The 47,047-nt window shown below is 65.3% G+C and carries 44 protein-coding genes and 2 pseudogenes (1 of these 46 cut by a window edge); 21 read left to right on the forward strand and 25 right to left on the reverse strand.

Annotated elements, in window-relative coordinates; genetic code table 11:
• Positions 1–1,612, reverse strand: partial view of a glucan 1,4-alpha-glucosidase gene (locus AX284_RS06760; RefSeq protein ID WP_068384283.1) — the 5' portion only. Its footprint begins 821 nt before the window's first position; 1,612 of the gene's 2,433 nt are visible here — the first part of the coding sequence; the start codon lies at positions 1,610–1,612; its stop codon lies off the left edge, out of view.
• A 101-nt stretch (positions 1,613–1,713) separates the two neighbouring features.
• A complete protein-coding gene (locus AX284_RS06765; protein ID WP_082731523.1) occupies positions 1,714–3,945 on the reverse strand; it encodes an FUSC family protein in 2,232 nt (743 codons plus the stop codon).
• 164 nt (positions 3,946–4,109) lie between these two features.
• On the opposite strand from AX284_RS06765, the gene AX284_RS06770 reads away from it, so the two are divergent.
• Positions 4,110–5,039, forward strand: coding sequence for a LysR family transcriptional regulator (locus AX284_RS06770; RefSeq protein WP_064307596.1), 930 nt, complete (start codon positions 4,110–4,112; stop codon positions 5,037–5,039).
• 4 nt (positions 5,040–5,043) lie between these two features.
• On the opposite strand, the gene AX284_RS06775 is transcribed toward AX284_RS06770, so the two are convergent.
• The 6 genes and pseudogenes from AX284_RS06775 to AX284_RS12285 form a co-directional block, all read right to left on the reverse strand.
• Entirely contained in the window at positions 5,044–5,577 is a 534-nt protein-coding gene (locus AX284_RS06775; RefSeq protein WP_068384285.1) for a cytochrome b, read from the reverse strand.
• A gap of 88 nt (positions 5,578–5,665) precedes the next feature.
• Positions 5,666–6,934, reverse strand: coding sequence for an arsenic transporter (locus AX284_RS06780; protein WP_068384287.1), 1,269 nt, complete (start codon positions 6,932–6,934; stop codon positions 5,666–5,668).
• A 41-nt stretch (positions 6,935–6,975) separates the two neighbouring features.
• Positions 6,976–8,292, reverse strand: coding sequence for an MFS transporter (locus AX284_RS06785; protein ID WP_068384289.1), 1,317 nt, complete (start codon positions 8,290–8,292; stop codon positions 6,976–6,978).
• 253 nt (positions 8,293–8,545) lie between these two features.
• Positions 8,546–9,499, reverse strand: coding sequence for a bestrophin family protein (locus AX284_RS06790; RefSeq protein WP_017642677.1), 954 nt, complete (start codon positions 9,497–9,499; stop codon positions 8,546–8,548).
• Positions 9,500–9,751: 252 nt separating this feature from the next.
• Complete coding sequence (locus tag AX284_RS12280; RefSeq protein WP_371913901.1) at positions 9,752–10,465, reverse strand: methyl-accepting chemotaxis protein; 714 nt, start codon at positions 10,463–10,465, stop codon at positions 9,752–9,754.
• Positions 10,466–10,621: 156 nt separating this feature from the next.
• Positions 10,622–11,374 (reverse strand): annotated as a pseudogene (locus AX284_RS12285) (HAMP domain-containing protein); the annotation flags it as partial.
• A gap of 220 nt (positions 11,375–11,594) precedes the next feature.
• On the opposite strand from AX284_RS12285, the gene AX284_RS06800 reads away from it, so the two are divergent.
• The 4 genes from AX284_RS06800 to AX284_RS06815 all read left to right on the forward strand — a co-directional run bounded on the left by AX284_RS06800 (position 11,595) and on the right by AX284_RS06815 (position 16,214).
• Positions 11,595–14,447, forward strand: a complete 2,853-nt coding sequence (locus AX284_RS06800) for a DUF748 domain-containing protein (RefSeq protein WP_068384291.1) — start codon at positions 11,595–11,597, stop codon at positions 14,445–14,447.
• A 17-nt stretch (positions 14,448–14,464) separates the two neighbouring features.
• Entirely contained in the window at positions 14,465–14,749 is a 285-nt protein-coding gene (locus AX284_RS06805; RefSeq protein ID WP_017642680.1) for a DUF2845 domain-containing protein, read from the forward strand.
• On the forward strand, positions 14,746–15,045 hold the full coding sequence (locus AX284_RS06810) for a DUF2845 domain-containing protein (RefSeq protein WP_068384293.1): 300 nt from the start codon (positions 14,746–14,748) through the stop codon (positions 15,043–15,045). The genes AX284_RS06805 and AX284_RS06810 overlap by 4 nt, the downstream gene beginning before the upstream one ends.
• A 467-nt stretch (positions 15,046–15,512) precedes the next feature.
• Positions 15,513–16,214, forward strand: a complete 702-nt coding sequence (locus tag AX284_RS06815) for a glutathione S-transferase family protein (protein ID WP_068384295.1) — start codon at positions 15,513–15,515, stop codon at positions 16,212–16,214.
• A 66-nt stretch (positions 16,215–16,280) separates the two neighbouring features.
• Here the strand turns inward: AX284_RS06815 and AX284_RS06820 are convergent, their stop codons facing one another.
• On the reverse strand, positions 16,281–16,790 hold the full coding sequence (locus AX284_RS06820) for a nucleoside 2-deoxyribosyltransferase (protein WP_064307573.1): 510 nt from the start codon (positions 16,788–16,790) through the stop codon (positions 16,281–16,283).
• 88 nt (positions 16,791–16,878) lie between these two features.
• The gene (locus tag AX284_RS06825; RefSeq protein WP_177329652.1) at positions 16,879–18,324 is read right to left on the reverse strand and encodes an aminotransferase-like domain-containing protein; all 1,446 of its coding nucleotides are present in this window, start codon (positions 18,322–18,324) and stop codon (positions 16,879–16,881) included.
• A 168-nt stretch (positions 18,325–18,492) separates the two neighbouring features.
• Between AX284_RS06825 and AX284_RS12290 the strand changes: the two are divergent.
• Positions 18,493–18,600, forward strand: a pseudogene (locus AX284_RS12290) (hypothetical protein); the annotation flags it as partial.
• An 86-nt stretch (positions 18,601–18,686) separates the two neighbouring features.
• Here the strand turns inward: AX284_RS12290 and AX284_RS06830 are convergent.
• The gene (locus AX284_RS06830; protein WP_017642685.1) at positions 18,687–19,733 is read right to left on the reverse strand and encodes a metal-dependent hydrolase; all 1,047 of its coding nucleotides are present in this window, start codon (positions 19,731–19,733) and stop codon (positions 18,687–18,689) included.
• A gap of 3 nt (positions 19,734–19,736) precedes the next feature.
• Positions 19,737–20,486, reverse strand: coding sequence for an alpha/beta fold hydrolase (locus tag AX284_RS06835; protein ID WP_017642686.1), 750 nt, complete (start codon positions 20,484–20,486; stop codon positions 19,737–19,739).
• Positions 20,487–20,633: 147 nt separating this feature from the next.
• On the opposite strand from AX284_RS06835, the gene AX284_RS06840 reads away from it, so the two are divergent.
• The 3 genes from AX284_RS06840 to AX284_RS06850 all read left to right on the forward strand — a co-directional run bounded on the left by AX284_RS06840 (position 20,634) and on the right by AX284_RS06850 (position 22,685).
• The gene (locus AX284_RS06840; RefSeq protein ID WP_068384299.1) at positions 20,634–21,338 is read left to right on the forward strand and encodes a glutathione S-transferase N-terminal domain-containing protein; all 705 of its coding nucleotides are present in this window, start codon (positions 20,634–20,636) and stop codon (positions 21,336–21,338) included.
• A gap of 211 nt (positions 21,339–21,549) precedes the next feature.
• Positions 21,550–22,248 carry a helix-turn-helix transcriptional regulator gene (locus AX284_RS06845; protein ID WP_068384301.1) on the forward strand — a complete coding sequence of 233 codons (699 nt, stop codon included), beginning with the start codon at positions 21,550–21,552 and terminating at the stop codon, positions 22,246–22,248.
• 65 nt (positions 22,249–22,313) lie between these two features.
• Positions 22,314–22,685 (forward strand): VOC family protein, encoded by a 372-nt coding sequence (locus tag AX284_RS06850; protein WP_068384303.1) that lies wholly within the window; start codon positions 22,314–22,316, stop codon positions 22,683–22,685.
• Positions 22,686–22,832: 147 nt separating this feature from the next.
• On the opposite strand, the gene AX284_RS06855 is transcribed toward AX284_RS06850, so the two are convergent.
• A complete protein-coding gene (locus AX284_RS06855; RefSeq protein WP_017642690.1) occupies positions 22,833–23,099 on the reverse strand; it encodes a DksA/TraR family C4-type zinc finger protein in 267 nt (88 codons plus the stop codon).
• A gap of 109 nt (positions 23,100–23,208) precedes the next feature.
• Between AX284_RS06855 and AX284_RS06860 the strand changes: the two genes are divergently transcribed.
• From AX284_RS06860 to AX284_RS06880, 5 genes are all read left to right on the forward strand, one after another.
• Complete coding sequence (locus tag AX284_RS06860; protein ID WP_068384304.1) at positions 23,209–23,934, forward strand: CDP-diacylglycerol diphosphatase; 726 nt, start codon at positions 23,209–23,211, stop codon at positions 23,932–23,934.
• A 24-nt stretch (positions 23,935–23,958) separates the two neighbouring features.
• Positions 23,959–24,171 (forward strand): hypothetical protein, encoded by a 213-nt coding sequence (locus tag AX284_RS06865; protein WP_007161022.1) that lies wholly within the window; start codon positions 23,959–23,961, stop codon positions 24,169–24,171.
• A 238-nt stretch (positions 24,172–24,409) separates the two neighbouring features.
• Positions 24,410–25,051 carry a TIGR04211 family SH3 domain-containing protein gene (locus AX284_RS06870; protein WP_017642693.1) on the forward strand — a complete coding sequence of 214 codons (642 nt, stop codon included), beginning with the start codon at positions 24,410–24,412 and terminating at the stop codon, positions 25,049–25,051.
• Positions 25,052–25,166: 115 nt separating this feature from the next.
• Positions 25,167–25,754, forward strand: coding sequence for an NUDIX domain-containing protein (locus AX284_RS06875; RefSeq protein WP_068384307.1), 588 nt, complete (start codon positions 25,167–25,169; stop codon positions 25,752–25,754).
• A gap of 3 nt (positions 25,755–25,757) precedes the next feature.
• Positions 25,758–26,630, forward strand: coding sequence for an oxygenase MpaB family protein (locus tag AX284_RS06880; protein WP_068384309.1), 873 nt, complete (start codon positions 25,758–25,760; stop codon positions 26,628–26,630).
• Between the two features lie 367 nt (positions 26,631–26,997).
• Here AX284_RS06880 and dbpA read toward each other — a convergent pair whose 3' ends face one another.
• Positions 26,998–28,371: an ATP-dependent RNA helicase DbpA gene (gene dbpA / locus AX284_RS06885; protein WP_017642696.1), complete on the reverse strand. Its 1,374-nt coding sequence runs from the start codon at positions 28,369–28,371 to the stop codon at positions 26,998–27,000.
• A 127-nt stretch (positions 28,372–28,498) separates the two neighbouring features.
• Between dbpA and AX284_RS06890 the strand changes: the two genes are divergently transcribed.
• A complete protein-coding gene (locus AX284_RS06890) occupies positions 28,499–29,131 on the forward strand; it encodes a glutathione S-transferase family protein (protein WP_064307581.1) in 633 nt (210 codons plus the stop codon).
• A gap of 7 nt (positions 29,132–29,138) precedes the next feature.
• Here AX284_RS06890 and AX284_RS06895 read toward each other — a convergent pair whose 3' ends face one another.
• Entirely contained in the window at positions 29,139–30,239 is a 1,101-nt protein-coding gene (locus AX284_RS06895; RefSeq protein ID WP_068384311.1) for a catalase family protein, read from the reverse strand.
• A 177-nt stretch (positions 30,240–30,416) separates the two neighbouring features.
• Here AX284_RS06895 and AX284_RS11955 point away from each other — a divergent pair, with 177 nt between their 5' ends.
• Both AX284_RS11955 and AX284_RS06900 read left to right on the forward strand, forming a co-directional pair.
• Positions 30,417–30,560: a hypothetical protein gene (locus AX284_RS11955; protein ID WP_017642700.1), complete on the forward strand. Its 144-nt coding sequence runs from the start codon at positions 30,417–30,419 to the stop codon at positions 30,558–30,560.
• A 121-nt stretch (positions 30,561–30,681) separates the two neighbouring features.
• On the forward strand, positions 30,682–31,521 hold the full coding sequence (locus AX284_RS06900) for a DUF6502 family protein (RefSeq protein ID WP_068384313.1): 840 nt from the start codon (positions 30,682–30,684) through the stop codon (positions 31,519–31,521).
• Between the two features lie 155 nt (positions 31,522–31,676).
• Here the strand turns inward: AX284_RS06900 and AX284_RS06905 are convergent, their stop codons facing one another.
• Genes AX284_RS06905 through AX284_RS06930 form a run of 6 tightly spaced genes read right to left on the reverse strand, consistent with a single transcriptional unit; the run spans position 31,677 to position 38,439 of the window.
• Complete coding sequence (locus AX284_RS06905; RefSeq protein WP_153015326.1) at positions 31,677–32,123, reverse strand: type IV pilin protein; 447 nt, start codon at positions 32,121–32,123, stop codon at positions 31,677–31,679.
• An 8-nt stretch (positions 32,124–32,131) separates the two neighbouring features.
• Entirely contained in the window at positions 32,132–36,034 is a 3,903-nt protein-coding gene (locus tag AX284_RS12070) for a pilus assembly protein (RefSeq protein ID WP_236712147.1), read from the reverse strand.
• The gene (locus tag AX284_RS06915) at positions 36,031–36,624 is read right to left on the reverse strand and encodes a pilus assembly PilX family protein (RefSeq protein WP_017642704.1); all 594 of its coding nucleotides are present in this window, start codon (positions 36,622–36,624) and stop codon (positions 36,031–36,033) included. The genes AX284_RS12070 and AX284_RS06915 overlap by 4 nt, the downstream gene beginning before the upstream one ends.
• The gene (locus tag AX284_RS06920; RefSeq protein ID WP_236712148.1) at positions 36,621–37,298 is read right to left on the reverse strand and encodes a pilus assembly protein PilW; all 678 of its coding nucleotides are present in this window, start codon (positions 37,296–37,298) and stop codon (positions 36,621–36,623) included. Before AX284_RS06920 ends, AX284_RS06915 begins: the two co-directional genes overlap by 4 nt.
• 44 nt (positions 37,299–37,342) lie before the next feature.
• Positions 37,343–37,927 (reverse strand): type IV pilus modification protein PilV, encoded by a 585-nt coding sequence (gene pilV, locus AX284_RS06925; RefSeq protein ID WP_068384318.1) that lies wholly within the window; start codon positions 37,925–37,927, stop codon positions 37,343–37,345.
• A complete protein-coding gene (locus tag AX284_RS06930; protein WP_068384320.1) occupies positions 37,924–38,439 on the reverse strand; it encodes a GspH/FimT family pseudopilin in 516 nt (171 codons plus the stop codon). Before AX284_RS06930 ends, pilV begins: the two co-directional genes overlap by 4 nt.
• An 800-nt stretch (positions 38,440–39,239) precedes the next feature.
• On the opposite strand from AX284_RS06930, the gene AX284_RS06935 reads away from it, so the two are divergent.
• A complete protein-coding gene (locus AX284_RS06935) occupies positions 39,240–39,923 on the forward strand; it encodes a class I SAM-dependent methyltransferase (RefSeq protein ID WP_017642708.1) in 684 nt (227 codons plus the stop codon).
• Positions 39,924–39,926: 3 nt separating this feature from the next.
• Here AX284_RS06935 and AX284_RS06940 read toward each other — a convergent pair whose 3' ends face one another.
• Positions 39,927–40,889 carry a DUF6515 family protein gene (locus AX284_RS06940; protein WP_068384323.1) on the reverse strand — a complete coding sequence of 321 codons (963 nt, stop codon included), beginning with the start codon at positions 40,887–40,889 and terminating at the stop codon, positions 39,927–39,929.
• A 78-nt stretch (positions 40,890–40,967) separates the two neighbouring features.
• The gene (locus tag AX284_RS06945) at positions 40,968–42,044 is read right to left on the reverse strand and encodes an aldo/keto reductase (RefSeq protein ID WP_068384325.1); all 1,077 of its coding nucleotides are present in this window, start codon (positions 42,042–42,044) and stop codon (positions 40,968–40,970) included.
• A gap of 126 nt (positions 42,045–42,170) precedes the next feature.
• Here AX284_RS06945 and proP point away from each other — a divergent pair, with 126 nt between their 5' ends.
• Both proP and AX284_RS06955 read left to right on the forward strand, forming a co-directional pair.
• The gene (gene proP / locus AX284_RS06950; RefSeq protein WP_017642711.1) at positions 42,171–43,622 is read left to right on the forward strand and encodes a glycine betaine/L-proline transporter ProP; all 1,452 of its coding nucleotides are present in this window, start codon (positions 42,171–42,173) and stop codon (positions 43,620–43,622) included.
• 443 nt (positions 43,623–44,065) lie between these two features.
• A complete protein-coding gene (locus AX284_RS06955; RefSeq protein WP_064309082.1) occupies positions 44,066–44,545 on the forward strand; it encodes an Lrp/AsnC family transcriptional regulator in 480 nt (159 codons plus the stop codon).
• Here AX284_RS06955 and AX284_RS06960 read toward each other — a convergent pair.
• Complete coding sequence (locus AX284_RS06960; RefSeq protein ID WP_068384327.1) at positions 44,519–45,370, reverse strand: beta-carotene 15,15'-dioxygenase, Brp/Blh family; 852 nt, start codon at positions 45,368–45,370, stop codon at positions 44,519–44,521. The two genes, AX284_RS06955 and AX284_RS06960, sit on opposite strands and share 27 nt — an antisense overlap.
• Before the next feature lie 2 nt (positions 45,371–45,372).
• On the reverse strand, positions 45,373–46,065 hold the full coding sequence (locus AX284_RS06965) for a bacteriorhodopsin (protein ID WP_068384329.1): 693 nt from the start codon (positions 46,063–46,065) through the stop codon (positions 45,373–45,375).
• Between the two features lie 216 nt (positions 46,066–46,281).
• Here AX284_RS06965 and AX284_RS06970 point away from each other — a divergent pair, with 216 nt between their 5' ends.
• Complete coding sequence (locus AX284_RS06970) at positions 46,282–46,674, forward strand: globin domain-containing protein (RefSeq protein ID WP_068384331.1); 393 nt, start codon at positions 46,282–46,284, stop codon at positions 46,672–46,674.
• Positions 46,675–47,047: the final 373 nt, after the last annotated feature.

Genomic DNA, 47,047 nt, shown 5'->3' on the forward strand with positions numbered 1-47,047 from the left:
CGAGACCGGCGATCACCGCCGCGGTGGTGGATGGCGAATAGCCCCACTGCTCTTCCCAGCGCTCCTGCTGGGTCTGCGGCGGCTTGACCTGCCAGGTGTTCCAGCCCAGGTTGACCTGGCTGTCACGGGCGAGGAAATCCGCCGCGGGCCTGAGCATGTCGCGGTACCAGCGGTCGATCTCGGCATCGCCGAGCAGGCCACCCTGCCAGAGGCGATAGCCGAGCATGATGGGCATGGCGGTCTGGTCGAGTTGCACGCCGACCCACTCGATGGTGCCGTCGACATGGGTCTTCTGCAGGAACCAGCCGGTAGCGCCCGGTGCCCGTACCTCGTCGCCCCGTTTCTGCTGATGGATGAAGGCGGAGCTGTCGGCCGGCTTGTGCGCGGTATTGGCATCCACCTGCACCTGCTTGAGGTAACTGAAGGCGACCTTGGGCGTCTGCCGGTCACCCAGCGCCAGCAGAGCCATGGCGCACTGGTAGAAGTCCCGTGGCCAGACCGCCTTGTAACCGGTCGTGCCTTTGCCCGCCGGCACCGTTTCACCCCAGGGATTGGACAGCGAGGCGATCAGGGCGCCGGCGTGGGTCTTGTCCTCCTGAGCCTTGAGCACCAGGGCGCTGGCATTGACCAGCTTGCCGCCGTCGCCGGCCTGCGCCTGCAGGCGCGGCAGCTGGTCGAGACCGGCCAGGTAGTCCTGCCAGCCGATGGCGTCGCCCTCGCCGTTGTAGTGGGCCAGCACCTTTTGGTAGCCACGGGTCAGGGTGGCATCCGCCGCCGCCTCGGCCTGGCGCGGATTGGCGCCGAAGCCCACCACCACGTCCAGGGTGGTCTCGGCGCCCTTGAGCGGCAGCTTGGCCAGCATGGCGACGTTGCCGGCCTGGTCGCCGGTGCTGCTGTAGAGCTGGGTCAGCTTGCCGTTGCGGCGCAGGTCGTCGAGGCCGTCGGAGCTGCCGACGAAGCCCACGGTGGGCGTCTGCAGCGGCTGGCTGGCCTTCACCACCAGGGCGTGCTCGCCTTCGCTGGCGTAGAGCACCCCACCCTTCACCGCGGCGCGGTCGTGGCTACCGCTGTTGGCCAGCGCCGGATCGACATAGAGATAGGGCTGGATGCGTGGGTCCTGGCTGCGAAAGATGACACGCATGACCAGGGTGTCCTGGTCCGGGTCGGTGAAGACGTGTTTCTCGATCTCGTAGCGGCCCTGGCGGTCGCGGTTGACGATCTTGTAGGCCAGCGAGGTGGGCCGGCCGGCGGCATCGGTGGCCAGGTATTCGATGCGGCTGTCGGTGTCGTCGCGCTCCAGGTGGGTGAAGTCGGGACCGCGGATCACCAGCTGCATCTCGCGCAGCTGCGCCTCGTGGATGAGACCCTGCATGGTCTCGGTGACCACCCCCTGGGCCAGGGAAAACCACACCCGCGAGACGCGGCCGGTGCTGGCCTGGTCGCTGTAGGCGCCATCGCGATAGGCCTCGTAGCTGGTGCCGATGCCGGTCTTGCCGGAATAGGACCAGAAGGGCGTGGCACCGGGGGCGCCAGGAGCCTCCAAGGCAAACGCCAGGGGAGTCAGCAGAAAACTGGCGGAACAGAGCAGCGGACGGACGAAGCGGACGGGCATGGGCAGGCGGGCCTTGTTCTGGTTGTGCCGAAAGTCGCATGGCAGAGGGTCTGACGGCCCTCCCCGTTCGTAAGCCTAGCCAATATTTCCAGAAGCGCTGCTCAGCCTTCGTCCCGCGCCGGTGGCCGGGCCGGCGGCAGGTACCCGGCCAGGGGCGAATCCGGCGCCAGCAGCGAGGTGCGGATGAAATGCAGGTAGCTGGCGATACGGCGCAGCGGTGAGCGATCGAAGTCGCCCGGATTGGGCTCCAGGTAGCGCTGGGCCTGGTGCGCCAGCAGGATGGCCTGGTCCACGGCGCCCAGGGCGCGGGCCAGGTTGGCGGCGTTGGGCTGGCGGAACAATCGCACCAGGGCCCGCCCCAGGGCGCGAATGGCCAGGCGCCAGGCACGCTCTTCGCGATACCAGGGCAGGGGTGGCAGCGCGGCCTGCTCCAGGCGCAGCTCGATGATGGCGTGGCCCAGCTCCAGACTCAGGAAGGTCCAGCGCAGCAGCCGCCGCTGCACCTCCGGCTGGCCGACGGTAAGCACCTGCACCTGGTTGAGCAGATCGCGCAGGCCGGAATCGAAGCGGCCACTCAGACCGGCCAGGGGTGCCCCGCTGGCATGGACCAGTCGCTCGCGCAGGGCATCTTCCAGCCGGCGCCAGACCCAAGGCTGGCTGGGCGGCAGAAGTACACTGACCGCCACTACCGCCACCGCGCAGGCCACCCCGTAGGCCAGGTAGGTGTTGCAGAAGACATCGGCGTCGTAGCGCGGCAGATTGCCCGGCAGGGCCGCCGAACAGAACCAGACCATCAGCCCGGTGCCATAGCCCGCCAGCCGCGGTCGAGTGATCAGCCAGGCGCCAGCGGCGAACACTGGTGTCAGGGTCAGCAGCAACAGGGCGAAGCCGTCGATCCAGGGCAGCACCTGGAATTGCAGCAGGCCACCGGCCAGGGCCCCGACCAGGGTACCGCCGGCCAGTTGCAGGCAATAGCGGCGCGGATCGGCCGAGGTGGAAGCCAGCGCCGAGATCAGCGCCGCGGCCAGGGTGCAGGCCGCGCCACTCGGCCAGGCGGTCTCGATCCAGAACAGCCCCACGCCCAGTACCACCAGGGCGCTGCGCAGCCCGGCCATCCAGGCTACCGCACGGCTGGCCAGGGGCGTGAAGGTCTCCCGGGGAGCGGGTGTCGTACTAGCCGGCGCCTCAAGTGCCAGCTGGGCACCAAGCAGCAGGTGCAGATCCTCGGCGAAGCGATAGAGCAGCTCGGCGGCGGTGTCGTAGTCGAGCCGGTCGACCTGGGTGGCGGGCACGATCCGGATCAGCTGCTGGCGGCCACTGCGGATCGCGGCCATCAGCGTCTCGCGCTCCGCAGCCAGGCGCTCACTGAGGCGGCGTAGGTCACGCTCTTCCGGCAGGCGACCCAGGGCCGGCGCCAGGACGGCGGCGATCAGCCCAAGGGCGGGCGCCAGCGCTTGGCGCACGGCCCGGGGCCGATCGCTCAGGCGGTCGAGCAGTTGGTAGAGCGCATGGAAGCGGGTGTTGAGCAGCATGAGGCGATTGCCCAGGGCGGCCAGGCGTCCGCTGCGTCGGCGCAGATAGGGCTCCTCGAAGACACTGGCGCTGCGCAGGCTTTCGAAGCCCACGGAATCGGCAGCGAAACGCGCACTGAGTCCGGCGAAGCGTTCGGCATCGAGGCTACCCAGCAGACCGTCATGGGCCATGGCCAGGAAATCGCGCAGGCGCTGGGCCAGGGTCCGGCGCAGGACGCCACGGGTGGTCTGCGGCAGGATCGCGACACTTACCACCCCGGCGCAGCAGATGCCAAGGGCAATTTCCAACAGACGCCACACTGCCTGCAGAAAGGCGCCCTGGGGCTGGGCCACCGCCGGCAGCCCCACCAGGCAGGCGGTGTAGCCGGCCAGCAGGAAGCCATAGCTGCGAAAGTCGCGATAACGCGCCGCCCCCCGGGTGCAGTAGCCGATCCACAGCACCAGGGCGCCGAGCAAGAGCACCCGCTCCTGAGCGAACAGGGCGATGGCGGCGACGGTGAAGGTGAGCCCGGCGAGACTGCCCAGGATCCGGTAGAAACTCTTGGCCAGCACCTGGCCACTCTGCGGCTGCAAGACGATGAACACGGTAACCAGCACGGTGCTCGGTTGCGGCAGTTCCAGGCGATAGGCCAGCCACAGGGCCAGGGTGGCAGCCAACAGCGCCTTGGCGATGAAGGCCCAGGTCTGGCCATCGGTGCGGGCCCATTCGCGACCGGCGCGGCGCCAGGCGTTCAGGCTGGGCCAGCGTCTACGTGGGGAAGCAGTGGGGTGTCGCGCGAAGAGCGGCGAAGCGAAGGGCATGGTGGGCAACGACGGGAGCGACCGGAGGGGAGGAGGCGCAGCGCCTCGGCGGCCATTCTAGGAAGCACACCCCACGGCGATTAAGTCGGGTGTGGCGGCAAAGAGCGTTAACCAACGGGCGGGTAATGGCCCACAATGCCCCTTTCCACCGCCCTGCCCCGTCCATGGATCATCTCTTCAATCTGCGCGCCTTCGCCTGCGTGGCCCAGACCGGCAGCTTCACCGCCGCCGCGCGCCAGCTGGAACTCACCACCGCCTATGTATCCAGGGCGGTCAGCCAGCTGGAGCAGCATCTGCAGACCCGACTGCTGCACCGCACCACCCGCCAGTTGCGCCTGACCGACGCCGGCGAACGCTACCTGGTGCGCTGCCAGCGCATCCTCGCCGACCTCGATGAAGCCGATGCCGAGGCCCGTCACGCCCTGGCCGTGCCGCGCGGCCGGCTGCGCATCCACACCATGACCGGCCTCGGCCAGCACTATCTGATCCAGAGCCTGGCCGGCTATGCCGAGCGCTATCCCGAGGTGGATCTGGACCTGCAACTGACCAACACCTTCACCGACATCCTCAAGGAAGGCTACGACCTGTCGCTGATCCTGGCTGCTGGCCTACCGGATTCGGCCTTCCATTCGGCGCATCTGGGCAGTACCTATAGCGTGCTCTGCGCGGCGCCTGCCTATCTGAACCGCCAGGGGCGCCCGGCCACGCCCGCGGATCTCACCGGGCATCGCTGCCTGCGCCTGGTCAATCGGGCCATGGCGCCGGATCGCTGGCTGCTGGAGGGGCCTGAAGGGATAGCCGAGGTGGCGGTGGATCGGCCGCCCTTCCAGGTCAACACCGCCGATGCCCTGGCCGAAGCCGTGGCCAGCGGCCTGGGTATCGGCGCCCTGCCGCTGTACGCCGCGGTCGCCGGCCTGGCCAGTGGCCGCCTGCAACGCGTACTGCCCGGGCACCGGCTCTATGGCCTGGACATCCATGCGCTCTATCCGTCGCGGCGCTTCCTCGACGCCAAGATCCGCACCCTGGTCGACCACCTGCGCGAGACACTGCCCGCCCTGCTGGAGCGCGATCGGTTGCTGGTGGAAGGGACCTGACGCTTTAAGGCCGCTGCTCGGGCAGCATCCGCTCCAGGGTGCCGTCCCGACGGATCGCCACATGCCAGACCACCGCCGCCACGTGCAGCAGCACCAGGCCATAGACGGCGAACTGACCGGCCACATGGATGCGATTGGCGAGGATGCCGAGGGCTTCGTGACGGGGAAAACCCGGCAGGGAAAACAGCCCGAACACCGGCACCGGCTGGCCCTGGCCGGCCATCAGGTAGCCGGTCACCGGCATCAGCAGCAGCACGGCATAGAGCAGGCCGTGATTGAGACCGGCGAGCAGCCGCAGCAGGCGTCCGTCGCGCGGATTGGCCGGCGGCGCCCGATGCCGCCAGCGCCAGTTCAGGCGAATCAGGATCAACAGGAACACCGAGATCCCGGTGGATTCGTGCAGCAGGTACCAGAGGGTGCGCACCGGTCCGGGCGGAAAGTTTTCCGCCACCCAGACGAAGGGCAGCAGCAGGCACAGCAGGGCGACGGTCAGCCAGTGCAGGGCCTGGGCGAAGCCGGTGTAGCGGGCGATGGCCATGGGCGATGCTCCGTAGCGACGAATCCCGATAGTGCCCCAGGCGCAGCGGCAACGCCGCTACGCCTGGAGACCGTCCGTCAGAGCTGGCTCAAAGATGGATAAGCGCAGCCAGGGCCAGCAACAGCGCCGGGATCATCACCACGGCGCCCAGCTTGAGGAATTGCCAGAAGCTCACCGACAGCCCTTCGCGGCGCAGCGCGGCCAGCCACAGCAGGGTCGCTAGGGAGCCGGTGATGGACAGGTTGGGGCCGAGGTCGATGCCGATCAGCACGGCACCGGCGATCTTTTCCGAGACATGGGCGGCCTGCACCGCCGCCCCGGCCAGCAGCCCGGCTGGCAGGTTGTTGACCAGGTTGCTGCCAAAGGCCACCAGCAGCCCGGCGCCCCAGGCGGCGCGCTCTGGGGTCGCCTGGGCGGCGGCCTGCAGCTGATTGGCCAGCGCCTGCAGCACTCCGGTGGTCTCCAGGGCCTCCACCAGCACGAACAGTCCGGCCACCAGCGGCAGCACGCCCCAGGAGATGTGCTTGAGCAACTCCAGACCGCCGCCGCGCTTGCAGGCCACCACCACCAGGAAGGTGGCGAAGCCGGCCAGGAAGGTCGGCAGACCCAGCTCCAGATCCAGCGCCGAGGCGCCGAGCAGCACCAGGATGGTCAGGATCAGGCCGCAGCCGGCGATGCGTCCGGTGGTGGGCAGCGCGTCCACCGCGCCCCCCTCGGACAGCTGCTCGGCACGCAGGACCTTGGCCTGGGTCGCCCAGAGGGTGAGGAAGGTGGCGGCGATGGCCAGGATCGACGGCACCGTGAACAGCGCCAGCCAGCGGCTCAGCTCGGGCATGTGCTCGGCGAAGACCACCAGGTTGGCCGGATTGGAGATCGGTAGCACGAAGCTCGCCGCATTGGCGATGAAGGCGCAGGAGAACAGATAGGGCAGCGGATTCTTCACCTTCGCCGCGCGGGTGGCGTAGTAGACCGCCGGGGTCAGCACCACGGCGCAGGCGTCGTTGGAAAGAAACACCGTGACCAGGATACCGACGCCATAGACCAGCGCGAACAGCCGCAGCGCCGAGCCCTTGGCCGCACGCACCGCGTGGCCGGCGACCCAGTCGAACAGCCCTTCCTTGCGGGCGATCTCGGCCAGCAGCATCATGCCGATGAGGAACAGATAGACGTCGGTACCCTTGGCGATCCCGTGCCAGACGCCGTCCAGCGGTAACAGGCCGAACAGAGCCAGCAGCGCAGCGCCAGCGACGGCGAATAGTGCCTCTGGCAGACCGAACGGTCGCGAGACCACGCCCAGGGTGGCTACCCCGGCGATGATCCAGGTCAGCAGGTGAGGAGAGAGCGCGAGTGACCCCATGAACGCCTAGTGCCTTCTATCGAGCGGGAAAGCGGCAGACATTAGCCTAATCCGGCCGATTGCGGAGGCTCCATGGCGCCTGATCGAGCATCGGCAACCACCTGGCGGTCGCGGGTCTCCGGCATCAGCAGCAGATAGAGCACGAAGCCCACTGCGGCAATGGCGGCCAGGGTGGTGAAGGCCGCCGCGTAGCCGAAGCGGACGATGATGATCCCGGCGATGGTGGCGCTGATCGCCGCGCCCAGGCCCTGGGCGGTGGCGATGGCGCCCTGGCTGACGTTGAAGCGCCCGCTGCCGCGGGTGAGGTCGGCGACGATCACCGGCACCAGGGCACCGTAGATCCCGGCACCGATGCCGTCGAGCAGCTGCACCGCCACCAGGTAATAGGGGCTGTCGGAAAAGGTGTAGAGCACCCCACGGATGGCCAGCACGGCAAAGGCGAAGAGAAAGATCGGCTTGCGCCCGAAGACGTCGGCCTTGCGCCCCACCAGGATGGCCACCGGCACCATCACGCACTGGGCGGCGACGATGCAGACGGCCACCAGCGAGGTGGCGCTGTCCTTGCCGACGATATGGGTCAGCTGCTGGCCGACCGAGGTCAGCATGGCGGCATTGGCCAGGTGGAAGATGGCCGCCAGCAACGCCAGCAGTTGCAGCTTGCGATTGGCCAGCAGCGCCTGCCAGGCCGACACCGGCTTGCTGTCGCGAGCGCCGTTTTCCTCGCCCAGCCCTTGGGCCAGGTCATCGTCGATCTCGTCCTGGGGGACACGGACGATGGCGACGATGGAGGCCGCCGCCAGCAGCGCCATCAGCCAGAACACCACGGTGGGGCCGAAGAAATAGGCCAGCCCACCTGCCAGAGCCGCCGAGACGGCATTGCCAGCGTGGTTGAAACCCTCGTTGCGACCGATGTGCCGGGTGAAGGCCTTGGGTCCGACGATCCCCAGGGTGATGGCCGCCAGCGCCGGGGCGAAGAGGGCCGCGGCGGCATGGGCCAAGGACTGGGTGGCCGCCACCACATAGAAGTTGGAAACGAAGGGCAGCATCACGCTGCAGACGGTCACCACCAGAGCGGCGACGCCGACCATGAGGCGCTTGTGGCGGGTCCGGTCGATCAGGGCGCCGGCCGGGGTCTGGGCGATCAGCCCGGCGATGCCGGCCAGGGTCATGATGAAACCGGCGGTGGCCTCGTTCCAGCCCTCCCCCGGGCCGCGCACGGCGATCAGATAGATGGCGAGATAGGGGCCCAGGCCGTCGCGGACGTCAGCCAGGGTGAAGTTCAGGGCATCCAGGGCATGGCGCGCGCGGCGCGAGGGTTCGGCGCTGGCGGCGGTGGCCGGGGCACGGGTTTCGGACATGAGCGGGCATCCGTAGCGAGATTAAGAGTCGCAGGACAAAACGCCCCACGGCACCTCTCGCCCTAGCCCACCAGAGGCCGTCGGTATGACTCGACGGATCTCAGCCAACCACCGCTGCCAGGGGAGATTGCAAAATGTGACCGGAGCGAAGCGGCGCTAGTGCCGTATCGATAGCAAAGAAATCCCTCTGGCCCGCCACTTTCCGTACGTCTTCACACTTCGCAGAGGGTCGCCATCTCAGGATGCCGGCGTATCAGGCCACCTGCCGGGTCAGAGCGGCGTCGGTCTCGGGTTGGGCCAGGAGCACCGCACTGCCCTCTTCGCTGCGCGGCCGCAGCATCGACAGCAGGTTGGCCTCGATGGTGGCGCACAGCTTGTCCATGGTGATCTGGTGCTGGCTGTCGGCGAAGGGGGCCTGCAGATCGCTGCCGATGCGCTCCAGCGCCAGCAGCATGAAGCCGACCACGGTGGACACCAGCGGGGTGAACCAGCCCAGGGTCGAGACCAGGCCCAGCGGCATGGCGATGCAGAACAGAAAGCTGAACAGCTGCGGAAAGCAGACGTAGGGATAGGGCAAGGGGGTATTGGCGATGCGCTCCATGCCGCCCTGCCAGTTGGACATGTCCACCAGGGTTTCTTCCAGCCGCGCCAGGCGGATGCTGTCCAGGCGGCCCTGGCGGTATTCGCTGGCGATCAGCTCGGCGGTGCCGGCGAGGATGTCGTTGGCGAAGTTGAGGCTGCCTTCGGCCAGTGCCAGTTCATGACGGGCGAGATAAGGCGCGGCGGCCTGGGCCGGGTCCTGGCGCTTGAGCTGGGCGCGCAGGGCGTGCAGATAGCCCATGTGCCGACGCAGCAGCACCGCCTTGACTCGGTTCTGCGCCTTGCCGTTATCGTCGATCAGGGTCAGCACCTGGCGGCCGAAGCTGCGCGAACTGTTGACCATGGCGCCCCACAGGGTGCGCGCCTCCCACCAGCGGGCGTAGGCGCTGCTGTTGCGAAAACTGATCAGCACCACCAGCGCCGAGCACAGCAGGGTCAGGGGCGTGAGCGGCAGGTCGAAGCGGTCGTCGACGAACAGCATGGCGTCCACCGTGACCGCCACGTCCCACAGCAGCAGACCGAACAGCGACCAGCCGACATAGCTGAAGGTGGTACGCAGGAACTGGATCTTCTTCTGGATGGAACGGAGTTGGATCGGACTGGACATCTGGCACTCCCGGCGGCGGCGCGGTTTCTCGATTCGCGGTTGCCCATGCCTTCCTGTCGTCTCGCCACGAGCCGCTCGACCCGTCGCCGCGCCTCCTCCTGAGAATGCAACCTGTTCGCGAGACTAGTCGGCGGTGCTTAAGTCAAACTTAATCCGGAGCGACGGACGGATCATGGCAAAGTGCCTTGCCAGAGCACTCCGTTGCCTTCTGAACACCTCTAGCCAGCGTCTCGACGGCGGCGTGACCGTCGATCAGTCCCGCAGCCGACCGGCCAGCTGGGACAGATCCTGGGAAACGCCCTGCAGACGTTCGCTGGCGCTCTGGGTACGCCCCAGGTCATCTTCATTGTGGCGAGCCACGGTGACGATCTCCGCCAGGTTGCGGGCGATGTCCTCGGCCACCGAGGTCTGCTCCTCGGCCGCCGTGGCGATCTGCCGGTTCATGTCGCGGATGGCCTCCACAGCCAGGGTGATGCTGCGCAGCCGCTCGCCCGAAGCGACCACCTGATCGCGTCCGGTACTGCTTTCGGCGGCGCCCGCACGCACCGCTTCGGCGGCTTCGTGGGCCGCGCCCTGCAGCGTCGCGATCAACTGATGGATCTCGCTGATGGAACTGGCCGTGCGCACCGCCAGGCTGCGCACCTCATCGGCTACCACGGCGAAGCCGCGTCCGGCGTCCCCTGCCCTAGCGGCTTCGATGGCGGCATTGAGCGCCAGCAGATTGGTCTGGTCGGCGATGCCGCGGATCACTTCCAGCACACTCCCGATACGCTCGCTGTCGTGCTCCAGGCGGGCGATGACGGCGGCGGTGCGGGTGATTTCAGCATGCATCCGTTCGATGGTGGCGATGGTCTGGGTCATGCTCGTCTCGCCTTCCCGAGCCGCGCGATCCGCGTCATTGGCCGCCGTGGCGGCACTGCCGGAATGGCGGGCCACCTCCTCCGCGGTGGCGCTCATCTCGTGCATGGCGGTGGCCACCTGATCGGTACGCGAGAACTGATCGCGGATGCCCTCGCCGCTGCGCTGGGCGATGGCGCCCAGTTCCTGGGTGGTGGCATCGAGCGCCCCGGTACCCTGGCGCAACTGGCCGGCTAGATCGACGAAAAAGTCGCGCAGACGATTGGCGGCGCGTGCCAGCCGACCCACCTCGTCGCGCCGCGACTCGGCCAGGGGCTGCCCCAGGCGCCCCTCGCTGAGCTGGACCAGCTGCTCGGTGACCCGCGCCAGCGGTCCGACGATGCGGCGGTTGACCAGCCAGGCACTGAGCAGGGCGATCAGGGCGGCGAAGGCGAGCATGGCGCCCACTGCCAGCAGCACGGTGCGCCGTGCCTCGGCGCTCAGGGCCCCGGCTTGGTCGTTGGCCCGCTTATGTAGGTCGGTGACCAGACTGGACAGCTGCTCGCTGGTCGCCCGGTCGATGCCCTTGACCGCGACATCGCCTTGGGCGGCGACATAGTCCGCCGCTACATAGGCCGCCAGCCCGTGGCGATAGGCTTCGCCCATATCTCTGTGACTCCGGGCCAGTTGCTGCAGGCGCTGACGCAGCTCGGGTTCGTCGGCCCGGCGTTGCAACTGTTCCAGCGCCGCCTGGACCCGAGCTTCTTCTTCCTGGAACTGCTTCCAGTAGCGCTCACGCTGGTCGGCAGCACCGCCGCGCAGCAATACGTTCTTCCACTCCTGCACCTGCGACTTGAACGCCAGATTGGTGGCGTCCACCAGGCGCGCCTCCTCCAGCGGACCCGTGAGGAGGCGTTGATAGCCATCCAATTGCCGGGACAGCAAGCCGAAACCGGCCAGGGCCAGCCCCAGCAACAGGACGAGACCACCGCCAATGAGCAGCAGCAATTGAGCACGCAGAGAACGAGAGGGATTCATGGAAAGGGACCGAGAGGATGGCGCGGGCGGTCACTTCACTACAGATTTATTGCAATAACGTTTCAAACACTTTAAAGGATGACTATTTTTACCAAGGCCCGCCGTACGGTCGCCAGGCGGCTACAGAAGGTCAGACCCATAGCTTTTGGGACAGCCACCGCCCTTGTCGCCGGAGGCGCCGTGCCATAATCCGGCCACCTTCGCCGTCCTAGATGCCTGCATGTCCAGAATTGTGAAAGCGAGCCTCGTGCTGCTCGCGCTCTTGGCCTTCTACAGTCTGCTCGGTTTCCTGGTCGGACCGCGCCTCGCCCTGCACTACCTCAACCAGACGCTGGCCGAGCGCCTCACCCAGCCGGCCAGCCTGCAGGCCTTGAGCTTCAACCCCTTCACCCTTGAATTGCACGCCGACAAGCTGCTGATCGGCTCGGCGGAGCATCCCGTGATTGCCGCCGAAGGCTTCTCGGCCGATCTGCAATGGGACAGCCTCTGGCGCCGCACCCTGCACCTGACCGAGGTACGCCTCGACCAGCCCCAGGTCGACCTGCGCATCGCCAAGGGCGGCCAAGTCAATCTGGCCCAGCTCTGGCGTAGTGACCCCACCACCACCGCCTCGCCGACACCGGCCGCTGCAGAGCCGGGCCAGCCCTTCCCGGTGCACATCGAGCGCATCGCCCTGGTCGGCGGCCGCCTGCACTTCCTCGACGCCCAGGGCGCCCAGCCGGTGGAGGCCACCTTCACCCCCCTGGATGCCACCCTGCAGGATTTCCGCACCCGTAGCGGCGACACCCCGGGCCAACTGGCACTGACCGCCACCACTGCCCAGGGCGGCCAGCTCACCTGGAAGGGCAGCCTGGATCTCCTGCCGCTACGCAGCGAGGGCGACCTGACCCTCAAGGGCGTCAGCCTGGCGCCCTGGTGGCCCTATGTGCGCAACCAGTTGCCCCTGGCGCTGGGCAAGGGGCGCCTGGAAGCCAGCACCCACTACCGCCTGGACCTGAGCAAGAGCCTGCAACTGCAACTTAGCCAGGGCCGCCTGGCGCTGGACGACGTCGCCGTGCAGGCGGTCGGTGCCGAACCCAAGGCCAGCTTCAAGCGCCTGGCCGTCGAAGGCATCGGTCTGGACCTGCAGAAGCGCGAAGTCAGCATCGCCCGCCTGCGCGGCAACGGCCTGGATGCCTGGGGCAATCGCGAGCAGGACGGCACGTTCGACTGGCAGAAACTCTTCCCCACCAGCGATGCCCCCAGCAGTGGCCCGGCCTGGCGCGTGCGGCTCGACGACGCCGAGCTCAGCGACAACCAGCTGCACTTGGTGGACCGCGTGCCACAGGACCCGGCCAGTCTCTACTTCAGCGGCCTGGATCTGGCCGTGAAAGGCTTCGATACCGCCGGCGACAAACCCTTTGGCCTGGCGCTCAAGACCACCCTGGGCGATCGCGGCCGCATCACCGCCAGCGGCCAGCTGGCGCTCAGTCCCCTGCAGGGCAGCTTCGACGTCGGCATCGACGAACTCAACCTGCGCCAGGCTCAGCCCTATCTCAGCCCCTATGTGCGCCTGGAGATCCGCAGCGGCCAGCTGGCCAGTCGGCTCAAGGTGGCCCTGAAACCCGGCGAGCCGCTGGGGCTCACCGTCAGCGGCGCGGCCCAGGTCACCCAGGTGCATGTGCTCGACACCCTGCACCAGCAGGACTTCATGCGCTGGCAGCGGCTGGACGTGCAAGGCATCGCCTTCGAACTGGGCAAGCGGCTGGTCATCGACAAGATCGACCTGGAACAGCCCTATGGCACCCTGGTGATCAACGAAGACCTGAGCAACAACTTCAGCGCCCTGCTGGTGCCCCAGCCGAAAACCGCGTCGAAGGACAGCTCGCCACCGCTGCAGATCCGCATTGGCGGGGTGACCATCAAGGACGGCAGCGCCGATTTCGCCGACAACAGCTTGAAGCCCGGTTTCGCCACCAATATCCAGTCGCTGGAAGGCGGCATCGGTACCCTCGATACCGCCGCCTCGAAACCGGCCGACATCCACCTCGCCGGCAAGGTCGACCGCTTCGCCCCGGTGGAGATCAAGGGCCGTCTCGATCCCCTCGACCCCCTGCAGCAACTGGACGTGACTGCCTATTTTCGCCAGGTCGAACTCACCACCCTGTCGCCCTACACAGGCAAGTTCGCCGGCTATGCGGTGCGCAAGGGGCGCCTCGACCTGGATCTGCAGTACCGCATCGACGACGGCCGGCTGCAGGCGCAGAACCACGTGGTGCTCGACCAGCTGGAACTGGGCGAGCGGGTGGACAGCAAGGACGCCGTGGACCTCCCGGTGCGCCTGGCCGTGGCCCTGCTCAAGGACAGCCACGGTCGCATCGACCTGCGCCTGCCGGTGGCGGGCAATCTCGCCGACCCCAACTTCAGCGTCATGCCGGTGGTCTGGCAGACCCTGCGCAACGTGCTCAGCCGCGCCGTCCAGGCGCCCTTCCGCATGCTGGCGGGACTGGTCGGCGGGCATGAAGCGGATCTCAGCGCCATCGACTTCGCCGCCGGCAGCACCACCCTCTCGGCCCAGGCCCGCGGCGAGCTGGACAAACTGGCCGCGGCCCTGCGCCAGCGCCCGCAGCTGACGGTGGAGGTCAAGGGCCATGCCGGCGCCGCCAGCGATGGCCGCGCTCTGGCCGCCAGCCAGCTGGAAAAGGACTTCCAGACCCAGTACTTCAACCTGCTGCAGCGCCGCGGCGACAAGGTGCCGGCCGATCCCAGCCAGTTGCAGGTGCCCGCCGACATGCGCGCGCCCCTGCTGGAAGGCCTGTATCGCCTGCGACTGCAGGCGCAACCGCCGCAGGAATGGGATAGTCTTGACGATGCCACCCGCACGGCACGCCTGCGCCAAGCGGTGCTCGAAGCCTGGAGCGGCAACGACGGCCTCCTGCGCAGCCTGGCCCAGCAACGCGCGGGGGCCATCAAGACCTATCTGGTGGAGACGGCGAAACTGGATGCCCAGCGGGTCTATCTGCTGGACGTCAGTACTCAAGCCCAATCCGGCGAATCGCCCACGGCCGCGCAATTGCAGCTCGGGGTGCTCTGACCGGTCAGGAGACTCCCATGCGTTGCCTGCTCGCCGCCCTCACCCTGCTGGTCGCCACCGGCGCCGCCGCCGATTCCATGAGGTGCGGCAACGCCCTGGTCAGCCGGGGCGATCGCGCCTTCGAAGTGCTGCAGAAATGCGGCGAACCCGCCCATCGCGACCTGGTGGGCTACGAACTGGGCCGCAACGAACGCCGCGAGGCGGTGATCGAAGAATGGGTGTACGGCCCGAAGAACGGCGCCAACTACATCCTCACCTTCGAAGCCAACCGCCTCAGTCGCATCGAGTTCCAGCGCCAATGACCTCTCGCGCCCTGCTGTTGCTGCTTCTGCTCGCCACCGGTACCAGCCAGGCCGCGTCGCTGCGTTGCGGCAGCGCCCTGGTCTCCACCGGCTCCACCACCCACGAGGTTCGCAGCAAGTGCGGCGACCCCCTGAGCGTCACGCCCCTGGGCGAGCGCCAGGTCACCGACGGCTACGGCTATCGCCAGGTCGAATTCGTCGAAGAATGGGCCTACGGCCCTTGGAACGGCATGCTGTATTTCCTCACCTTTCGCGGCGGCCGCCTGGACCAGGTGGACAGCAAGAGAGCCAACTGAGACGTTTCGCAGGTTGGCCCTGCACCCGTAGGTTGGGTTGAGCGCCAGCGAAGCCCAACATTGCCCAAGGCCCAGCCCCGCTGTTGCCACGGTTCCGTAGGTTGGGTTGAGCGCCAAGCGAAGCCCAACATTGCCCAAGCCCCAGCCACGCTGTTGAGCTTCGCAACGCTCAGCGCCAACCTACGGTGCTAGGCCTGGCTTTCGTAGGTTGGGTTGAGCGCCAGCGAAGCCCAACATCACCCAAGGCCCAGCCACGCTGTTGGGCTTCGCGACGCTCAGCGCCAACCTACGGCGCTTGGCCTCGTGAGCTAAACGCCGACCTGACCAATCGACTCTGTGCATGGACGGCATACAGAGGTTTGGTTATTTATCTCCTGCCCTGGCCCAGCATCCTTGGTCGCCCTTTACGAACGCTGCAGGACTGCCCGCAGTCGCATGCTTCGTCTGTTCCTTTTCCGGAGTCCGCCATGGCCAAGCTACGCCTCTTCACCTCGCCGTCCGCCTTTCCCAATCCCCAGCGCCTACGGCTGTTCATCCATGAAAAGGACATCGCCGACCAGTTCGAGGAGGTCATCCTCAAGATGGCGCCCGAGGGCGAGCAGCGCCAGTGGCAGCACCTCAAGCGCAATCCCTGGGGCGAGACGCCTACCCTGGAGCTCGCCGAGGGCGGTTACCTGGCCGAAAGCGCGGCCATCGCCCGCTATCTGGATAACAGCTATCCCGGCCGCAAGGTAATGGGCGAAACGCCGCTGGAGCAGGGCCAGGACGCCATGTGGAACGACCGCATCTTCGTCCATGTGCTCTATCGCATCGTGACCATGTTCCATGTGCAGCACGAAGGCCTCGGCCACAAGCTGGAGCTGACCCACAATCCGCAGTGGGGCGAGCATTGCCGCAAGGAGGCCCTGATGCACGCGGCCCTGGTGGATCGGCACCTGGCCGATGGTCGCGAGTGGCTGCTGGGTGGCGCAGCGCCGACCTTCGCCGACATCACCCTGTGCACCGCCATCGCCTTCTCCAAGTTCCCCACCAACCAGACCCCGCTGGACGAGCGCTTCGAGCATCTGGCGGCCTTCTGGGCGCGCTGGCGGCAGCGCGACAGCTTCCGCGCGGCCTATGCCGACGGCCACAGCGGGCTGGACGAGCTGGCGTCCCTGGCACGCGGCTGACCTCGCTCCAACCACCCCCTCCCCCCTGGGAGAGGGCCGGGGTGAGGGTCATACCCACCTGACTCGCTAGCCGAGCCGCTCGCGCAACACCGCCAGGGCAACCTCCGGCCCACCGACGACGATGCTGACCGGTACCGCCAACATCAGGTTGAGCGGCAAGCCGAATTCCTCCAGCGTCCAACCCTCTTTATCCAGCAGCCCGGTCCCCATCCACTCGGGATGCCGCGCGCGAATCCGCTCGGCCAGGCTACCCGTCTCCGGGACATAGCCCACCACCGGCTTGCCCAGCGCCACCGCATAGCCCACCTCGAAGCAGGTACCGCTGTCGGGCTCGGCGCCGCGAAAGAAATCCAGGCTGGCCAGGACGCCATCGGCCTGCTCGATCAGCGCCAGATTCGCCTGATAGATCCAGACTGCCTGCTCGCGCGGTTCGCTCAGCTCCGGGGGAATGGCGTTGTCCAGCGGAAACAGGCCCGTGCAGCCGTGACGAGCGCACAGCGCCTTGAGGGCCTCGCCATGGGCGACGGCGTCGGGGCGAAAGACCTCGGGGCCGGCCAGATAGAGACGGGGTGGCATAGGGAGTCCTCGCTCAAAACTGCCAGTGTAGAGGGCGGGCGAAACCTCGTCTCGGTGGCGAAGACTTCGCGCTGTACGCCAGGGTCGGCTAGACCGGCACCGCCGCCGACCGCGCCAGCGCCTCGTCGAGTAGCCGACAAGCCGCTTCACCGACGCGCCGTACCCCCTCCTCGATCCCCGGGCGCTGGGCCTGGGCATAGTTCAGCCGCACGCAGTTGCGGTACTTGCCCGAGGCGGAAAAGATGCTGCCACAGGCGATCTGGACGCTCTGGGCGAGCAATTCGCGATTGAGTCTGTGGCTGTCGCAGACTTCAGGCAACTCCACCCAGAGCAGGAAGCTGCCCTGGGGCTGGCTGACCCGGGTGCCGGCCGGAAAGTAGCGCTGCACCCAGGCGCTCATCAGGTCGCGATTGCGCTGGTACTGGGCGCGCATCCGCCGGACATGGGCCGTGTAGTGGCCAGCGGCGATGAATTCGGCGATGGCCAGCTGCGGCTGGGGCGCGGTGCAGCCGGTGCCGATGTACTTGAGGTGCAGGATGCGCTCGGCATAGCGCCCAGGCGCCACCCAGCCGACCCTGAGCCCAGGCGCCAGGGTCTTGGAGAAGGAACTGCAGAGCACCACCCGGTCGTCCTCGTCGAAGGCCTTGAGCGCCCGCGCGCGCGGATAGCCATAGAGCAGATCGCCATAGACGTCGTCCTCGATCACCGCTAGGTCGTGCTTGCGCGCCAGGGCCACCAGCTGGCGCTTGTTGGCCTCGGGCATGCAGTAGCCCAGGGGATTGTTGCAGCTGGGGGTGAGCTGGATGGCGCGCACCGGCCACTGCTCCAGGGCCAGTTCCAGCGCCGGCAGGCTGATGCCGGTACGCGGATCGGTGGGGATCTCCAGCGCCTTGAGGCCCTGGCCCTTGAGCGTCTGCATCACCCCGTGGAAGGTCGGCGAATCCACCGCGACGATGTCGCCCTCCTGGCAGGTGGCCCGCAGCGCCGTGGCCAGCGCCTCGTGGGCACCGCTGGTGATGACGATCTCGTCGGCGGTCAGCACGCAGCCGGCATCCAGTTGCAGTCGTGCGACCTGCTCCCGCAGCGCCGCCACACCCTGGATGCTGTCGTAGGACAGTCCGGCATTGCCTGGTCGCCGCGCCAGGCGTGCCATGCCGGCGAGCAAGGGCGCCAGGGTCGGCGCCTCGGTATCCGGCAGGCCGCGACCGAGTTGCACCCGCACCGAGTCGGGGGTGCTGGTCATCAGCTCGCGTACCGGTTCCCAGCCGGAGACCTCCACCGGCCAACGCGCTGGTCGGGTCACCCGCGGCAACTCGATGGCGCGTCTTTCCAGGCGGACGAAATAGCCGGACTTGGGCCGTGGCTCGACCAGGCCGCGATCCTCCAGCAGCCGATAGGCCTGTTGCACCGTAGCCAGGCTCACCCCGTGCTCCTGAGCCAGGGCCCGTACCGACGGCAGGCGTTCGCCCGGTCGATAGAGGCCCTGTTCGATACGGCGGCCGAGCGCGTCGGCCAACAGCTGATAGCGATTCATGTCCGGACTATAGCGGTGCCGGACCGGATCGCGCCCCATACAGATGGCCACGCCACCTACCATACAGCTGCCTGCTGTAAGGCGGCTGTATGGCGGACAACCGACCGGCCTGGACCTGCCCCTGGACGGGCCAACGGCGGAGCATGGGGACAGCACAGGAGAGACGCCATGCCCAGAGACGCCCGCCTTCATGATCGGACCCACACCAGCGGCTGCTGGCTGCTGTTCCAGCGCCAGCTGAGCACCCGCCGCACCCTGCTGGAGCTGTCGGACGAAGAACTGGCCGACATCGGCCTGGATCGCCTGACGGCATTGCACGAAGCCCGCCGTCCTTGGTGGCGGGTGCTGCTGGACGCCTGGCGTCAGTCCGGCAGCCGCGACAACCGTGCGGCCCACTCCGCCACCGGCGCCGGTAGCTCCGGATGCCAGAGTCTGCGCCAGACTACCGTCAGCTGCTCGCGACCACCTCGCTCGCGCGGCCACAACGAAGGCTCGGCCACCAGCCGCCAGCCGCTCGTGTCGCGCTGAGCCAGCACGAAGCGAAAGCTGTGGTAACCGGTGGCACCCAGGCGCAAATCGGTCACCACCAGGTCGTTGCCGAGGCGGTCGTACCTCAGCCAGTCGTCGGTGAACCAGCGCAGGCGCTGTTCGGCCGGGGAATCGGCGAGGATGGGTGCCAGCTCGCCCCCTCGCGGCAGCGGGACCAGCTGCGGCGGGCGGTCGTCGAACAGGCCGACCCAAGTTTCCCGGTAGCGCTCCGGACCATCGTCCACCATGACTCGCCAGAGCAGACTGGTGAACGGCAGGGGCGCGCTGAACAGGCGCGCGTCCGTCTGCCCCTGGGTTGCCAGCACCTCGCGCACCTGGTGTTCGGCGGAATACTTGGCCACCAGCGTCCAGCCCAGATAACCCGTGGACAGCGCCAACGCCGCCACGGCCAGCCGTGGCGAGCGTCCACGCGGGCCAGCCACCAGCCCGGCGAGCACCGCCAGCAACAGTGGCAAGGTATAGAGCGGATCGATGATGAAGACGCTGGACCAGGCCACCGGGGTGCTCGGCAAAGGCCAGAACAGCTGGGTACCGTAGGTGGTGAAGGCATCCAGCAGCGGATGGGTGATGAGCACCAGCCAGAGGGTCAGGAACAGTCGTCGCTGGCTGTAACCCGGATTGCGCCAGCGCCCGCACAGCCAGGTCAGCAACAGGGCCACCCCGGTCAGCACGAACAGCGAATGGCTGAAGCCGCGGTGGTAGGTCATCTCGTTGACGGCGTTGCCGTAGTCGATGACCACATCGAGATCCGGCAGGGTGCCCAGAGCAGCGCCATAGAGAAGGGCGCGGCGGCCCTGCCAGCGCCCCAACAGCGCGGTCTGGACGGTGGCGCCGAGTACGGCCTGGGTCAACGAATCCATGGATCAGAGCTTCCGGGCGAAATCGAGCATCAACCGCGCCAGGGCCTGGGGCGTTTGCAGCGGCATCAGGTGGCCGGCACCGGGAATCACCTCCAGTCGGCTATTGGGAAAGGCCGCCAGAGTGGTCCGGCGCTGTTCGTCCGGACCGGGCACCTGCTGGTCATCGGCGCCGCAGACCAGCAGCACCGGATAATCCAGGGTCTCGATCCGATCGCTCCAGTCTTCACGACTGCCGTGATCGACCCAGGCACGCCAGGCCTGAAGATTCAGCCGCTGGGCGTCGGCGATCACCACCTCGCGAATGGGATCCGGCAGGCGATGGGCGCTTGAGTCGTCGACGAAGGCCTCGGCCTCCGCCCGGCTCTTGCCATAGGCGCGCTGGGCATCGCGGTCCGCCTCGCTCATGGGTTGCGGCCCGGGCGGCGAAGGCGCCACCAGGATAAGGCCGACCAGATACTCCGGCCGCCGCGCCGCCAGCACCACAGCTACCTTGCCGGTCATCGAATGGCCGACCAGGATGCAACGGTCCAGACCCAAGGCGCGGATGCTGGCATCCACTTGATCGGCCATCTCCGCCACGCTGTAGCCCTCAACCTCGGCGGCATCGCCAAAGCCTGGCGTATTGAGCGCCACGCAGCGGTGCTCGCCATCCAGATAGGGCACGGTGGGAAACCAGGTGCGGTGGGAGCCGCCGAGAAAGTGCATGAGCACGAAGGTGGGCGAACCGCTGCCCTGCTGACTGTGGGGAAGCATCGGGAGTCCTCGGGTGCGGGGCTGAAGGCGGGCACTCCCCAGATGGAGAGGCGGGCAGCGCGCTAAGTTCCGCTTCGCTGAAGACCGGCAACCTGGGCCGCGCCGGCCGGTCTCACCCAAAACCGTCCTCTTTCCAAGGAGTCCACCATGGCCGATCTGTCCCGCTTTCCCATTACCCAGCGCTGGCCCGCCCGACATCCCGAGCGCCTGCAGCTCTACTCGCTGCCCACGCCCAACGGCGTCAAGGTCGCCATCCTGCTGGAGGAGCTTGGCCTGCCCTATGAGGTGCATCGCATCGACTTCGGCCAGGACGATCAGCACACCGCGGAATTTCTTTCGCTGAGCCCCAACAACAAGATCCCCGCCATCCTTGATCCCGAGGGTCCCGGTGGCGAACCCCTCGGACTGTTCGAGTCCGGCGCCATCCTGCTCTATCTCGCGGAAAAGACCGGGCGCCTGCTGCCCGAGGATCCGGCCCGGCGCTACCAAGCCATCCAGTGGCTGATGTTCCAGATGGGGGGCATTGGTCCGATGTTCGGCCAGCTCGGCTTCTTCACTAAATTCGCCGGCAAGGCCATCGAAGACCCGCGGCCCCGCGAGCGTTATGCCGCCGAAGCGCGGCGCCTGCTCGGCGTACTGGATGGCCAGCTCAAGGGCCGCGCCTGGATCCTGGGCGCGGACTACAGCCTCGTCGACATCGCCACCTTCCCCTGGATCCGCGCCCTGCTGGAGGTCTACCAGGTGGCCGACCTAGTCGGGTTTCAGGATTTTCCCGACGTCCGTCGCGCCCTGGACGCCTTCCTCGCCCGTCCGGCGGTGCAACGCGGCCTGCGGATACCGGCCGCGCCCTGATGCTCGTCAACGACCGGCTGCGGCTACGCCTTGGTTATCGGCAGGATGCCTGATATCCCAGTTGCTTGATCCTGAATAGTCAAAGATGCGCTGGCGACCTTAACGAACTCGATGCAATTGGCCTGGCTGAACTGGGCCAGCACCTGAACGTCGCCGAGCGACGTCTACAGCCCTGCTAGAGCATCGCCATCCGCAGGATTAAACTGCGCGGATGTCCCGCTCAGAACGCCTGTTCGATCTGCTCCAGGCCTTGCGCCGGCACCGCCGCGCCGTGAGTGGCCGCGCCTTGGCGGCGGAAACAGGGGTCAGTCTGCGCACCCTGTACCGCGATATCGCCAGCCTGCAGGCGCTGGGCGCGGCCATTGAGGGCGAACCGGGTGTCGGCTATATCCTCAAACCGGGTTTTCTGCTGCCACCGCTGATGTTCACGCCCGAAGAACTGGAGGCCCTGGTGCTCGGCTCGCGCTGGGTAGCCGAACGCACCGATGGCAGCCTGGCGGCGGCGGCCAGCAATGCCCTGGCCCGAATCTCCGCGGTCCTGCCGAGCGAGCTGCAAAACGAGCTGGCCATGACCACCCTGCTTATCGGGCCGAGTCGGGAAACACCCCGCAATCAGGTCGATCCGGCGATCTTGCGTCAAGCCATACGCCAGGAAACCAAGCTCACCTTGGTCTATCGCGATGCCACTGACAGCGAATCCCGGCGCACCATCTGGCCCTTCGCGCTGGCCTACTTCGACGCCGCCCGGGTGCTGCTGGGCTGGTGTGAGTTGCGTGAGGACTTCCGTAGCTTTCGTGCCGATCGCATCCTCGCGGTCGAGCCCAGTGAGCAACGCTATCCACAGCGTCGCCAAGCCCTGCTCAGGGACTGGCGCAAGCAGATGGAGCGCCAGCGCGACACGGCTGGCTGACTACTGACAGAAACTGGCAGTGGGGATACCTAGACTGGGCGGCATCACCACAGAGGAGATGCACTATGCCCTATAGCACCAGTCTGATGTTCTACGTTGCCGATGTCCGTACCAGCCGGGATTTCTACGCCAAATTGCTCGACCTCACCCCGGTCGAGGACGGCCCTGGCTTCGCTCTCTTCGTGCTCCCGTCCGGTCTCGCCCTGGGCCTTTGGGCAAGGGAGGCCGTGGTTCCTGCGGTTGGCGCGGGCAGCGCGACAGGTGAACTGGGCTTTAAGGTAGCCAGCATGCCGGCAGTGGATGAGCTGTACGACCGCTGGTGCATGCAAGGCGCAGAAGAGCTCTCACCGCCAGCCAACCTGCCGTTCGACCGCAGCTTCGTCGTACTGGATCCTGACGGTAACCGACTGCGAGGCTATGCGGTGCATCCCGACTGACTCCTGCTGGCAGCCTCACTCAGCAGCCGGCACGCCTCATGCCAGCTGCTGAAGAAGGGCCCGTATGGTACAAACCGTCAGCCCTCGATCCTGCAAGATGTCCAGCCCTGTCCGGGTCGCCGCACCATGACACCCTCCAATCCGCCCCTAGCGCAACTGACTGTCCTTGCTCGCTCGCCGGTTATAGCCGCCGGCGCGCTGGTCTTCGGCGTCCTGCTCGGATTGGCAGCGGATGCACAAATGTACACCCGGGACCGCCTGGCGGCGCGCCTCGGGGATGGCGTCGCCGCACTCCTCGCAGTGGGTGAGGCTCGCGCCTCGATGCAGACGACTGCGGGCGCGCTGCACCGCATCGTCCACCGTGCTGTCGATCTGTTCCTGAACCGCGCCGTCTCCGGCCCACCCATTGGCCATGGCTGACTCCCAGCTGCGTTGCCTTGATACCCATTGGAAGCGAAGCTCGCGCAGATGTTCGCTGCCGTCCAGCATCCGTCCGTCGTGCTGGCGATGGCTGTCGCTGCTGATGCTGGGATTGGCGCTGACGGGCTGCGCCAACCGCGAGCTGCTGCGCCAAATCACGACCGGACTCTGTGCGCCCAACGCCCGGCTCACTGGCCTGGCGGCGCCCTGTCGCCAGGTGGTGGAGGATCCCGGCTTCGCCATGCTGCGTGCGCCCGGCGAGCGGCAGCATTTCATCCTGGTACCCCTACGCCCCCTGCGCGGGCTGGAGAGTCCGGCGCTCTGGCAGCCAGGCCAACCCAATTGGCTCGGCCTGGCCTGGCGCCAGCGCTGGTATCTGAGCGCCTGGGGCCAGGCACCCGTGGCGGATGAGCGGATCGCCCTCGCCCTAAATGCCCCCAGCGGGCGCAGCCAGGATCAATTGCATGTACACCTGGCCTGCCTGCGGCCCGAGTTGCGCCAACAGCTGTGGCAGCTGGCGCCAGACATCGATGAACACTGGCGCGCCCTGCCAGTGGCGCTGGCGGACAGTCGCTATCAGGCGCGGCGCCTGAGCGAAACCCAGTTGCAGGCCACGGACTTCTTCCAGGTCCTGGCCAGCCAGCCGCCCTATCCACTGCCGGATCCGCGCCTGTCACTGGCGGTGGTGGCGCTGCCGAGCCAGGACGCCGGTCGCCAGTTCCTGCTGCTGGCCGGACGCGCGGGCAGCCAGCCGGGCGATTTCGGCTCAGCGGAACGGCTGCTGGCCGGGGATTGCCAGGGAACGACCACGGCCCCGGCGACTCAATAGCGCCAACGCGCCAGGAGGCCCCCCATGCCGCAGGAATTTCAAGACCTCTTCGACTTCATCGATCAGCTGCTCGCCTGGTCCGACTTCTATCTCAAGTCCGGCCTCCTGCTCTGCGGAGTAGGCATGGTCGCCGGTGCCATCGCCTGGAAACGCTGGTGGGGCAAGGCGCTGGCCTTTGGTTGCGCCGGTCTGGGTGCACTCGCGGCCTTGAGCCTGGATCTGCTCCACCGCCTCTGAAGCGCCGCAAGATTCTGAACGGCTTTGCGCCTTCCGCTACCCAGTACATGGCGGCAAGATGACACTGGCCGTCGCTTTCCGCCGCCAAAGCTTGAACTGCTTCACCGTCTCGAACAGAGGGCGCTACGGGTTGGCGGATAGATCGCGGCAGCTTGCTAGGGTACTGCCCCACAATAATCCGGCCTGTTCACCACGGCCTTCATCTTTTCAGCTCATGCATACAGACCCGATCATGCCCATGTCCCCTTCTCGCCTGTTGTCCCGCCTACCGCATCTCGGCCTCTGCCTGGCCGCCTCCCTCGCCTCCCTGGCCGGCACCGCCGTGGCCCAGGAAGGCAATGCTCGCTGGGTCAGCGACAGCCTGACCACCTATGTCCGCAGTGGGCCTACCGATGGCTATCGCATCGTCGGCACCCTCAAGTCCGGGCAGAAGGTCGAGCTGATCAGCACCCAGGGCGACTACAGCCAGGTGCGCGGCGAAGGCGGCAGCACCGTCTGGATTCCCAACAGCGACCTGCAGGACAAGCCCGGCCAGGCCGAGCGCCTGCCGCAGCTGGAACAGCAGGTGGCCGAGCTGAGCGGCCAGCTCAAGACCATCGACGACAGCTGGAAGAATCGCGTCCAGGGCATGCAGGAGACCTTGGATTCGCGCAAGCAGCAGATCGACGAACTGGAGAGCCGCCGCAAGGACCTCGACGCCCAGCTCACCCAGGCCCAGTCGGAACTGCGCAGCACCCAGGCCAAGCTCGGCAACGAGAACAAGCAGGCACTGATGCAGTACATGGTCTATGGCGGCAGCATCGCCGGCGCGGGCCTGCTGGCCGGGCTGATCCTGCCGTCCATGACGCGGGGCAGGAAGAAGAACGACCGCTGGTTCTAAACGTCGGGGGGCAGCCGTTCTCGCGGCTGGGTGGAACCCGGGGTCACGGTGCGTGCCTCAAAAAGGCACCGCTTCTGCTACCGTGGCCCGAAGCCTCCTGTCCAGACGAGCCCCCATGCCCGATACCCCGCGCGTTCGCATCCAGCAGGTCGAGACCCTTTCCGCTGACTGGGGCCTGCTGAAGAAGACCACCTTCGACTACCTGCGCCGCGACGGCAGCTGGCAACGCCAGACCCGGGAGACCTACGACCGCGGCAACGGCGCCACCATCCTGCTCTACGACCGCGACCGACGCACCGTGCTGTTGATCCGTCAGTTCCGCCTGCCCACCCTGGGCAACGGCCTGGACGACGGCCTGCTGGTGGAGACCCCCGCCGGCCTGCTCGACGCGGCCGCGCCCGAAGCGCGTATCAAGGCCGAGGTCGAGGAAGAGACCGGTTACCGCCTGGACAACGTTCAGCACCTGTTCGACGCCTTCATGAGTCCCGGCTCGGTGACCGAGTTGCTGCACTTCTTCGCCGGTGAATACCGCGCCGATCACCGCATCGCCGACGGTGGCGGACTGCACGAGGAAGGCGAGGACATCGAGCTGCTGGAATTGCCTTTCGACGAGGCCCTCGCCATGGCCCGCAACGGTCGACTGCTAGACGGCAAGACCATCATGCTGCTGCAGTACGCCGCCCTCTACCTGCTGCCGCGCTAGCCCATGGAGCTGATCCGTGAGCGTATCGAGCGGCAGGTGATGAGCCTGACCGGACTGTCCCTGGGCGAGGTCGATTACGAGCAGCCACCGGGCGATCCCGGGCTGTTCGGACCGGGCAGCGTTCCCTGGCGGGTGCACAGCGACTTCACCTGCATGCTGATCGGCGGCATCGCCGCCCTGCTGATGCAGACGCTGCACCCGCTGGCCCTGGCCGGGGTCTGGGACCATTCGAAGTTTCGCGAAGACATGCTCGGCCGCCTGCGGCGCACCGGCCAGTTCATCGCCGCCACCACCTTTGGCAGTCGCGGCGACGCCGAGCGGCTGATCGCCCGGGTCCAGGCCATCCACCGTCATATCCGCGGCCAGGCCGCCGATGGCCGCCCCTACAGCGCCGAAGACCCGGCGCTGCTGACCTGGGTGCACGTGGCCGAGGTCAGTCATTTCCTCGCGGCCTACCTACGCTATTTCGATCCCCAGTTGCCGGGCGCCGAACAGGACCGCTACTACGCCGAGATCGCCCTGGTCGCCGAACGCCTGGGGGCGACCGACGTCCCCCGTTCGCGGGCGGAGATCGCCGCCTACTACCAGGGGATCCGTCCCCAGCTGGTCTGCGACGAACGCAGTCGCGAGGTCTGCCGGGTGTTGCTGCAGGCGCCTGCACCCAGCGCCCTGGCCAAACCCTCCGGGTCCCTGATGATGCAGGCCGGCATCGACCTCTTGCCCGACTGGGCCAGCGAGGAGCTCGGTTTCCACCAGGGCCCGTTGCAAAAACGGCTGATTCGTACCGGTATCGGCGCCACCGCGCCGGTGCTGCGTTGGGCGGTGCGCAATGGCTCCTCGCATCGCGCCAGGCGGCGGATGGGGATCGAGGGTTAGCCTGCACTTCGGTACGATGGGTCACCGTTGGGCTTCGCTACGCTCAACCCAACCTACGCCACCGGTTGAGCCGTAGGTTGGGTTGAGACGGCCTCATCGTCGAAGCCCAACAGCCCGAGGTACGCCGGATCATCGTGGGGCTTCGCTGCGCTCAGCCCAACCTACGCCACAGGTCGAGCCGTAGGTTGGGTTGAGACGGCTCCATCGTCGAAGCCCAACGGCCCGAGGTACGCCGGATCATCGTTGGGCTTCGCTACGTTCAACCCAACCTACGCCACTATCGCGGCCATGCCGGTGCGCCGTAGCGACCGCTCCTACGGATAGGTTGGATACCTGTAGGAGCGGCCCATGGCCGCGATAGATCAACCTACAACATCCGCACCTTGATCGATCGCCCCTTGATCTTGCCCTCGCTCAACCGCTGCAGCGCCTGGCGGGCGATATCGCGTTCCACGGCGACGAAAGCCTGGTTGTCGAACAGGGTGATCTTGCCGATCTTGGCACCGGGCAGGCCGGCGTCGCCGGTCAGGGCGCCGAGGATGTCGCCGGGGCGCAGCTTGTCCTTCTTGCCGGCCGCCAGGGCCAGGGTATGCATGGTCGGCACCAGCGGCTCCGGGGTGTCGCGCAGGGCACCCAGCGGCTGCCAATCCAGCGGCGAACCCTGCTGTACCTCGATGGCCTGAGCGCGGCTGGCCTCGGCCGGTGCCACCAGCGACAGCGCCAGGCCCTGCTCTCCCGCCCGCCCGCTGCGGCCGATACGGTGCACGTGCACCGCCGGATCGCGAGACAGCTCCACGTTGATCACGGCCTCCAGGCCGGCCACGTCGATGCCGCGGGCCGCCACGTCGGTGGCCACCAGCACACAAAGGCTGCGGTTGGCGAACATCGCCAGCACCTGGTCCCGCTCGCGCTGCTCCAGGTCGCCATGCAGGGCAGCGGCGGAGATGCGCTGGGCGTGCAGCGCCTCGACCACCTCCTGGCACTGCTGGCGGGTCTGGCAGAAGGCCACGGCGCTAGCCGGGCGATGGTGCCGGAGCAGGCGCACCACGGCAGCCAGGCGATCCTGGGCGGCGATCTCGTAGAAGCGCTGGCGGATCTGGGTCTCGCTGTGCTGACTCTCGACGCTGATGCGCAGCGGCGCGCGCAGATAATCCTCGGCCAGGCGCTCGATGCCTTCCGGGTAGGTCGCGGAAAACAGCAGCGTCTGCCGCCGCGCCGGGGTCTGTCGGAGGATGTCAGCGATGGCGTCGATGAAGCCCATGTCGAGCATGCGATCGGCTTCGTCGAGCACCGCGACATTGAGGCCGTCCAGCACCAGGGTGCCCTTGCGCAGGTGTTCCTGCACCCGCCCCGGGGTGCCGACGATCACCTGGGCGCCATGCTCCAGGGAGGCGATCTGCGGCCCCAGCGGCATGCCGCCGCACAGGGTCAGGATCTTGAGATTGGGCGTGGTGCGCGCCAGGCGCCGCAGTTCGCGGGCCACCTGATCCGCCAGCTCGCGGGTCGGACAGAGGACCAGAGCCTGACAGCCGAAATAGCGCGGGTTGAGCCCCGTCAACAGGCCGATACCGAAGGCCGCCGTCTTGCCCGAGCCGGTCTTGGCCTGGGCGATGAGGTCCTGGCCCTTGAGGATGATGGGCAGGCTGGCCGCCTGGATGGGCGTCATGCTCAGGTAGCCGAGTTCGGCCAGATTGGCCTGCATGGCCTCGGCCAGCGGCAGGGAAGCGAAGGATGAGGGCACGGGAGTCCTGTGAAACGGCTGGTAAAGGTTTACCAGTCTAACAGAAGGGTACCGGCTCTCCCGTGAATGGACGCTGGAGCAGGGCCTACCTATGCTAAGGGGTACGACAACTCAAGGAAGTTACACCATGTTCGACCGGCCTGTGCTCTATACCCATCCCATGTCGCGCGGACGCATCGTGCGCTGGCTGCTGGAGGAGCTCGGACAGCCCTATGAAGTGCAGCGGGTCGACTACGGGCCGGCGATGAAATCCCCGGCCTATCGCGCCATCAATCCCATGGGCAAGGTGCCGGCGTTGCGCCATGGCGCCGCCGTGGTGACCGAGACGGCGGCCATCTGCGCCTATCTCGCCGACGCCTTTCCCGCCGCGGGGCTCGCGCCGCCGCTGAGCGATCCGGCGCGCGGTGCCTACTACCGCTGGCTGTTCTTTGCCGCCGGTCCGCTGGAGGCCGCCACCACCAACCAGGCGCTGGGCGTCGTCCTGCCCGAGGACCCGCAAAAACGCGGCGCGGTCGGCTATGGCAGTCTCGCCGAGGTGCTGGATACCCTCGAAGCGGCCCTGGCACCCGGTGAATACCTGGTGGACGACCGCTTCACCGCCGCCGACGTCTATGTCGGCGCCCATCTCGCCTGGGGCATGGCCTTTGGCACTATCGAAAAGCGTCCGCACTTCGAGCGCTATGTGGCCGGGCTGATAAGCCGCCCAGCCGCGATACGCGCCCGCGAACTCGACGACGCCGAACTCGCCACGCTCAACTGAGCCTCGCCTACAACTCCACCGGTCCGCACGGATGGTGCAACGGGCAGCCGTTGCGCTCGCTGCGAAACTGCGAAGACATCTCGTAGGCCGGTTGCCGCGATCTCATGATGCCGCCAAGGGGACGATGCGCGGCCAGACCGTGCCAGGGGCTGAACACCATGGCGTCGTCCACCTCGCGCGAGCGCGCCTCGTTCCAGGCCGGTTGCGGCTGGACCTCCAGGCGCGCCACAGTCACATAGGGGGTCAGGCCTTCCGGCCAGACCACCGAGGCGTCCTCGATCGGCGTCTGCTCGATGTCTACCCCCAGTTGCACGCGGATCTCCCAGACCCCGCCGTGCTGGGCGAAATGGGCATTGACCGCCTCGCGCAGGCCGTCTGGCTTGCCGTTGACCTCCACCGCGGCATCGGTCAGGGCGGTCAGCTCGGGCGCCACCGGGACCACGCTGAGCTTGGCGAAATAGGGGCCGTAGAGAAAGGGCACCATGGTGTAGAAGGTCTCGCCGAGCGGATGGGTCTCCGGGTGGCCGCCCAGACTCTTGAGCGTCGGACTCTCGCCACCAAAGGCTTCCACCACCTTCTCGGTACCGCGCAGCATTGCCGAGGCAACTTTCTTCAGGCCCTCGCCGCGGTCGGTGGTCTTGGCCAGCAGCTTGAGCGTCTTGAGAAAGGTCTTGGGATCCGGCGCGGTAAAGGCCGGGGCGTTCTGCATGACGAAATCCTGGGTCACCTGCCCTTCGCTGCCAGGCAGGCGCTCGCCCGGTACGTCGATCAGCTTGAACGCCAGGCCACGCGGGGTGGAAACGCTGTCGGCCAGGATGTCGCCCGGATTGGTGGAGAATCTCAGCACCGCGGCATAGCTGCCCGGCGTGGCGAAGGCGCCCTGGGCATAGGCCGGCGGCAGACCATCCAGCACCGTCACCTGGCCCGTGAGCAGACCATGACTCTTGGCGTGCACGCTGCGGATGGCATGACCACCATGGGCATAGGTGGTCTCGGTGATGTCTCTCATGGCCGCCACCATTTCGCGAATGGTGGCGGCTTCATCATCCGGCACCTGTTCGAAGGCGGGCTGGAACGGCAGCGGATGGACAGCGGTAGGCGTGGTCATCACGGGACTCCTCGGATGCCGTCATTCGGATGAGACGGTCAGCAAATGGACCGCTATCGCGCTAACGGCGTTCGGCCATTGCCACTCAGCCGACACAAGGTCGCGCTCGACGGGGTGCTCGGGAACGGCCCCGCCCAGGGGGGTTCGATATCTCCACCACCCACCCAGGAGCCCATCATGAGCGACGCCGACCAGAAGACCTACGACAACCCCAGCAATACCCCGCCACCCGAAGAGCTGCCTTATGCCGACATGGAGCCGGAGGAGTTTCCGGACGACCCGGACGTGGCCGGCGAGACCGAATCGGGCACACCCGGCTAGGCAGTGCCCTGCCCCGCGGACGACAGCCTGAGCGGCGTCCGCGACACTTTGTGACCGGCCGGTTTGACGGGCGCTCAAGGCGCCGCGAAGATGGGCAGGCGTCTGCCGTGTCGAGTCCCCCATGCTTTCCACCAAGGTACCCTTGCTTCTGCGTAGCCTGATCGGTCGGCTGGTGCGTATCGCCATCGCCTCCGGCGTGACCTACCAGACCTTCGATCGCCTGCTGCGCCAGACCTACTTCGAGGTCGCCCAGGATTTCGAACCGCTGCGCGACAAGCCCAATTCCGACAGCCGCATCTCGGTGCTGACCGGCCTGCCGCGCCGCGAGGTCCGCGCCCTGCGCGAGGCCAGCCCGGAACGTACGCCCTGCACGCCCAGCCTGGAATGGCAGGTGCTCAGCGCCTGGACCTCACGACTGGATCTGCTCGATGCCAAGGGCAATCTGCGCCCCCTCCCCCGCACTCAGCGCCGTGGCGGCGAACAGAGTTTCGACGCCCTGGTCGCCAGCGTCGGCAGCGACGTGCGCGCCCGTACCGTGCTGGATGAATGGCTGCGCAAGGGCTATGCCCGCCTCGACGAGGAAGACCGGGTGGTGCTCACCCCCCGTTCGCTGCTGCGCGGCACCGAGAGCCAGGAAGGCGCAGGGCGGCTGCTGGCCCATTTCACCGGCGACCTGCTGGCCGGCTTCGAGCGCCTCTACCTGCAGGATCGCGCCGCGCCGGACTTCACCTTTCACGTGGTCTACGGCCACAACCTGACCGAGGATTCCACGCTCAGCCTCTATCGCACCGCCTACGACGAATCCATGCACCTGCTCAACCGCCTCAACCGCCTGGTGGTCGAACACGAAGCCCGCGACGCCGGCAAGGCCGACGCCACCCAGCGGGTGACCCTGGGCTTTGGCGGCTATCGCGTGGAACAGGAGCGGGATGCGGGCCTGGTGCAGGGACGGGAGGATTAGGTTCTGTACGAAAAGTCGCCGAGCGAAGGTTAGGCAAGGCAAAAATCGGCGAGGAAGCGGCGTTTACGAATGGTAAATGAGCATTCCGATCGGACTGCCGATCCAGCTGATTTTTAACGCAGCATCACCGAGCGCAGGCCCTTTTCGTACAGAACCTAGCGCCAGCAGTCGGTGGCGTTGCCCTTGGATACCTTCTTGACGCCCTGGGCATTAAGCATCAGGTTTCCACAGACATCGTTAGCCTGCGTATCCTTCGGCTCCGCCGTCAGTAGGTAAGGACCATTCTGGCTATAGGCATCGCTACCAGCGGTATTGGCCACGATGCTCAACTCGTAATGACCACTACTGGACAACACCTTGGCGCTGCCGGCCGCGGTCTTGGTATTCACGATGTTCAGGTCCTTCACAGTGGTCGGATAGGCATTGTTCTGCGCATAGAAGCGCTCCATCCGCGCTGCCGCTTCATTGAGCAGTGCCTGCCCCTCGCTACGATGAGTGCGCAAAATGTAGTTCTGATAGCTCGGATAGGCGATGGCCGCCAGGATGCCAACAATCGCCACGACGATCATCAGCTCGATCAGGGTAAAGCCTCGTGCTCGCATCGAAAATTTCATTCGTCAGGGTTCTGATTGGGTATGGTGCGCCAGGTCTGGCGGGAGAACTTTCGCTTGGTATCCGTGGAGTTCGGCAGGCTCGGATCCAGGGTTGTCGTGGTAACGGAGCCATCAGCATTGGTCAGTGTAGTCGTGGTGGACGGGCTCGTCCCTGAAATGACGACGCTGTTGCCATAGGTGAAGATAGAGGCGCCGCCATAGAGGCCTGCCAGTTTGAGCCGTGAATAAGAGGTATCCAGCCCAAGTTCGAGGAGATCGCTGCCACCCCCGGTATACGGATTGAGGGCATACAGGTAGGTCACCGCGCCGGAATCGCACGGATCGTCGTTGGGCACCAGCGATGTGAACAGCAAGGTATCGCTGATGTACTGGGCCTTGTTGATGACCATCTCGCCCGTCAGCGGCAGATTGACGTACCAGCCATACTTGCCCGCCGTATTGGTACTCGTGTACCAGTCCACCGCTGTCGTGGACAGCGTATTGGCAGTGGATGCGACCGAGTTCCCCGTAGAGCTGGTATAGGAGATGCCAGTGTCCGCACCTAGCGTTTGCTGCTGCAGGTTGGCAACGGTCAACGTCGGTGTCGTGCTGGCGGCGGTACCCGTAGCCTGACGATCCCAGATGCCATAGAGCGTCATGGCCTTGGTGGTATTGGCCGTGGCATCGGCGCCCTCCAAGTACTTGCCTGTCCCGAAGACGATCAGATAGCCGGTACCGGATGGATGACGTACCAGATAAGGCGCTGCAGTGATGGCCTGGGTAAAGCTGCTCAGGCCGCTCGAGTAGCTGCTGGCCAGAGCGCTATACAAGGGCGTCTTGCCGCCAAAGGCAACGCTGTAGCTGGTCGCGCTGCTGCCCACCAAATCGAAGCGCCATAAGCGACCCTGTAAGTCACCTGCATAGGCATAGTCGGCAATCAGGTCGTTATTGACATCGGCTACGAGCGGCGAAGACAGACCATTCAACGCCGTACCGCTGGCAGAGGCGGTCAACTGCGAAATCAAGCTGCCATCGCTGACATTGAGGAGATAGAGCGAAGCGGAATTCTCCTGGATAGCGCCGTTGTTCGTCCAACTGCTGCCATAGCCATTGCCCAGTACCACTGCCCAGGACCCGTTCTGCAACCGAGTGACTACCGGTTTTGCATAGGTGTAGCCCAGCTGAGGATAATCACTACTGCTTTTTTCCCACAACAACTTGATATCGTCCGGATCGGTGATGTCCAGGGCAAAGAGGCCGCGACCACCGCCACGCAGGGTCCCTATCAACACCGTGTGCCAGTCCGTGCCGAGATAGACGTCCTGTACCACCGGCGAGCCATCGACATAGAACTGGTGCGCACCGCCGGTGTAGTTCACGTCGGTGAGCTTGTAGAGAGTGGGCAGGACCGCACTGGGAATGAAGGCAAATTTTTCGTTACCGCCATCATCGAAGCCGTGCAGCATGCCGTCGTTGCCTCCGACATAGATACGTGTGGCACGGCTGGCCCATTTTTGGCGAAACGCCGTATAGGATCCGCTGGCTGAGGAAACCAGCGCATTCATCTTGGCTTCCGGGCTGCTGGGGATAGTTACCTGTACCGGTGTCGAGTTGACGATGTCGCCCAGGATATGACTGCGTATCCGGAAACTTGGCGTGGTAGCGCTGTTTTCATAGGTACGCGCGCCGCGCAGATAATCCACCCGCTGAGAGCCGTAACTGTCGACCGTACCAAGCAGATTCTTGTTCAGATACGCCTTTTGGGTAGCACTGAGATTGGTCCACTTGAAGTCCTGCAGCGTATTGGCGGACCTGGCCATCACCACCTTTCGTCCAGTGTAGCTACCACTGCCATAGGTGGCGTCGAGTTTGCTTTGGGCACTCCATTGGCGAGTGACAGACTTTGCGGTCCGCAAATACTTGCCTAGATCTCCACTCCAGTCGCTGCTGGAAAAGGTAGGAACGTAGGTGTAGCTCGACGAGAAACTGTTGTCGAGCATCGGCGAAGATACCTGGCTAGCGGAGGCATTGTTCGACTGGGTGATCCGCGTCACCACGGCGCCGAGCGAGCTAACCAAGTCACCGGCGTCATCCGCACTGAAGAAGGCACCGCGTGAATTGATGGCCGCGTGCCAAAGGTCGTAGACATTGTTGTCGCTACCCGAAGCCGCCTTGGGCCAGCTTAGAGTGCCAGCGGCGATCGCGTCATAACCACCGGAGTAGGTATCCCCACCCCAGACCGGGCTGGTCAGGGCGCTACTCAAACCAATGCCTACATAGAAACCGGTCAGGTGCTGCCAGGTGGCTGGATCGTTCTTTGGATTCCAGTAGGAGGTCAGCTTATTGTCACCATGGGTCTCAGTGCCGCTCACTGCCGTATAAGGTGGAATCTTGTTGTCGAGCGACCTGTTGGCGTCCCTGTACCAATACTGGAAGGCCAAGTCCGCCAGCGTATCCTTGGTGAGGTCCTGATAGGGCGCCATAGGGCTGTATGTCCTGCCATCGCCCAACTCTTGGCTGTTGCTGTCCTCGCCGGCCACGTCGTAGTTGGCGTTCCACACGCCATCCGTCACCATCAGGCTATAGCTGGCCCGGCAGGCGTAGATTGGAGCCTCGGTGCTGCCAGGGCTGTAGGCATAGGGGCCATTGATGCCAGTCGTGGATAGAAAGTTGCCCACCCGAGCCAATGCCGAATGCAGGGGCGTGCTGGAGTCGTAGTAGATGTCGCCAAGCCAATCGAACAGCGCCTGCCGGTGACTGCCGCTGAAGGGGCGCAGACGATTGTCGTAGGCCGACGAACTGGAATTATTGATACCGCGGCAACTTGGCGATGTAGCGGAAAAGGTACAGCTACCCAGCGCCTGCCAGCCAACACGGATATTTTCATCCACATCAATCATCGCCAAGTTGGTTGCACTTTGCGCCGCCAGGGATCTACTGCGATAGAAAGAATACCAGTTGGCAAAATTCTGGCGTTCGTCGCTACCGTTCAAACCAGAATCGTTGGATACCGTGACCTTCCTGTAACAGTCATCGTTACGAGTGCCAATCGTGGTGCACGTGGAGAGCTTAGTGTCGTAAATGTAGTAATAAGCGGCCACACCCGCTTTCACTCCGTCAGAAGTAGTGGTGGTGTAGGTCGTCGGCGTGGACGTGGTGGTTACCCTGACCGTGTATCTGAAGAAATTGAAAGAGCAGGAAATATTGCTGTACGACGTTCGAGTTGTCGTATAACTGCTGGTAGTTACACCATTCGACGTGGTGCTAGTGGTGCCTGAAGTTGAAGAAGAATCACTGATTGAAGAGGGACAGAAGGAGGCGGACGTTGTGTAGGTAACGTTATTCGTTCTGGTACTGCTTCCCGTGCTGGAGGTGGTAGAAGTAACAGTGGGAAAATCAGCCGAAGGGTTTTCTGCCAGGGTACTGACACTACCGGTCGCCAGCCCTGGGTTGGCATAGGTGGTGCCACGGGCGGTCTCTGGGTCGGTCGTGCTTATATTGGGATTGTAGCCCCAACTCACCTTGTAGTTGCTGCTCAGGTCTACTGTCCCTAAACCGGTACGAAAACCGTTTACATAGGCTGCAGTAAAACTCGTCGTCAACCGGGTCTTGGTCAAGATGCCTGTCGAAGCGTCGTAAACGACCTTGTAAGGCGCAGCATAGGTGACCGCAGGGTTGTAATACAACCCATTGAAGGTAGCGGATTTGGCCCGGCGAGTTGGGCGAATGGTGGCGTTATTCGACGCGTCCGGCACCACCGCCATCTGCATACTGGTGGAGTTATCGATGGTGATGAAGAAATTTGGCCCGACACCGGTAGTCAAGAAAAGCGGCTGCTGGGTCGGGTTGAAGGTAGCCGCTTCCACCAAGGGAAGCGCCAAACACAGGGCCAGAAACGCAGAGCATTGGCGCAAGCTCATTGGACTTCTACCTTGATGATACTTTGCAGAATGACAGGAAAACGCGCGCCCCCTGCCGTGGCAGCGGCGGTTACCCGATAGTAGTAGATGCCCTTGCCTTGGCTGGCGAGAGACATATCGCTTTCCCCGCTGCTGGAGACGACCGTAGCGACCCAACGAGGCAAGCGGCTGAACGTCGACTTGCCGTCATAGCCGCTGTAGGCGACTGATGCCGATGCCGTACCGCTTGCCGATAGAGCGGTCTTGGCCCAAGCCTGAGTTTTCTCGGTGGTATCGAGATCATTGCCTTCGAGCAGGATGCATAGATTGCTGCCAATGGCCGCTACACTCGAAGAGCAGCTTGAATAGCCTGCGCTGGCCGCGGAAAAGACGGCCGTGAACTTCAGGGCATTTAGCCGGCGCTCCCCTTCGCGTAGCGCCGATTCCGCCGCGTTGTAGGCCCGCTTCTGCTCGGACACGCTGCCACCCAGGCGATTCTGCAGCGTACTGGAACGCATGCTGGACAATGCCAGCAGGGTGAGTAGCAGCAGCATGATCAGCGCGACGATCAGTACCGCACCCCGTTGCGATGCCACCGGTGCGCCCGTCATTGCATCAGATTCCGCAGGGTCACGCTGCCTTGAACGATCTGCAACACGTGGGTGCTGTCTTGCAAGCTCTGCCCACTCAAGGTGTTCCAGTTATTGATCACCGTACTGGAGATACCATCGGTGAGATCCTTGGTCGTGGAAAACAAGGCCGCATAGCGGATCGCCTGATTGGAGTCGGCACTGGACGGCACCTTGAACCAGACAAAGCTGGTCAAGCCACTGACCAGTACCTGAGCGGCTTGGCCTTGAGCGCTGCAGCGAAGGGTTCCCGTTCCGCTGCCATCGGCCACATAGCTGATACGCGTGAGAACCTCGGTACCATGGGTAGCAGCCGCGATCTTGTTACCCAGGCAATCGACGTCCGTTCCCTTTGCCGCGCCTTGATAGCGAAAGCAGATACCGCTTTGATTGGCGTCCGTGGTGAGCTGGATGGTCTGTCCTGCAGCGAAGGCCGGACAGCCATTGGTCCCATCCAGACTAGGAAAGGCCTCCGTCAGAGTTGTCTTGACGACGGGATTGGCACGGAAGCCAGCCTTCGCCAATTGCTGATCCAGCAGCAACAGGGCAAGCCGACCATTGTCGCCATTCTCGACCTGACCTTCCTGATAGAGGTAGTGGCGCTTGTTGCCGAGATAAAGCTGGGTGACGGCAAGAATCAAGAAGGTACTGAGCATCAGAGAGATCATCATCTCGATCAGGGATAGACCACGCTGTCGCTTCATAGCTCGGCCCTCAAGACGTAGTAGCAGATACCACCGGCGCATCCCTGGGTATTGCTGGAAGCGTCCTGCCAGGCCAAGACCACCATGGCTATCGAGCTGTTTTCGGTGCCACAGGCATCGTAGGGTGTCGTACTGCCGACCGCAGGTGGCGCCAGCGAGGGGCAAACGGCGAAGTTGGCCTTGATGAGGTCATCGGTCACCGGCAGCAGCGCCTTGACCTGGCGCAGCCAGCAGGTCAGATCCTTGCCAGCAACGGTGTCCCCCCCAACACCTCGGGCGAGCTTGGCGCACGAGTCGTCGGCAGAATCCAGCGCAACGCTGGCAAAGTCACTACCGGTAGCCTTGTGGTACTTGCTGGTGACGCTGAACAAGTCTCCGGCAAGGGCCCCCCCGGGATTGCTGCGCATCATTTCTATGAGATCGCCCGCCAGCATGATGGCGTTGTTGCGAAGTACGGAGTCCTGAGTCTGCACCAGACTACGAGATTGCAATGCCACCATGCCCAGAACGCCAATGCAGATGACGATCAGACTGACCAGCACCTCGATGAGGCTGAAACCCCGTTGACGCAAGACGCTCATGAACAGCCACTCGCTTTGGCCGACGTCGGCGGAAAGTCCTTCATGCTGATCTGCCCACCTTGAGTGATCGTCAGCGTCCTACCGGTAGTGGTTTTGTCATTACTGGCGCAGACGTTGATCGTGGCTGCAGCGGACGACACCAGAGTGCCATTAGGCCGGAAGGTCAGTGCGGCAGCGGTGCCCGTGCTGTTGACCCCCGAAGCGGCCAAGCCGGTGTTGGTGAAACTGCGCAGCGTTTCCGCCTCGCCCAACACGGTGCTGCTCACGGTGGCGACAATCAGGGCACCGGTCCAGGCATCGACATTAGGGGCTGTGACAGCGACGTTGACGCCGCGAACCATCGCCTCACTGCGGGCATAAGTAAGAACATTCTGCAGCTCTTCGGCAGCGCCGACGACTCTGTTGGAGCGGATCAACGAGCTGAAACCAGGTACCGCTATCGCAGCAAGGATAGCGATCAAGCCTACGACTATCAGCAATTCTGTAAGAGTGAAGCCTGCGGCCTTCTTCACGCCACATCTGCCTTGTCAATTCCGGACACCCAGGCAATGCTGCCTTTAAGACGGCTGAAAATCAGCAATGGAGAGACATTCGGACGTAAGGACGGGACGACCGGGACGAACCGGACACGCCGTATCCGGCGACTTACACCGACGAAAGGCACGCCCACAGGCCATAAGCATAGCCCGCTATCAATGTGCCAGCTAACGTCTCTGCCTCGCGTTCCCGAGCGCTCTAGCCTAGCGCTTTCAGGCCTGCTCTGCTTAGCCTATTAAGCTGTCTATTACCAAAATATGACAATGAGCAATCCCTGGCTTCGTATGCGACCAAAGGCGTCCTTACACCAGCCGTCGAGCCTTCTTTGCTGTCCCTCGGTAGCCAAGGCTCGAACGGCTGCTCTGACATCGATAAAAAGCGGTAGGCACTCTCTATCTTCGCCAATACAGCCTTTTATTTGAACGAACAAAAAACAATGAAGCTTTAAATTCATTGAATGAACAAAAAAAATCCATAAAAGAATCAGCTTCTCATTCAGGGAAGACCAAATGAATACAAACTAGCCAAGTACCTATAAATTGTTTTAAAACAAGAAGATCACTTGCCTGATGAGATCCATATCAAGCATCCAAATGATCTAGGGGTGTTCTGCTGCGAATAGGAGACAGGTGGCAAACCCCATTACAAAAAAACACGAGCGATAACGAAGCTGCTTACGCTTCGCTCATTGGCATGTACTTTCCACCATCGGACGCCGCTCCGAGTTAGCTCCGTAACGCCCCTGCTTTCATCTACCGACAATGACAAGGCCGCTATGCACGACTCGAAGAAAATCGATTATTCGCTAGATACCGCCGACACGTCCGCACCGCACTCCGCGCTGGACAATGCCGCCATCATTTCCGCCTACCGGCGCTGGGCCAATGTCTATGATCGAGTGTTTGGTGGCGTCTCTGCGCCCGGTCGCAAGCGGGCGGTGGCGGCGGTCAATGCGCTGGCGGGCACCCGGGTGCTGGAAGTAGGCGTAGGGACGGGGCTGGCCCTGCCGCACTATGGCGCTGACAAGCGCGTCACCGGGATCGATCTCTCGCCGGACATGCTGGCCAAGGCGCGGGAGCGGGTCGCGCGCGACGAGATCACCACGGTGGAGGCGCTGCTCGAAGCCAATGCCGAGGAAACCGGCCTGCCCACCGGCTCTTTTGATATCGCCGTGGCCATGTTCGTAGCCTCCGTGGTGCCCAATCCGCGCAAGCTGATGCAGGAGATGCGGCGCGTGGTGAAGCCGGGCGGCCACCTCTTGCTGGTCAATCACTTCCAAGCCGAGAGCGGCCTGCGCCTGCTGGCGGAAAAGACCCTGGCGCCAGCCTCGCGCAAGCTGGGCTGGCACCCTGACTTCGCCATGGACTCCATCCTTTCCCGCGAAGACCTGCGCCGCGCCAGTCGCAGCAGCGTGCCGCCCTTTGGGCTGTTCACCCTGGTGCAGCTGACCAACGACTGAGCGCTACTCCACCCGATACCCACGCCTCGCCAGGCAGGCGGCCAGGGCTTGGCGGAAACGCTGGGTCAGGTAGGGATCGCCAACCGCACCGGGTCGTTCGGGATCGAAGCCCGACTCGCCGGCGGCGTAGCGGCGGCAATCGTAGCGATCCGTGGCGTAGCGTTCGGGCGGCTGGCCCTGCAAGGGATAGGCGGTAACGTCATAGGCATCGTAGCCGGTCCCGGCAGGCGCTGCCGTCGTGGTCGGTACTGCAGCGACGTTGGGATCGGCGACGGTGACGAAGCCGCCGCCCGGATCGGTGCGGTAATAGCTGCCCGCGGCGAAATAGTAGGTGGTGCCGCCCATCCACAGCGTTTCGGCAAAGGCCGGCAAGACGCTGACGCGTACCCCGGTCGGCGGCAGGGTCACCACATAGCGCGGCCCCTGGGGCCGATACCAGTAGCCGTCGGCGTAGTAATACTGACTGTCCCGATACCAGACGCGGGTGAAACCGGCCGGCACGCCCGGTACCTCGAAACCGGGTCGCCACTGGGGATTAGCGCCCCAGCCAGGGCGCGGGCCGGACCAATGCGGGTCCCGCTCCGGTCGTGGGGGTGGCGGCGGCGGATAATTCCGACCGGGCTGGTCAGGCGCCGGCATCATGTAGCCTGGACGCGGCAGCGGGACGGGGCGGTCTTGCCAGGCCGGCTGATAGCCTGGTCGCGGCGGTGGTGGATCGTTGCGCTCCCAGCGCTCCAGGGCTGGACCATTGCCGCGTCCGGGCGAGCCGCCATTCCAGTCACCCTGACCGCGGCCCTGCCAGCGCCCAGCATTGCCTGGGGGAATGACGGGTGGCGGCTGGGCGCCCGGCGGCGGATTCACATAGACGCCGCCCAGGCGATAGTTGTTATCGGCCCAGGCGGGCGCGATGCTCCAGAGCGAAACGCCGGAGAAGACAAGCGCGAACAGCATGGCAGGCGATTTCATCGCACGGCTCCACGAGGGGATGGCCCAGAGTACCCCAAGGCTTGGACCCTCCCCCAGCCCGGCCGTTAGCCGCTCGCCCTATTTGTCGCGGCGCTGGTCCAGGGTCTTGCGCTGCTCGGCCAGGAACGGCTGCTCGGCCGGATCCAGTCGATCCATCCCGGCGACGATGCGGTGCCAATAGGGATACAGCGGCTCGCGACGGGTCGCCGCCTCGATCCGGGCGGACTCCTCTGCCGTCAGCGCCAGCTCCATGGCCGCCAGGTTGTCGTGCAGCTGGGCTTCGCTGCGGGCACCGACGATCAGGCTGGTGATGCCCGGGCGATCCCTGAGCCAGGCCAGGCAGACCTGGGCTACCGAGACGCCATGGGCATCGCCCACCGCGGCCAGGGTCTCGATGATGTCCAGGGCGCGTTCGGGATCGTGTACATAGGGCTCGGGCCAATCGCTGCCCTGGCGCGTCCCCTGCGGCGCAGGCTTGCCGCGGCGGGTCGAGCCGGTCAGCAGACCTTCGCCCATGGGGCCCCAGACCAGGGTGCCGACCTCCTGGTCGAGGGCCAGCGGCAACAGTTCGTACTCCGCCTCGCGGGATTCCGGGGTGTAATAGATCTGCTGGCTGACCGGCTTGATGAAGCCGTGCAGCTCAGCCTTGCTGAGGGTCTTCATCATCTGCCAGCCGGTGTAGTTGCTGGTGCCGAAGTAGCGCACCTTGCCGCTTTGCACCAGGTGGGTCATGGCCTCCAGCGTCTCTTCGATGGGGGTGACCCCGTCCCAGTTGTGCAGCTGGTAGAGATCCAGGTGATCGGTGCCCAGCCGGCGCAGGCTGTTCTCGCAGGCGCGGATCAGGTGATAGCGCGAAGCGCCGCTGTCGTTGGGGTCGTCGCTCATGGCGCTCCGCCCCTTGGATGCCAGCAGTATGTCGTCGCGCTTGTCACCCAGGGCCTGGCCGACGAGTTCCTCGGCCAGGCCGTAGGAATATAGATCGGCGGTATCCACCAGATTCACCCCGGCGTCGAAGGCGATGTCGAACAGCCGCCGCAGGGTGCGCAGGTCGATGCCCCCGCACTTCTCGAATCCATCGCGACCACCCACCTGCAGGGTGCCGAGGGCGAGTTGGGAAACCAGCAGGCCGGAGTGGCCGAGCGGACGATATTGCATGGTGCCTCCAAGAGTTTTTACCGATAAAGGGTCGACTCCAGGCGTGTTCGGCAAGTTTCAACCGCACAGGAATCGCACTTACAGCGGTCCGCTTGGGTCTATGGCCCCACGCAAGGAGGAAAACACATGTCGAAACACCATCATCACGTTGGCTGGTTCAAGCGTCGCCATGAGGTAAAGCCGGACGACCTCACCATCGTCGACAATTCCCTGGTCAAGCGCGCCGTCGGCGCCGCCGCCCTTGGCAATGCCATGGAGTGGTTCGATTTCGGCGTCTATGGCTACCTGGCCGTGACCCTTGGCAAGGTCTTCTTTCCCGACGGCGATGCCGCCGCCCAGCTGATCGCCACCTTCGCCACCTTTACCGTGGCCTTTCTGGTCCGCCCCCTCGGCGGCATGGTGTTCGGCCCCCTGGGCGACAAGTACGGTCGCCAGAAGGTGCTGGCCCTGACCATGATCATGATGGCCCTGGGCACCTTCAGCATCGGCCTCATCCCCAGCTACGAGAGCATCGGCATCTGGGCGCCTGCCCTGCTGCTGCTGGCACGTGTCGTCCAAGGCTTCTCCACCGGTGGTGAATACGGGGGAGCGGCGACCTTCATCGCCGAGTACGCCACCGACAAGACCCGCGGACGCATGGGCAGCTGGCTGGAATTCGGCACCCTGGCCGGCTATATCGCCGGCGCGGGAACGGTCACGGCGCTCACCGCGGCCCTGACCCAGGAACAGTTGCTCGACTGGGGCTGGCGCGTGCCCTTCTTCATCGCCGGTCCCCTCGGCCTACTCGGCCTCTACATGCGCCTGAAGCTGGAAGAGACTCCGGCGTTCAAGGCCCACACCGAGGCCAACGAAGGCAAGGCCGCGGACGGTCCTGCGCACAGTCTGCGCGAGCTGTTCACCCTGCATCGGGTCGCCCTGCTCAAGTGCGTCGGCCTGGTATTGGTGTTCAACGTCACCGACTACATGCTGCTGACCTACATGCCCAGCTATCTGGCGGTGACCATGGGCTACGCCGAGACCAAGGGTCTGCTGCTGATCCTCATCGTCATGGTGGTTATGATGCCGCTCAACATCCTGGGCGGTTTCTTCAGCGACCGGTTGGGGCGCAAGCCGATGATCATCGGTGCGTGCGTGGCGATCCTGGTCCTGGCGATTCCCTGCCTCAAGCTGATCGGCAGCGGCCACGACTGGCTGATCTTCCTTGGCCTGATGCTCCTGGGCATGGCCCTGGCCTGCTTTACCAGCACCATGCCGTCCACCCTGCCGGCGCTGTTCTACACCCCCATCCGCTACAGCGCCCTGTCCATCGCCTTCAACATCTCGGTGTCGCTGTTTGGCGGGACCACCCCGCTGGTCACCGCCTGGCTGGTGGAAAAGACCGGCGACCCCCTGGTGCCGGCCTACTACCTGATGGCTGCAGCGGTGATCGGCATCCTGACCATGCTGACCGTGCGCGAAACCGCCGGCCAACCCCTACGCGGCTCGCCACCCTCGGTAGCCAGCGAAGAAGAGGCCCGGGAGTTCCTCGCCAGCGACGCACCTCTGACCGTGGACAAGCAGCCGCCTGGGCAGGCGTGAGTTTCACGGATTGATCGCGGCCGCTCCTACAGGCATATACCGCTGTAGGAGCGGCCCATGGCCGCGATGCTCTTCCCCCTTACCCAACCTTCCCCAGACGCCCTCCCCGCCCCCAAATTCCACGCAAAAGAAAAGGGGAGACCTTGCGGCCTCCCCTTGAATTCGTTGTCCTCTCGCACCGCTCGTGACGGTGGCTGCGATCGACCAGGAATGGTGACCTGGGCGGGCCCGGGCGCGGCGGACGGGATACCGTCGTTGGCGATGCGAAAGGCCCTCCTGGGGCGCCTTCGTTGGACAGCTCTACCGGGCTATCGAAGTTGAATTCAGCTTACGCCCCTGTGGCCGGCAGCGGGTTGCGTTGTGCCGCTTCTTTCCTGCCTCTTGCGCAATCCATGTCCACAAACCTAGGATTAAGCGCAATCGGCTAGCGCAAGGCATGCAGAATGGACAAACTCGATCGCTTCGATCTGAAAATTTTGGCAGAACTGCAGCGCGACGCGCGTCTGTCCAATCAGGAACTGGCCGAACGCATCGGGCTATCGCCCTCCCCCTGCTCGCGACGGGTCAAGCAACTGGAAGACAGCGGCTACATCACCCGTCAGGTCGCCCTGCTGGATCGCAAAAAACTCGGCCTGTCGCTGACCGCCTTCGTCCTCATCGGCATGGACAGACACACCCCCGAGCGCTTCGAGAACTTCCAGGCCATCATCGCCCAGTGCCCCGAGGTGCTGGAGTGCTGCCTGGTCACCGGCATGGATGCGGATTACCAGCTCAAGGTGGTGGTGCCCGACATGGAGCACTACCAGCAGCTGCTGCTGGGCACCCTGACGCGCATCGAGGGCGTGTCCAGCGTGCGGTCGAGCTTCGTGCTCAACCAGATCCTGGCCAGCACCGAACTACCGCTCAACCACCTGCGGCCCTGAGCGCGGCTGCGTTTCAGCGTCGGATACGAGAAAGCGCGGCAGCACCAGCATGTGCGGCACGGCGAAGGCCGCCAGCACGGCGAACAGCGCGCGGATGCCGGTGCGTTCCTGCAGTAGGAACACCAGGCCACCGGCCAGGGTGAAGAGCGCAGCGCCCAGCAGGATCGGCCACGTCAGGCGCAGATAGGCCTTGAAGGTAGGCGCCCCCAACAAACGTTGGCGCACCCCGGTCTGGGGCGCGGCATGCAGCAGATAGAAGCCCAGGGCGAAACCCACCAGGGGCGGCGCCAGCACCACGGCGAGCAGCGTCACCGCCAGCCTGGGACAACGTTGCTGCCAGGCCGCCAGCAGTAGCACCGGCAGCGCCAGCAGCCCGCCCAGGGCGAGCACGCGGGCCAGCCAGTCTGCGAGGGCCAGAGAAGCAGTCGGCCCCATGGCCAAGCCCAGCAACCGGGCGACGGCGGCTTCGTGCACCAGCGCCGGACCGCCAAGGATGAACAGCCCCAAGGCCAGCGAGGTCAGCCGATTGGGAAACAGCTCGTCTTCATGGGCGAAATGCCAGGCCGAGAGCAACAGGAACAGCAGCAGCGCCGCCGTGCCTGCCAGTTGCCAGCAGAGCAGACAGGCCAGGGCCGTCGCCAGATAGCAGCCGAGAAAGGCGAGGCGCCGCCCGGGTGCAACCAGACGCAGATCACTGGCGCCATGCAGCAGGCCCAGACCCAGGCCTACCACCAGGGCGTAGGCCAGTTGCCCGGCCCCGCCCGCCAGGCTAGCGAGCCCAGCGGTCAGTACCAGCGCCAGCCAGCCTCGCCCGGTCTCCTGCATCTTTAGACGCCGGTCCGCGCCAGGGCCGCGCGCAGATTGCGCTCGGAGGTGAAGGCATAGACCACCTTGGCCAGCACGTCGAGCGCCAGGATGATCCAGATGGTCGCCGCATCGCTCACCATCCACACAGCCTCCGGGCCAATGGCGAAGACCACCGGATAGATCAGCCAGAGCACGGTCAGAAAGCCGGTGTTCTTGCGATAGGCCGCGCCGATCGCGGCATGTTGCCCGGCTAGGGTCGCCAGCGGTTTCCACAGCAGATAGAGCACCCCGACAAAGGCGGCGCAGGACCAGGCGAAGAACACCCACTTGATGGTGCCGTACGGTGCCAGAGAGGCCACCAGACCGGTCACGATCATCACCACGTCCAGGGTCACGATGGACGCCACGAAACCCGCCTGACCTTCTTGCTCGCGGGCACCCAGGTAGGCCGAACTCACCACCCCGGCCAGCAGCAACGGCGTGGTGAAGGTCCAGTCCAGGTAGCGGGCGACGTAGGTGATGCTGCCATCCGGCTTGATCAGATTGCCGACCCCCAGGTACATGGCCAGATAGGCCGTGGCGGCGATGAAGGGCACGGCGGCGTGGACCAGGGTATGACCGCGCAGCGGACCGCGGTGCGCGCCCTTGGCATAGATGGCCAGGGAGGCGAGCGACATGATGACGAAGCCGATTAGCAGAGGGGTCTGACTCATGGGGTTCTCCAGGGGGACGATAGGTGCGCACTGACGGGCCAGGCCCTCTGGAGTAGGGGTTTCTCGGCTATCGCTGCGCTTAGGGTAGAGAAGCGGCCACACGAGTTGGTTCAAAATGTTTCAGAGCGGGGGTCGGTGGTCGTCTTGACCCGGATCAAGACGATAGCCGCCGTGCTCAGGCAAGCTGCGCCGTTTCGTGTCCGCCCAGGAATTCGCATGCTGCCGGCCCAGAACGTGATGCTGAGCTACGGACGCTGCTGCGCCAGCCCCGCCTTCTTCGATGATTTCTACCAGCGCTTCCTGGCTAGCTCGCCCCGGGTGAGGGAGAAGTTCGTCCATACCGACATGGCCGCGCAGAAGCTGCTGTTGCGCCACGGCATCATGAACCTGGTTCTGGTGGCCCGCGGCATGCCCACCACCAAACTACGCCAGCTCGGCGAAAGCCATTGCCGGGCGCGGTTGGACATCGGTCCCGAACTCTACGAAGGCTGGGTCGACTGCCTGCTCGCCACCCTGGCCCAGCACGATGCCGACTTCACTCCCGCCCTGCGCCAGGAATGGCAAGGCGTGCTGGAAGCGGGAATCGCGGTGATGCGCAGCTACTACTGAGCGGGCAGGGGTCCCGTTGGGCTTCGCTGCGCTCAACCCAACCTACGACACCCGCAGGTTGGATTGAGACAGCTCCACCGTCGAAGCCCAACACCCCAAGGCACCCCAACTCCACCCAAACGCCCCCTCTCCCCCAGGGAGAGGGCCGGGGTGAGGCAAACCAGACCTCGTAGGTTGGGCTGAGACAGCTCCATCGTCGAAGCCCAACACCCCAAGGCACCGCACCCTACCTAACGCCCCTCTCCCTCAGGAAGAGGGCCAGGGTGAGGGCAAACCACACCCCGTAGATACCATCTCTCCCATCAATCACAACAGGTCCTCTAAAGGGCCTGTCGTGGTTGATAAGGTCGCTGCGTCTTGAGCACGCCATAGG

Source organism: Pseudomonas sp. HUK17 (genome assembly GCF_001566765.1).

Coding starts and splice junctions, on each gene's coding strand:
- AX284_RS06785 (WP_068384289.1), bottom strand. CDS start 8,292: ATGTCCGAAACCCGTGCCCCGGCCACCGCCGCCAGCGCCGAACCCTCG.
- AX284_RS06860 (WP_068384304.1), top strand. CDS start 23,209: ATGCTGGGATTGGCGCTGACGGGCTGCGCCAACCGCGAGCTGCTGCGC.
- AX284_RS06880 (WP_068384309.1), top strand. CDS start 25,758: ATGGAGCTGATCCGTGAGCGTATCGAGCGGCAGGTGATGAGCCTGACC.
- AX284_RS06895 (WP_068384311.1), bottom strand. CDS start 30,239: ATGACCACGCCTACCGCTGTCCATCCGCTGCCGTTCCAGCCCGCCTTC.
- AX284_RS06875 (WP_068384307.1), top strand. CDS start 25,167: ATGCCCGATACCCCGCGCGTTCGCATCCAGCAGGTCGAGACCCTTTCC.
- AX284_RS06870 (WP_017642693.1), top strand. CDS start 24,410: ATGTCCCCTTCTCGCCTGTTGTCCCGCCTACCGCATCTCGGCCTCTGC.
- AX284_RS06835 (WP_017642686.1), bottom strand. CDS start 20,486: ATGCTTCCCCACAGTCAGCAGGGCAGCGGTTCGCCCACCTTCGTGCTC.
- AX284_RS06780 (WP_068384287.1), bottom strand. CDS start 6,934: ATGGGGTCACTCGCGCTCTCTCCTCACCTGCTGACCTGGATCATCGCC.
- AX284_RS06830 (WP_017642685.1), bottom strand. CDS start 19,733: ATGGATTCGTTGACCCAGGCCGTACTCGGCGCCACCGTCCAGACCGCG.
- AX284_RS06850 (WP_068384303.1), top strand. CDS start 22,314: ATGCCCTATAGCACCAGTCTGATGTTCTACGTTGCCGATGTCCGTACC.
- AX284_RS06900 (WP_068384313.1), top strand. CDS start 30,682: ATGCTTTCCACCAAGGTACCCTTGCTTCTGCGTAGCCTGATCGGTCGG.
- AX284_RS06770 (WP_064307596.1), top strand. CDS start 4,110: ATGGATCATCTCTTCAATCTGCGCGCCTTCGCCTGCGTGGCCCAGACC.
- AX284_RS12280 (WP_371913901.1), bottom strand. CDS start 10,465: ATGCACGAGATGAGCGCCACCGCGGAGGAGGTGGCCCGCCATTCCGGC.
- AX284_RS06825 (WP_177329652.1), bottom strand. CDS start 18,324: ATGAATCGCTATCAGCTGTTGGCCGACGCGCTCGGCCGCCGTATCGAA.
- AX284_RS06965 (WP_068384329.1), bottom strand. CDS start 46,065: ATGAGTCAGACCCCTCTGCTAATCGGCTTCGTCATCATGTCGCTCGCC.
- AX284_RS06790 (WP_017642677.1), bottom strand. CDS start 9,499: ATGTCCAGTCCGATCCAACTCCGTTCCATCCAGAAGAAGATCCAGTTC.
- AX284_RS06890 (WP_064307581.1), top strand. CDS start 28,499: ATGTTCGACCGGCCTGTGCTCTATACCCATCCCATGTCGCGCGGACGC.
- AX284_RS06840 (WP_068384299.1), top strand. CDS start 20,634: ATGGCCGATCTGTCCCGCTTTCCCATTACCCAGCGCTGGCCCGCCCGA.
- AX284_RS06820 (WP_064307573.1), bottom strand. CDS start 16,790: ATGCCACCCCGTCTCTATCTGGCCGGCCCCGAGGTCTTTCGCCCCGAC.
- AX284_RS06805 (WP_017642680.1), top strand. CDS start 14,465: ATGCGTTGCCTGCTCGCCGCCCTCACCCTGCTGGTCGCCACCGGCGCC.
- AX284_RS06865 (WP_007161022.1), top strand. CDS start 23,959: ATGCCGCAGGAATTTCAAGACCTCTTCGACTTCATCGATCAGCTGCTC.
- AX284_RS06945 (WP_068384325.1), bottom strand. CDS start 42,044: ATGCAATATCGTCCGCTCGGCCACTCCGGCCTGCTGGTTTCCCAACTC.
- AX284_RS06765 (WP_082731523.1), bottom strand. CDS start 3,945: ATGCCCTTCGCTTCGCCGCTCTTCGCGCGACACCCCACTGCTTCCCCA.
- AX284_RS06970 (WP_068384331.1), top strand. CDS start 46,282: ATGCTGCCGGCCCAGAACGTGATGCTGAGCTACGGACGCTGCTGCGCC.
- AX284_RS06935 (WP_017642708.1), top strand. CDS start 39,240: ATGCACGACTCGAAGAAAATCGATTATTCGCTAGATACCGCCGACACG.
- AX284_RS06905 (WP_153015326.1), bottom strand. CDS start 32,123: ATGCGAGCACGAGGCTTTACCCTGATCGAGCTGATGATCGTCGTGGCG.
- pilV (WP_068384318.1), bottom strand. CDS start 37,927: ATGAGCGTCTTGCGTCAACGGGGTTTCAGCCTCATCGAGGTGCTGGTC.
- AX284_RS06815 (WP_068384295.1), top strand. CDS start 15,513: ATGGCCAAGCTACGCCTCTTCACCTCGCCGTCCGCCTTTCCCAATCCC.
- AX284_RS06810 (WP_068384293.1), top strand. CDS start 14,746: ATGACCTCTCGCGCCCTGCTGTTGCTGCTTCTGCTCGCCACCGGTACC.
- AX284_RS06955 (WP_064309082.1), top strand. CDS start 44,066: ATGGACAAACTCGATCGCTTCGATCTGAAAATTTTGGCAGAACTGCAG.
- AX284_RS11955 (WP_017642700.1), top strand. CDS start 30,417: ATGAGCGACGCCGACCAGAAGACCTACGACAACCCCAGCAATACCCCG.
- proP (WP_017642711.1), top strand. CDS start 42,171: ATGTCGAAACACCATCATCACGTTGGCTGGTTCAAGCGTCGCCATGAG.
- AX284_RS12070 (WP_236712147.1), bottom strand. CDS start 36,034: ATGAGCTTGCGCCAATGCTCTGCGTTTCTGGCCCTGTGTTTGGCGCTT.
- AX284_RS06960 (WP_068384327.1), bottom strand. CDS start 45,370: ATGCAGGAGACCGGGCGAGGCTGGCTGGCGCTGGTACTGACCGCTGGG.
- AX284_RS06845 (WP_068384301.1), top strand. CDS start 21,550: ATGTCCCGCTCAGAACGCCTGTTCGATCTGCTCCAGGCCTTGCGCCGG.
- AX284_RS06800 (WP_068384291.1), top strand. CDS start 11,595: ATGTCCAGAATTGTGAAAGCGAGCCTCGTGCTGCTCGCGCTCTTGGCC.
- AX284_RS06775 (WP_068384285.1), bottom strand. CDS start 5,577: ATGGCCATCGCCCGCTACACCGGCTTCGCCCAGGCCCTGCACTGGCTG.
- AX284_RS06915 (WP_017642704.1), bottom strand. CDS start 36,624: ATGACGGGCGCACCGGTGGCATCGCAACGGGGTGCGGTACTGATCGTC.
- AX284_RS06940 (WP_068384323.1), bottom strand. CDS start 40,889: ATGAAATCGCCTGCCATGCTGTTCGCGCTTGTCTTCTCCGGCGTTTCG.
- AX284_RS06920 (WP_236712148.1), bottom strand. CDS start 37,298: ATGCTCAGTACCTTCTTGATTCTTGCCGTCACCCAGCTTTATCTCGGC.
- AX284_RS06855 (WP_017642690.1), bottom strand. CDS start 23,099: ATGGCCAATGGGTGGGCCGGAGACGGCGCGGTTCAGGAACAGATCGAC.